Genomic DNA, 48,156 nt, shown 5'->3' on the forward strand with positions numbered 1-48,156 from the left:
GCGCCATTCGGGATGCACCTGCTTGAGTCGCCAGGCGATCAACCCGTTGGCGAGGCCGCCGCCCGCGAGGATCAGGTCATAGGTCATCATGCGCCTCCACGGCCACAGGCCGACCGGTGCGGACCACCTGTTCAACGATGTCCGCTGCGCGAAAGGTGCCCCCGGCCCGGTCCAGCTCGTTCGCCAACCGATGCAAAGGCTCCACAGGGGGCTGCTCGATCAGCCGCGCCAGCGCGTCGTGAATGGCGCTCGCCCGTGCCCGGCGGCTCAACGACACGCCCACGCCCGCGTGTGTGACCCGCGCCGCGACGCCCGGTTGATCGAAGCCAATGGGCATGACCAGCGACGGCGTGCGAGCCTTGATCGCGTCCATCACTGTATTGAGCCCACCGTGGGTGACCACGGCCTGCGCGTGGTCTAGCACCCATTGTTGCGGCGCGAAATCGGTCACCCATGTCGCTCCGCTGTTTCGCAGGCGCTCCTCCTGCGCAGGGCCGAGGCCGCCGCAATGCGCGATCAACAGCTGCGCATCAAGACGGGCACAGGCCTTGGCGATCTGGCGAAACATGCCCACACGCCCGCCCTGCAGCGTGCCCAGGCTGGCAAACACGAACGGCCGTTCAGCACTGATTGCCCACGGCCCTGTCGAGTCAACAAGCGGCGCGCGAAGAGGGCCCACCGCGTGGCACGACGCTGGCAGGTGTCGCCGAGGGAGGTCGAACCCGGCGATCGTCTGGCTGATTTGCGCATAGGGCGAGAGGCAGTGATGCAGGCCGTCGCGGGGAGCAATCCCGTACTGCTGGCTGGCGTCACGGATGACCGTGCGCAGTGGCCGCATCAGCCAGTCATACACGCGTTCACTGCCCTCGTACATGCGCCGACTGCGCTCATCTTCGCCATACGCGAAGGGCATGACGGCCAATGGAATCCCAGGCTCACGGTTGACCGGCAGGGCACACGCCACCGACACGAACGGCATCGCCAATGCCTCGGCCACCAGGCCCCCGGCAGCCTCCATTTGGTCGCACAGTAATGCATCGACCCCCGCCTGATTCAGCGCAGGCGGCAGTTCGTGGCAGAGCATGCGGGTGGTGGTGCACAAATCCCGGATGACGCTGCACAGCTTCAGTGGATTATTGGACGTCGCAGCACGACGCAACGCGCCGTCGAGGCTGCCCGGCGGGTGACTGAGTGCGCCCAGGGCGTGAAACCCCACGCGGGGGTCGGTGAGCCAGCGGCGCGCGTCGGCCTGTTGAAAGAACGTGACACGATGCCCTCGGTCGATGAGCGCCGACGACAGCGCTTGCAGCGCCTGGAAATGGCTATAGAACGCCGGGGCGACAACACCGAAGTGACTCATGGCAACAAAGACAGCGTCGGGTCCGCGGGTAGCAGGCGCGCGTGGCGTAATGCGGCCAGGTCTGCCGAGCCGGTGCAGAAGCAGGCAATGCGCAGCTGACGGATCACGACAGTGAAATGCTCGATGACGGCCTCTGTCGACAGCGTCGCCTGATGCAGAACCCCCGCCGCCTGGCCGATCACGTCGGCGCCCAGACACAAGGCTTTCGCCGCATCAACGCCGTTACGAATCCCTCCGGAGGCAATCAACGGCATGTCAGGCAAGGCGCGCCTGACACTTTGCAAGCTCACGGCCGTCGGAATGCCCCAACCACTGAAGGCCTCGGCCACTCGCCGATCCTCCGCCCGCTCGGCCCTGGCTGCTTCGACCGCTGCCCAGCTGGTGCCGCCCAAGCCGGCTACGTCAATGACGCCCACGCCAGCGTTAGCCAGCGCCACGGCGACCTGAGGCGAGATCCCGGCACCGACCTCCTTGACCACGACCGGCACGCCGACCGATTCGACGGTGCGCCAAATCGCCTCCAGCACGCCGAACCAATTCCGGTCGCCTTCCGCCTGAACCGCCTCCTGCAAGGGGTTCAGATGAATGATCAGGGCGTCGGCTTGCAAGGTCTCTACCGAGCGATGCGCCAAATCCAGGCCGTCGCGCTCCAGCAGTTGCGCGGCGCCGATGTTGCCGAGCAAGGGAATGTCCGGTGCGAGTCGACGCAGCTCGCGGGTCAGCCCTTGATCATTGCCGCTTCGAAGGCCGACCCGCTGCGAGCCGACCCCCATGGCGATGCCCAGCGTTTGCGCAGCCTCAGCCAAATGGCGGTTGATGGCGGCGGACCGGTCCGCCCCACCCGTCATGGAACTGATCAGCAGCGGCGCACGCAACGCTTTGCCGACCAGCGAAGCGCCCAGGTCAATCGTTTCAAGGTTCAGCTCAGGCAACGCACAGTGTTCAAATTGCAGGGCGTCAAGGCCCGTGCCCAGGCCCAGCGGGCCAGCACGCCGGTCAAGCACGATGTTCAGGTGATCGTCCTTGCGTCTGCTCAGATCGGTGTCGCTCATGAAAAGCTCCAGATGGCTTGAATCATTTGATACCCGGCGTGGTCATCTACGGATGAAAACTTGTACAAAGGGTGCGCTCTGCACATGTTTTGTACAAGATTGACTCACACTGAGGCACCTGCGTTGCACAGTTGTTCCCCGGACTTGCAGCGTGGCAGGTAAAAGCATCCGATCCAGACGCCCATTGGCGATAGCAGAGGTAAATACTCCGATGATCACGGACTCCGGCGCCATCCTCGACCTCGGCTTCGACGAGCGTCTTTCCCAGGTACGCGTGTCGATCGAGCAGCGCCTGAACGAACTGCTGCCCGAAACTGGCAACGAGCGTGATTTGGTCGCCCTGGCGATGCGCGAATCCACGCTAGCCCCCGGCAAACGCATGCGCCCTATCCTGCTGAAGCTGATTGCTGACGGGCTCGGCCATCAGGGCACGGCCGCGTTGGATCTGGGCTGCGCGGTCGAGCTGATCCACGCCGCCTCCCTGGTTCTGGATGACATGCCATGCATGGACAACGCGTCGCTCAGGCGCGGTCGGCCCACGGTGCACCTGAAGTTTGGCGAGGATGTGGCAATCCTGACAGCCGTTGCGCTGCTGAGCCGTGCGTTCGGCGTCATTGCGTCCATCAACGAGGTATCGCCCGCGATCAGAACCCAGCTCGTCGAACTGGCGGCCAATGCCGTGGGCATGCAGGGGTTGGTGCGCGGGCAATTTCAGGACCTGCGCGATGGCCAGCAAGCCCGCAGCGCGGAAGACATCGCCATGACCAACGACTTAAAGACCGGGGTGTTGTTTGGCGCCATCGTCGACATGGCCTGGTTGATCAGCGACAGCGATGAGGGCGTTCGGTCAACGCTGCAGAGTTTTGCCATGGAATTGGGGCAGGCGTTTCAGATGTACGACGATCTGTGCGACGCCTGCAGCGACACCGGCAAGGACGTGGGCAAAGATGCAGGTAAATCGACCTTTGTCTCGATTTACGGCGCGCAGAAGGTGAAAGCGCAACTGCACGTTCACTTGTCAAACGCCGAGTCGAATCTGCGCAGGGTGTTCGATGACGCCGATCTGATCGCAGGCTTTATGGCCCTAGTGTTCAAGAACGCCGCCATCGCGGCCTGATCAGGGCGTTGGCCGCTCGATGATCGCCTGCTTGAGCGCCGCGCCGTCGGTGAAGCGCTGCTCTTGCACCACCGCACCGCCCTTCAAAGCCAGCCACTGCACCGACTCCCGATCGCCGTTGTATGCGCTGGCGACGCGGCCGTCGCGATCCAGCAGGATCCGGTACTTGGCCGAACGCATTGCCGGCACGGCGACGAGCTTGATCACCGACGGCATCTTCTCGATGTCTGCAACGTAGATCATGTGACGTGCTTCGAGGTAGCCAGCAGGGGTATCTTCAATGGCGGCGTTGACCAATTTGGCTGCCGACATGCTTCTGGCAACCAGCAACACCTGTGCATCGTCATCGAGGGTGTAGGCTTTGTCGTTCTGATCCAGCAGTGTCCATTTCTTGACAGGCTGAACCGCATTGTCGGCCAAAGCACTGAAGCACAGGAGAGTCCCTGCCACGAAAACAAGACGACGCATCGTTAAGACTCTTGATAGCAAAATGGGCCCTTATCTTAAGTCAGCAAACGTCATTTCGCCTGGTCTTTCTATGAATCCGCGGTCCTGACCGGTGGTGGGTAGATGTTATTGCAAGGGGTGCACGGTGCCCCGTGGCTAACCGATCGAAAGCAACCGATGAATGAATACAGGCAACTGCCCCAGCTCTACCCTTCGCAGAGGAAACCGTGGAGATGGCGCCAGGAACGCTACCACCGACCGCATGCCTTCGAGCCTTCGAGGTTTCCACCCGCCACGCGGCATTCACCTCGGCAGCAGAGGAGCTGAGCGTCACCCAAAGCGCTGTCAGTCACCAGATCAGGTATCTTGAGAGTCTGTGGGGCATGACTGATCGAATCGTGATGCTTGTGTTGTTCGCCGCCCGCCTCCATGCCAGCCGGAATGCGCTGCTTCGAGGCGGTGAGATGTTCATGGTGGGTGAGCAGAGCCTGGCAAAAACAGCGTCACTCATCTAACCCATGCAGCAGCTCAAGGGTTCTGTCATCCGGTTTCCCACCATAGAACTGATCGAGCGCTCGCTGATACACGTCAACGTGCGGCTGGACATCATTGAACAACGTCAGGCATGAGCGCAGCTTCAGGTCATCAGGTGAGCCGAGAATGTGCAAAACGCTTGAATCGGAATGCTCGAGAAGAGTCTGGACGCACGCCACAAGTCGCGGTCCGAGCACGGGGTGCTCAGTGTAGGCGCGCGCTTCTGCACCGTGGGCGATGCCAAAGCGCGTCGCCATCTCGCTTCTGCCCAATCCCTTCAACTGCGGGAACACGAACCAGATCCAGTGGCTTGTCTTGCGGCCTGCGCGCAGTTCGTCCATGACCCGGTTGAAAACCGGGCGTTGCGCATCGACAAACCGAGCGAGATTGAATGGGTCATTCATGATGCGATTTCCTCATGGGCATGGCGGAAACGTCCAAGCGCTGCGACGCTTGCTGACCAGGGATAAGACGTTGGCCGAGGCCTACGGACGTGATGCGATTTCGTCCATATGATTGAGCAAATCCAGTGGATCTTCGTACACCCTCAAGGCCCCTGCCCGCTCCAGCTCACTGATATCGTAGCCTCCCGACAGCAGACCGATGCCAGTGGCCTTACAGCGCCGGGCCGCAAGCATGTCCCAAATGGCGTCGCCGATGACCAGGCACTCTTCGATGGGGACTTCCAGACGCTGAGCGGCAGCGATGAACAGGTCGGGGTCAGGCTTGCCGTATCTCACGTCATCGCGAGTGATGAGCGAAACATCGTCCAGCTTCAAACCCAGCGCCTTGAGGTTGATCGCCGCCGTCTCGCTCCCGCCACTGGTTGCGATGCACCACTTAGTCTTACTTCGGTTGAGGGTTTCGAGTAGCTCAATGGCGCCAGGCAGCGCCGTGATCTGACCCTGAAGCTCGCGATACGCCCTGGCGTGAAGATCGCTGAGTCGCTTGGCCTGCTCGGCGGGAATATCCAAGCCCGTTTCCCGCGCCAGCGACTTGAGCATCAGCCCACCGCTCATGCCAATTTTCCGGTGGATTCGCCACATGGCCAACGGAATGCGTTCGGCGTCCAGCGCCTGTTTCCAGGCCGCCACGTTTTGGTAAACGCTGTCGGTCAGCGTGCCATCCAGATCCAAAATGAAAGAGGTATTAGCGCTCATGGTCTTGCTCCGATACAGTGGCAGGGGTACGTATTCGAGGCCCCCCGCATCCCGCCGTTCCGCGTTTCTTTTGGAAACGGCAGCCGTGCAGCGCATGTGCCCCTATAGCTTCCCTGTGCCTGGGGCCGTATCGGCAGCGCTCACGAGATTGGTCTGAGGACGCTTCAGAGGCGAGTCCATCAAACGCCGGCTGCTCTTAATGGACCAGTAAGCCAATGCGGCGCATGCTCCCATGAAAAAAACGCGAACTCGTGTAGGCATTCCAGCCTCCAACGTTTAACTCACTGGAGGCTACCGATATGAAAGATGACTCTTCTAACCCTGCAGCACCGCTATCGTCCCACGCGCGCCCTGTGGACGCTTCCGGCAAACCGGTCGATGTAATCGAAAGGGATCTGCAGGACGGTGATGACAAGACCCGCGCTGTTGACGAAGTCATAACACCCACGTCTACCCGCGCCAAAGAGCAGGACGCAGAAACGCTGCAAAAAACCGTTGATGAGATCGAACGAAAAGTTGCAGACAGCAACTGAAGGTGATGGGCCATCGAGCGCCAGGTTGTCTTTGACGACGCTCGTATGGCCCACTCAGACTTAGGCGTATCGCAGAACAATAACGCGCTTAAAGATTCAGACTGGAGGGCTGCCCGCGTGCTTCTTATGCCCGCCAGGACTCTACTTCGGCACCACCGTACTCGCTCTTCCATTCTTTCAGCGTTTTATGGTTGCCCCCTTTTGTTTCCACAATCTCGCCGTTGTGAGGATTTTTGTAAGTCTTCACTGAACGCGGTTTGCGAGAGGATTTTTCAGGCGCGGCAACAGGAGCGTTCTTTTTACCGGAAGTTTGCGGTTCAAGGATCGTGACGATCTCACGCAGACTGTAGCCGTACTCCTCTAAAAGACCTTTGAGCTTGGTTTCGAACTCGATTTCCTGTTTCAGGCCTTTATCGTTTTTCATCGTCTCCAACTGGGCAAGTTGATTAGCCAGTTGCTGTTCAAGCCTTCGGAATTCGGCAAGTTGTGACATGGTGCTCTCCTGATGTCCTAATGGGCTATTCATGTAAGTTGAGTGCGTTACATGAAGATCGTTCCCGCCATCGCGCCATCCTGAAAGTCGACCTCACAGGTGCAGATGAATCGCAAGCAACGATCAGCGTAACAATGCGGCAACTAAAACTGCCTGACCCCGAGGGCGCAGGCCAGGCAGCGTGGATCAGCGTGCAACTTCGCTGGCAAGTCGCTTCAACAGCGCTTGCGCCGCCGCTTGTGAAGAAGCCGGGTTCTGCCCGGTGATCAGGTGGCCGTCTTCTACTACGTAACTGGCCCAGTCAGTCGCCTTGGAATAGAGGCCTGCGTTGGTCTTGAGCATGTCTTCAACGAGGAAGGGCACGATCTGCGTGAGCCCGACGGCCTCTTCTTCCGAATTCGTGAAGCCCGTGACCTTCTTGCCCTGCACCACAGGGTGGCCATCGGGGGCCTTGACGTTCTTCAATACCCCCGGCGCGTGGCACACCGCCGCGATCGGCTTGTTGGCCGCATAAAAGGTCTGGATCAGCGTGATGGAGTCAGTGTCCTCGGCCAGGTCCCATAGCGGACCATGGCCGCCAGGGTAAAACACCGCATCGAAATGATAGGGGTCCACCTCGCGCAATGGCACGGTCTGGGCTAACAACGCCTGGGCCTTGCTGTCGCCACGCAAACGCCGAGTGTGCTCGGTCTGGGCATCTGGCTCATCGCTTTTTGGGTCCAGCGGCGGCTGTCCGCCCTTGGGAGAAGCCAGGGTAATGTCGGCGTTGGCGTCCGCAAAGGTGTAGTACGGGGCGGCGAATTCTTCCAGCCAGAACCCCGTCTTCTTGCCGGTATCACCCAGCTGATCGTGAGAAGTAAGAACCATGAGAATCTTCATACGCGCCTGTCTCCTTGAAAATATGGGCAGCACAGAATCGCACAACGTAATGCTCAGAGACTTTCACCACTCAGATGTTCAAGCCGATTGATGAGGCGGCGTCCGGCGGGCAAGGCGGTGTGCCGGATGCCTGGGCTGCTGAGCGTTCTCATCGACTACAGACGAAACGATCTCAGCATCACGCCTGCCAACAACTCAATGGCCTCATTGTCGCGGCATGCCGGACTGCGAATGAAGACGATATCGTGATCAGGGATGACCGGCAGCCCTTCAAGAATCTGCATGCGCTCGGTGACTTTGGCCCGGTCGATAACGCTGATCGCCATGCCCGCTTCCACACACGCTTTGACGGCTTGATTGGAATGGCTTTCCAGCACGATGCTCGAACGCCGCCCGGACGTCCTGAGCGACTCGACCATGGCCTCACGGTAAGGGCATTGCATCGCGTGTACAGCTAACGGCAAGGGGTCGTGAAGGCTTAGCGCAGGGCTTGTCGGCCCCACCCAGACCGGCGAAGTGGACATCAACCGGTCCGTGTCGGGCCCGATACTGCGTTGCGTCTGAGCGATGACCGCCGTCTGGAGCTTGTCGCGCTGAATCAGTTCTCTCAAGGCATCGCTCGGGCCGGTTTGCAGCTCGAGCACCACATTCGGCCAGGCCGCTTTGAAGGTCGGCAAAATATCCCGGATCACATGGGCTGCGTATTCGTCAGGTATACCCAGCGTGATGCGACCTGCCAGCTCGGTGCCATGCAGGTCAGCCAGGGCCTGATCGTGAGTGCGCAATAACTCGGCGGTCGAGGCCAGCAGCCGCTTGCCCAAAACCGTGAGGGATATCGACTGGTTGTCACGATTGAGCAGTCTGCCGCCAGCCACCGCCTCCAGGCGCTGGATGTGAACGCTCACCGCCGCTGGGCTCTTGTGCAGCTGCTCGGCGGCGGCGCTGAACTTCCCGATACGCACGACCGCATGGAAAGTGCGCAGCAGATCGATGTCGAGGATGGGCGTCATTGTTCAATCCTTTTGAAGCACTACTGCATTAAATTTTGATTTATTAGATTACGCCGACTCCTTACTGTTTGGGAATGAACCAGCACATCGCCCCCCGACGCACCCATCCAACCGGCCGCCCCACACGCTGGGCATTACCGCTGCCCCTGCTTGAAGCCGGGCTGCTAGTGACCTGGAGTTCCGGATTCATCGGCGCACGGTTTTCCATCGACTACGCCCCTGCACTGCTCGTGGTGTTCTGGCGTTGCATTGTGGTGTGCCTGCTGCTGTTGCCGTTCGTGTTCCAGTCCCTTCGCAAAACGCCACTTGCCGTTTGGCTGACCCATGGCGGCATCGGGCTGTTGGCCATGGCAGGCTATCTGACTGGCGTTACCCAAGGCATTGCGCTGGGCGTCCCCGCGGGACTGGCTGCGTTATGCGCAGATTTGCTGCCCCTGGGCATGGCACTGCTGGCGGCACTGGCGCTGGGCGAGCGCTTGCCTTGTCAGGTCTGGGTGGGCCTGCTCGTCGGTCTGCTGGGGGTCTTATGGGTGACGCACAATGCCCTAGCGCTGGGCGATGCCCCCCTCTGGGCCTATGGCTTACCCCTGGCGGGAATGCTTTCGCTGGCGGTAGCCACCTTATGGCAAAAGCGCGCCCGCACGCAGCCGATGGAGCTTTTACCCAACCTATGGCTTCAGTGTTTCGTCTCCTGTTTCGCGTTCGCCGCCATTGAAGGCAGTCAAGGCAGCCTGGCGCCCATTGCCAGCGTGGGCTTCGCGCTGAGCGTGTTGTGGACCGTGGCCCTGTCCACCCTTGGCGGTTATGGGCTGTACTGGATATGCCTGCGCCGGTCCAGCGCAACCCGTGTCGCCAGCGTGCTTTACCTCAGCCCGCCGATCACTCTGGTATGGGCGTGGCTCATGTTCGACGAGCCGTTGTCGTGGCAGATGGCATCAGGCATGGCAATATCGGCGGCAGGGATCTGGCTCGTGGTACGCGCCGAATCCCGGCAAGATGCGACCAGATCCTGCGACTCGGTCGCGAAGGCAACGTGCAGTGTTCCAACGCATCACAGGGAGCACGATCTTCCACAAGAAAAGGGTTAAGGGTCACACTTTGCGCTCGGTCGAGATACCGTTGCCGCGAACGCCGGGAGGGCAATGACACCGGTTGGCGATTGCCGCGTTGCGATCAGGGGCCATGGCCGCTGACTCAGCCAGCTTGCAAGACATTGCCCAATGACGCATTTCGCAGCCATGGGGCCGGCCTTCACACTCCCATATCAAGTGCGCCAACCTTTCAAGTTCGATGTCGCCGCTCATCGCCTCAGCCCTCCTTGATAATCAGCTCAGGTCAATCAGCTTACGGCATGAATGGCGGGATGAGCTTTCTGAAACGCTACCTGCTCATCCAGCGCGGATTCGAGTGCGGCCAGGTGGGAGCGGTACCCACTGACGGCTTCTGTCCACCCCGTGCTGCCGATAAACCCCAACACAACGAGCTTCAGCAGTTCGATATTGCAAGCGTCTACAGCGATCAGCCGCTCATGTAGCGTGAAGCGAATGTCTTCAAACGAGCCCATGACCATCATCCTGTGCGAGTGCCGACGATCAATTGCAGTCCAACCGTCATGACCAGAGGGAAGCGAACCGGCCACACACTCTCGAGTGAGGCCGGATCTCAAGTTACAGAGCTGGATCGACTTCATTATCCGCGCCCTGCGCATAACCTGAACCCAGGTCAGCGCCGGTCACGGGGTCAGCAGACAGATCCGACTTCGTGCGTTCCTTCATCATGGTCAGGGTGACTGAATCATCCTCACTGAGCTCAACCGTCGCCGTGCCATCTCCGCCATCGACGGCTGGATGCGGGTTCTCGACGTATTCGAACTGGGCATCGTTGTTCCAGGGCCCGCGCACGTTCGGCTCGCCGTTGGACATGCTGAAATAGGTACGGCTGAACTCTGGCATGCCTGGCAACTTGCCTTGCGGAAAGTTCGGCTGAATCGAATGAAGGGCTTTTTCGAACGACAACTGGTGGGCGATTTCCCGCGTCATCAGGAAGCCCAAGGCTTCTTTGATGCCCGGATCGGTCGTGACGTTGATCAGTCGTTCGTAAACGATTTTGGCTCGGGCCTCCGCAGCAATGTTGGAGCGAAAGTCTGCGGTGGGTTCGCCGATGGTGTCGACGTAGGCCGCCGTCCATGGCACGCCCGCCGAATTGACCAATGGCGCCCCGCCGCCGTAGAGCAGGCTGGTGATGTGCGAGTCATTACCGGCGCCATTAATCTCGCGGTACAACTCACCCTCGGCCTGGATGCCCTCGGCCAGCTTGCCCTTGCCGCCCTTGTTCAGCATCACGATGATCGAACCGATGATTTCCAGGTGACTGAGCTCCTCGGTCGCGATGTCCAGCAGCAGATCCTTGCGACCTGGATCTTCTTCGGCCAGTGCCTGGGTGAAATAACGCGCCGCAGCGGCCAGTTCGCCCTGAGCGCCACCAAATTGCTCGAGCAGCAAATTAGCAAGACCGGGATTCGGCTCGGCCACGCGGACCGTGTATTGAAGACGTTTATTGTGCAGGAACATGGTGTTTCTCCCATCAAGATAACGGTATTCCGGCGATAACAGCGAATACAACCTATCGCAGAACTTATGGTTCACACGGTTTAAAATCTTTTATTTAACAGTGACAGAACTGTGATAGATCGCAGCCCCCTGTAATTCAGAAGAGTGTTATCAATTGCGACCAGCGGTCATGAGGTGCCCGATTTAGCGGGGCTGAAGCGCTCTAACAACGTGAGTGCGTGGCCAATCAAACAGAAAACACCCAACCGGATAGTCCGTCGCGACGACCCAACTTCCACAGGCCTTGTTCGAAATCCTGAGGGTTTATTCGATCAATGGTCGTCCATGGGCGTTAAATACTCCCGAGATCAAAGAAAATAGTTTTAACAGTCAACTTTTCGCAACTTTCACGTTCGGCAAACAATGCAACTACTTGATCGGACTAATGCAGCCCAAAGACCGGATCGCCTCATGCAGCGGGTGATGGGCGGCCCGACTGCCCTGCCCATCGGCGTAACCGAACACGCCCGCCGGGCAGTACCGCCCATCATCCCACCCCGGATAGTCCAGAAACGGGTACCAGCACAGGCCCTCGATAACGACCCCACGGGCGCACGCCAGGGTCAATTGCTCGGCGACGTACTTCAGCCACGGCACACGCTGGTCATCTTCGGCCCCCGTTTCGCTCAGCAGCATGGGCCGCAAATAACGCTGATGAACCTCTTTGAGCATCCCCGCCAGAGGACGATACTGCGGATCGCCCGGGAGTACGCGGCAGCCGTTCAGTTGCCACTGATTTTGCGGATAGAAATTCGCGCCAAGGATATCCAGGCAGTCCTCACGCCCACCCAGTCCCGGCCACTGCCTTCCTGCGAGGAGGTCCCACGCCTCGAATTGTCCCAGCCGTTGCGCTTCAGCCCGATCGACCTCAACGGCCCGACCTGATCCGGGCACTACGTGAATGATCGGTTCGCACTGGACGAAGCGCGCCTGCGGGGCGTGTTCCCGAATGGCCTGCATGGCGGCCAGGCTCGCCCTGACCAGCTGATGCTTGAGTTCCTGCCCCCGTCCCAGCGTGCCGGGGTTGAAATAGCCGACCTCGCCACCCGCCCAGCTCCAGAATGAAATTTCATTAATGGGGCAATAGAAAGGCTCGCTGATGCCCTCCTCCTTCATCAGCCTGGCCACCGCCCCGGCAAAGCGCGCGAAGCGCTCGACGAACACCGGTCGCCAGATATCCAGGTCATCGGGATAACCGTAGTGAGACAGGTCCCAGATCACTTGAATGCCGTGATCCCGCGCGGCGTGCAGCAGCGGCAGAAAACTACTCCAGTCGTAATGTCCCGGTCGCGATTCGATCACATGCCAGCGCAGCCCGTCTCGTGCGCAGGCAATGCCCAGGCGGGCGAGCTGCTGGTAGTCGTTGGCAGCCCAGCGGGCGTGCCCGGTCGACGCCTGCAGGTCCAGGCGCTCACCATTGCCGCGACGCTGGCTGGCGCATTCGTAGCCGGCCATGACAAAGGATTTGAACAGCCGTGCGTTCGTCACCTGCAGGTCCGACACGATGCGCCACTCAAGAGCATCACCGCGCCTCCACCTCTTGAGGCGGTTGAGGTTGCGCCACCCCCTGCATCTGCCGCTCGATCCTTTGGTAAAGCGCCAAGGCCTGGCCGACGACCTGATCCATGTTGTAGTACTTGTAGGTCCCCAACCGCCCAAGAAACGTCACGCCCGGGGTATTGTCGGCCAGCGCGGTGTAGCGCTTGTAGAGCTCGGCGTTTTCCGGGCGAGGAATCGGGTAGAACGGCTCACCCTCGGCGCAGGGAAACTCGTAGCTGATGCTGGTCTGGGCGTGGTCCTGACCGGTGAGGTGCTTGTATTCGGTAATGCGTGTGTACGGCACCGCAGGGTCGGGGAAGTTGACCACGGCAACGGCTTGCAACTGCGCCTGGGGCAGCGTTTCGTGCTGAAAACGCAGCGAGCGGTACGGCAGCTTGCCGAAGCAGAAATCGAAAAACTCGTCGATGGGGCCGCAGTAAATCAGCTCTTTGTACTGAACGCGATCGCGAACCGAGGTGAAATCGGTGCCGAGCAGCACGTCGATGCGCGGATGATCGAGCATGCGTTCGAACAGGTGGGTGTAACCGAGCAAGGGCATCATCTGGAACGTGTCAGTGAAATAACGATCGTCTTGCGTGGTGCGGGTCGGCACCCGAGAGGTCACTGACTTGTCGAGTTCGCTGGGGTCCAGTCCCCACTGTTTGCGCGTATAGCCGCGAAAGAACTTCTCGTACAGCTCGCGACCGATCTGATTGATCACAACGTCTTCGGAGGTGCGAATATCCGCCACCGGTTCGGCCCGTGCCGCGAGAAACGCCTGGGCCTGAGCTTCGTCCATCGACAACCCGAACAGTTGGTTGAGCGTGGTCAGGTTGATCGGGATCGGCACCAGATGCTCGTCGACCCGAGCCAGAACGCGGTGCTCGTAAGGGCGCCATTCGGTGAAGCGCGACAGGTATTCGACAATGCGCTCGGCATTGGTGTGGAAGATGTGCGGGCCGTAGCGATGGATCATCACCCCAGCCGCGTCTTCGCAATCGTAGGCGTTGCCGGCGATGTGCTCGCGTCGGTCGACGATCAGCACGTTCTGACCCAGCCCTTGGGCCAGGCGCTCGGCAATGACACTGCCGGCAAACCCTGCGCCGACAATCAGGTAGTCATAAGGCTGGCCGCTGTTGGAATGGGAAGGCCCGTGGATGGCTTGATCAAGGCTTATCGTAGGCATTCGATATGCCCCTTCATCGCAGCGCAAGTGGCGTCCCAGGACATGCCGTCAAGCACCCGGTCGATGCGCTGCAGAAAATCCTCGTCCGTTCGCGCGATCAGCGCCGCTTCAACCGCAGCGATGAAGCCTGCCGCAGAATCCGCGACGCTGACCACCCCGCTGTTGCCATAGCCACGCACCACATCGCGGACCGGCGTGGAGACCACCGGGCAGCCGCCTGCAAGGTATTCGGGGGTTTTGGTCGGGCTGATGTAACGCGTGGATTCATTGATGGCGAACGGCATCAGCGCCACGTCCCAGCCCGAGAGATAGGCCGGCAGTTGCGGATAAGCCTTCGCCCCCAGGTAATGAATGTTCGGCCGTTGGGGCAACAAGGCAGGATCGATCTTGACCACCGGACCTATGATGATCAGTTGCCAGTCAGGACGAGAGGCTGCGAGCTCGTCCACCAGTGCGATATCGAAACGCTCGTCGATCACACCAAAAAAACCCAGGCGCGGATGAGGGATGTCAGCCTGATCGGCGGGTTCGTCCAATGGCTTGCGGGCAGCGCCGAAGTGGGCGATGTCGACACTGCTGGGCAGCGGATGGGCATTGTCGTGGTGTTTGCGCTTGGCCTCCCACAGGCTGTAGCCGCCGGTGAACACCACGTCCGCCCGAGCCAGGAGCTGGCGTTCTTTATCCAGCAGGTCCGGCGGCGCGCCCTTGAAGGCAGAGAGCTCGTCCATGCAGTCGAAGATCGTGACGTTGGCCTGAAGGTGATCGGTGAACGCCAGGCTCATCGGTGTCAGGTACCAGAGCAACAACTCTTCGGCTGCGTGCTCGGACAGGTAGCCGTCGAGCAACTGACGCTGCGCTGCAGCGATAGCCTCATGACTCAAGCCCCACGGTAAGTGCGGCACGAGCAATGTGATGCCCACACAGGGGTGCGAGACGTGGAGATGACGATCCAGCCCCTCGCCGAACACAGGCTCTTCGAAGAACAATACGTCGTACCCTTTGGCCAGGTGCGACATCACGTGCTGGGGGCGCTGGTAAACGAACCCCCATCGCAAATGGGACAGGCACAGCAGCGTGGGCCTGGCCTGAGCAACGGCTGGGGAGTCGGCATCGACGACGGTGGGAAGAAGCTGGGACGGTCGGGTTGCAAGATTCATATCGATTTCCTTCTGAAGAACGGAATCGAGTCTGACGCCCACACATCCCGGGCTTCGACAGCACTCGTTTTCTGACAGTGCCGTCGCGTGATCATGCATCACAGGGTGCCACTTCACAGCGTTGGAGGCGCGGCTGTCCCACGTCGTTCAACAGATCACCCGCAAAAACCGATGAAGTGTCTACCGATGAGCATTTGCCTTGAACTCCCGAGGCAGGCGAGCTCCCTAACTCATATGCGTCAATTTCGCCGTACGGGGTGTGAGGCGAACAAAGCATGTCCGGCAGCCTGCAGTCGCCGAACCCACAGGCACGAAGGGAGACGCAAAATGATCCTGATAACCGGCGGCATGGGCTACATCGGCGCCCATCTGGTGCTCGAGCTGATGAATGACGGCGAAGATGTGGTCATTCTCGATAACCTCTGCAACAGCTCGCGCGTCACGCTCGAACGCATCGAACGGGTGACCGGCAGGCAACCGGCATTCGTCGAGGGGGACGTCCGGGATCGCGAAACCCTCGATGCACTCTTCGCCCTTTACCCGATTGATGCGGTGATCCATTGCGCGGGCCTGAAGGCGGTCGCGGAAAGCGTGCGCGAGCCGCTGCGTTATTACGACACCAATGTCAGCGGCACCGTGACGCTCTGCCAAGCCATGGCCGACGCCTTGGTGTTTACCTTGGTGTTCAGCTCGTCGGCCACGGTCTATGACGATTGCGCGGTGATGCCGATCAACGAGCAATGCGAAACCGGCCACCCTTCCAACCCCTATGGGCAGTCCAAGCTCATGGCAGAAAACGTCATGCGAAGCATGGTGAACGCCGATGCTCGCTGGTCAGTGGGCTTGCTGCGCTATTTCAATCCCATTGGCGCCCACGAGTCGGGGGCGCTGGGGGAACCCCCGACGCTGACACCCAACAACCTGCTGCCTTATTTGCTTCAGGTTGCAGGGGGGCAACGTCCCGCGCTGTCGGTGTTCGGCAGCGACTACCTGACGCCCGACGGAACGGGCATCCGCGATTACGTCCATGTCATGGACCTGGCTGAAGGGCATCTCAAGGCGCTGCACGCCCTGCGCCTGACTCATGGCATCCATGTCTGGAACCTGGGCACTGGCTGCGGGCATTCGGTGCTGGAAGTGGTCAGCGCGTTCGAACGTGTCAGCGGGATAATCGTGCAATTGAAATATGAGCCACGCCGTGCTGGCGACATCGCACGATGCTGGGCCGACCCTGCCAAGGCCACGATCGAACTGGGCTGGTCGGCCCATCGCTCGCTGGACTGCATGCTCATCGATGCCTGGCGGTGGCAGCTCAGTCTTCAACTTGACCATGACGTGCTCGACCACGAACCCCTACCGCTTGCGGCGCTTGCCACAGGTGTCATACCGCAGGCGCGTGTCTCGGCAGGTGTTACGGCTGCCGGTCAGACGCCCTGAAGGTGAACCGCTGCTGACTCCGCCGGGTATGAGGGATTGCCCCAGCAAGCTTGTGCGAGCGGCAGCGAGTCGTGTTGATTTGATGATCAGTGAGCGGGGCATCCAGCCACTCCCCCCCTCACAATCCAGGTTGGCATTGTGCAGCGTCCGGACGCAAAAACGCCCAGCACCGGGCTGGGCGTTTGAACGGTTGGGATAACGCTTTGGGTTATGCAGCCATTCCCGACAACGATGTTTTCCTGTAATCGGCTTTCATGGCTTCCATCTGCGCACCCAGCTCGTCGAGCTTGGCCTTGCCAAGGAGTTTCTTGGCCTGAGGAAACATCTCCGATTCCTCTTCTTCGATGTGGTGTTCCAGCAGCTCTTTGACGACCTTCACACGACCCGAAAATTCGGGGGTGGCGGGGTCAGTGTTCTTGAGATCTGGCAGGACCAGCGCGTCAACCGTGCGATGCTCCTCTTTGGCCTCGTAGTACATGATGTCCTGCTCTTTGTCGCCCGCTTCTTTGAAGGCCGGGTAAAGAATATCTTCTTCCAGCTTGGTGTGGATGGTGATCTCCATCTCCAGCTTGGCGAGCAAGTCGGTGCGTTTTTTCACGCCCCGCTCCGTGGATTCACTCAACTGGGTCAGGATAGCCTTGACGCGTTCATGGTCGGCTTTGAGAAGGTCGATGGCGTTCATGGTATTTCCTCCGGTATCACGGTGAGCGAACGGGTCTGGATGCCTGTCCTGCTACTAACCTCCAGTACCGTTGCAGCCGCCGTGCCACCGACCAGACATAAATTTTTGCTTGTTTTTCATGTAGTTAAAAACTGGCCGCGCCAGTGGCATCGGGCGTCCTGCACGAATCTACGCAAATGAATAGTGCAATTTGGAGACACGTCTGTTGCTGGAACCTGCTCCACTGCACAGCCCTCACCGCCCATTGGCTGTGACCAGGCCGCCAGGATGAGGTCACTTGCCACCTCACCGGACGTATACACAGGGTCATGGATGACCGCGCCGGTGTTGCTCGATCTGCCTGGCGATCTTATCGATGGGCTGTCACTGCGTTGAACTAACGCTCGGCGTTCATGATCCCTTTTTTAGCGCGCTGTTCAGCGTGTGATGCGCCGGTTTCTCACGGGCGACATCAGACTGGGTCGATGAACGACAAGGAGCCAACGTGACCGATACCACCTACCCCACTTACCGCAGTCTTCCCGGGCCGCTACACGCCATCCTGCTGGGGGGCACCTTTGCCCTGTTTCTCGGCGGGTTGCTCAGCGACATCGCCTACTACACCACGTACCTGATTCAATGGAGCAACTTCGCCTCTTGGCTGATCGCAGGCGGCATGCTGTTCTGTGGCTTGGCGTTGGTGTTTGCGCTGGTCAACCTGCTACGTGCACACCCTAAGTCGGGCCGCCCCACGGTGTATTTCCTGTTGCTGCTGATCACCTGGGCGGTGGGCTGGATCAACTCGTTCCAGCACGCCAAGGATGCCTGGGCCGTCATGCCCTCGGGCCTGACACTCTCCGTCATTCTGACCCTGCTGAGCCTGGCTTCAGCCTGGACAGGCCTGACCCACGCTCGCACAGGAGGCGCACGATGAAAAATTGCTACGCACTGACCGCATTGAGCATGGCGCTGCTGCTCAGCGCCTGCGGCGGCGAGAAAAACAGCGCTCAAAGCCATGGCCCGGACCCCAAGATGCCTCAGGCCGAACGCGGGCTGTTGCCGAGCATGAAGATCGCCGAGCCGACGGCGTGGGGGGAGCAGAAACCCAAGGTTCCGGAAGGCTACAGCATCAGCGCCATCGCGACTGAACTGCTGGTCCCGCGCCAGACACTGGTCCTGCCCAACGGCGACATCCTGGTGGCTGAAGGCAAAGGCGGCACCGAGGCGCCCAAGCTCAAACCCAAAGACGTGATCGCCAGCTATATCAAGGCCCAGGGCAATACCAAGGTCAAAGGCGGCAATCGCCTGACCTTGTTGCGTGACGCCGATGGCGATGGCAAGTACGAGTTGAAAACCGTATTCGCCGAAAACCTCAACGCGCCCTACGGCCTGGCGTACGCCAATGGCAAGCTGTACGTGGCCAACCAGGATGCGCTGGTGCGATTCGACTACACCGATGGCCAGACCAAGGCCAGTGGCGAGCCAGTCACCCTCACCGAGCTGCCGTCGAAGATCAATCACCACTGGACCAAATCACTGGCCGTCAGCCCGGATGGCACGACCTTGTACGTGGGGATCGGCTCCAACAGCAATGTCACCGAGCGCGGCATGGAGGTCGAACTCGATCGTGCGCAAATCTGGCAGATCGATGCCCGGACCGGCGCCCACAAGCCTTACGCGACCGGGGTGCGCAATCCGACGTCGCTGAAGATTCAACCCGGCACGGGGCAGTTATGGGCTGTGGCCAACGAGCGCGATGAGTTGGGCGAGGACCTCGTGCCGGACTACCTGACCTCCATCCGCGAAAGGGCGTTCTACGGCTGGCCCTACAGTTACTGGGGGCAGAACGTCGATACCCGCGCCCAACCCCAGGATCCGCAGAAGGTCGCGCTGGCGGTCAAACCCGATTACAGCCTGGGCTCCCACGTCGCGGCGCTGGGCCTGGATTTTTCGATCCCGGCCATCGGCGACAAGTTTGCCGAAGGCGTGTTCGTCGGCGAGCACGGCAGCTGGAACCGAGAGAATCCGGTGGGCTACAAGGTGGTGTTCGTGCCGTTCAGCAACGGCCGCCCAACCGGCGAACCGGTCGATTTTGCCACCGGTTTTCGCGGCGACGACGGCAAGACTCGCGGTCGACCGGTGGGTGTCACGGTCGACCCTCGGGGCGCGCTGATTATCGCGGACGACCTGTCCAACACGGTCTGGCGAGTATCGCGTAATCGGTGACCATTCCAAACCCCGAGGCCGCAGGCTTCGGGGTTTGCCCAGCCACCTTGGCAGTCAGTACACCCATTTCATTTTTGAAGGAAACCTGGCCACAAACACGGTCCCGGATTCGAGTGTGGAGGTGACGGTGAGCGTCCCACCGTGGGCCTCTGCAATCTGCGAGGCGATATACAACCCGAGCCCCAACCCCTCTCCTCGCTGTGCAGCCTGCGAACGCGTGAACGGCTCGAACAGCAGCGGGATCAAGTGCCCGGCAATCGGCGTCCCCTGATTGACCACCGAAATCAGAACATCCGCCCCTTCCGTCCAGGCCCTGACAATGATCGGATCGGCGGTCGAGCCATGGATCACGGCATTGCCGACGAGATTGGACAGCAGCTGAGTAATGCGCAGCGAATCGCAGTGGATGCCGCTGGGCAGATCGAGAAAGCGATGTATCTGGGCCACCGGGCTGGCAGCTTGTACTTCCTGCAACGCCTGTTCAAGGATCGGCGCCAGGTCGTCAACCAGCTGGCGTTTGACTGGAATGCCGCCGCCCAAGCGGCCTCGGGCAAAATCCAGGACGTTTTCGATCAACATGCCCATGCGCACCGAACTGTTACGAATGGCTGCAATAAGGCCCAACGAACGCTTCTCCGTGGTCCGGCTTTCCAGTAGCTCGGCGCTCATTCGAATGGCGCTCAGCGGCGTGCGCAGATCGTGCCCCAGCACGGCGACGAACTGGTCACGCAGGCGCCCGTGTTCATTCGCGGCCACCAACGCCGATTGCGTGGCTTCCAGGTTCTTCTGTGCGTCCAGGCTCATGGCAATCAGCTGCGCGAACAGGGTCAGCGTCTTGAGAATGGCAGGCTCTTCGAGATTGGCGGGTATCGAATCGATGGCACACAGCGTGCCAAAAAAAGCGCCGTCGCCGGTAATGATAGGGATCGAGATATAGCTTTCCAGACCGTAGGTTCTGGGGGTGTGGTGTACGCAGAAATGCGGATGATGGCTGGCATGGCCAAAAATCACCGGTTTCCTGTGCTGGCGGATTTCGTGGCAGATGGTGGATTCAAGCACCAATTCCCCACCTGGCTTTAGGCCGAAATCGATAGAGTCATCCACGGCGCAGGCCACCCAGTTTTTGTCCGTTACACGCGCAACCGCGGCAAAGCGCATTCCGGTCAGGTGTTTGACCATGCTCAAGATGACAGGCACCGCCCCAATAGCATGGATAGCTTCGATATCAGCAGAGAAATCAGAACGGATCATGGGTTCCGGGCGCCTGAACGGTAGGTTCTGGCAAGACTACAACGAATGAGCCAATCGCGGGGGCTGCGCGACATCAAAAATACACCGATTCCTGCTTTGCACGTGCTGCGCACAGGCATCGGTGTACGCGATGCGCTAAGGGTATTGACCCGTTTCCCTCTCCTGGGAGGCCTCGCGTCTCCCACGGCACCACAGATCCGTTTACGCCTTGTGCCACTCCACATTGGTGATGCCATGCTTTTCCGCCTGAGGCTTGCTCAATTTGGCGACCGGGTCTGTTCTGTATTTGGGAAGTTGCCCGACTCCAGCGTCGACCGTCGCCCAGTGCCAAGCTTCGGCATTGTCCATTTTCGCGGCGCGAATATAGAAGGTCTTGTAGGCGCCCTGCAGCAGATAGTCGATCCGGTAGTGTTGGTCCTGCGCCATGCTTTCTCTCCTTGGCATTGACATTCACCCATTCACAGATCGTCCTACAATAAAAAAATTCCCTATTTAAAACAGATCATTAGACAATCCATTCATGTGAGTGGGGTCTGCGCGACAGGATATTGCAAATGACAGCGTGGACCGCTCCCGCCTTGGATGACGGCGAGGCGCTTCAGGAAAAATCCTTGTCCTGATCATCCGCCGAACACGTCCAGCAAGAACAAGAAGTAGAACAACAACGCCCAGCCGACGGCGATACCCACGTAACACGACAGGATCGTTCGATCACTCATAAGCCAGCACTCAGGAGATATCAGGATGATTCCTTCTGATAGCAATCGGCCGCAGCAGTTCCAGTCTCTTTTGCGAGCCTGGTTTGAGTGAAGGACCCGCCTTGCTCCTCGTCCGTCACCGCAGCCCCCAATAGCCGGTAATACTGCATGTGGAATTGGTATTCCTCGCCACGTCCCTCAATCTGGGCGCGCCATGCGCTTTCCAGGTGCCATTCACGGATGCGACGCAAGCTCTCGAGTTGACGCTTCGATCGGGTATTGTTGGTCATTAGGCTCTCCTTGCCAGTCACCATTGAGACTTGAAAGTAAGGCAGGGCCAGGCGGCAAAGGTTCGGTGAATTTGCAGGCCCTGCGTTTCACTCTCTGATTTGGTCGCGATCGGGAATCTCGTGCGCGTGATCCTGCTGTTTCGGCAACGCCGCATGCAGCGTCACCGGTACCGATTTGGCCGCTGGCACCTTGCTGCGTTCAGCGTGGTGCCACAGGGGTACCAATGGATTGGATTCGGGGTAGTAGGACGCCGCGCACCCTTCAGGGATGTCGTAGGCGATAATCTGAAAGGGCCCGACCTCACGGCGAACTTCAGGCTCGATGGCGGTGCGCAGCGTCACCCATTGGCCAGGCGCAAAACCCAGGCGAACGATGTCATTGCGATTGAGAAAAACCACGCTGCGCGTGCCGTGTACGCCCCGGAAGCGGTCGTTATAGCCATAGACCGTGGTGTTGAACTGGTCATTGCTGCGCAGCGTCATCAGCTGCACCACGTCGCGCCGGTCAGCGCGCACCGCGACGTCATCGTCCTCATCCAGCGTGGCTGGCGCCAGAAACTGCGCCTTCCCGGATTCGGTCGCCCACTTGCGCTGCGCCGCGGGTAGCGGGCGATGGAAGCCACCCTCCTCCCACATCCGGGATTCCATGTCGTGGAAAATCTCGGGGTAGATCTCGGCGATGGCCTGCCGCACTTGGGCGTAGTCGCAGCGCCAGGCCTCCCAGGGAATATTTATGTCAGCCTCCAGGGTTGCCTGTGCCAGCCCGGCAATGATCGCGACTTCAGAGCGCAAGTGTTCGCCTGCCGGCTCGGCGTGTCCCTGCCAGGCGCGAATGCAGCCGGTGCTGTCTTCAGTGGTGTAGACCTGCGGCATGCCGTCCTGACGGTCGGTTTCGATCCGGCCCAGGCACGGCAACAACCAGGTGTGTTGTCCCGGGAGCAGGTGGGTGCGGTTGAGTTTGGTCGCGACCTGGACATTCAGCGTCAGCCCTTGCCAGGCGGGTTCCATACGGTCGGTGTCGGGGACCGCGCGCAGGAAGTTCCCACCCAGGCCAATAAAGCCTTTGACGCTGCCATCCAGAATCCCTTTGCAGGTGTCCACCGTGGCCAGGCCTTTCTGGCTCGGCACCTTGAAGCCGAACCGCGCTTCGATCTTGTCCCTGGGCACCTTGGCTGGGTCTTCAGTGATTCCGACCGTGCGCTGCCCCTGAACGTTGGAATGCCCTCGAACCGGGCAGATCCCCGCGCCCGGCTTGCCGATGTTGCCACGCAGCAGCAACAGGTTGACCAGCATTTGCACATTGCCCACGCCGTGGCGGTGCTGAGTCATGCCCATCCCGTAGATGATCATGACCTTCTGGCTGCGGGCGTACACCGTGGCAGCCGCCTCCATTGACGAGCGACTCAACCCCGCACGCTGCTCAAGCTCGGCCCAGGAGTAACCCTTGACCTGCGCCACAAAGGCTTGGAAACCCTGGGTGTGCTCGGCGATGAAGACGTGATCCAGCACAGGCGCGGCCCCCGTCCGACTCGCCTCCTCGTCCATAGACAACAACGCCTTGGCGATGCCCATGACCGCCGCCGTATCGCCGCCAATCGCGACCTGATGATATTGAGTACTGATCACCGTCGACGACGGCCCGATCATCTCGCTCACCGACTGCGGGTTGACGAACCGTTCCAGGCCCCGCTCGCGTAGCGGGTTGAAGGTGATGATGGGCACGTGACGCTTGCGAGCCTCCTGCAACGGATGCAGCATGCGCGGGCTGTTGCTGCCGACATTCTGGCCAAAGAAAAAAATGCAATCGGTGTGTTCGAAGTCGGCCAGGGTCACCGTTCCCACGGGCACGCCGATGCTTTCCTGCAAGCCCACAGACGTGCTTTCGTGGCACATGTTCGAGCTGTCCGGCAGGTTGTTGGTGCCATAGGCGCGGGCGAACAACTGGTACATGAATGAGGCTTCAAGGGATGCGCGCCCCGAGGCATAAAACGCCACTTCATCGGGTGCCAGCTGTTTGAGCTGAGCGCCGATGGCGGCGTAGGCCTCGTCCCAAGTAGTCTGCACATACTGATCGATCTGCGCGTCATAGCGCAGCGGGTGAGTCAACCGGCCGTGTTGCTCAAGATCGTAATCGCGCCAGCCACGCAGCTCGCTCAAGGTGTGACGAGTGAAAAACTCCGCGTCCGTGCGCAGTGCCGTCAATTCCCACGCCGTGGCTTTGGCGCCGTTTTCGCAAAACTCAAGGGCGTGGGGATTGCCCGGCTTGGCCCAGGCACAGCTGACACAGGCGAACCCCTTGGGCTTGTTCTGCATCATCAGCGCCGCAGGCGCCTTGCGCAGCGCTTGTTCGCGCCAAAGGATGGTCATGACAGAGTGCGCCGAGCCCCAGCCTCCAGAGGCATGGGTGTAGGGATGGTAGTGCGCGGTCGGGTGGATAAGCTGCATGCAAAAACCTCAATCTGAGAAGAACCGGGCGAGCCTGTGCCGCATTCAGCGCGGCTCGTGAATCGGACAGCCGTTATGACGGGCCCGAAACGCCGAGGACATCTCATACGAAGGCTTGCGCACCCGCATCACGCCGCCCAACGGTCTGTGAGCCGCCAGGCCATGCCAGGGGCTGAACGCCATGCCGTCGTCGATTTCCCGGACCTTCGCCTCGTCCCACGCTGCCTGCGGCTGGACCTTGACCTGCGCCACGGTCACGTAGGGGCTAAGCTCTTCTGGCCATTGCAGGGAAGCGTCTTCGATGGGCATCTTCTCGATGTCGGTCGCAAGTTGAACGCGCAATTCCCACACGCCACCCTGCTGGCTGAAATACTCGCTCACCGCCGCCCGAAGGCCGTCCGGGTTGTCGCCGAAATCCACGTGTTGATCGGTCAGGGCGGTCAGCGACGGCGACACCGGCACCATGGCCAGCTTGGCGTAATACGGCCCGTAGAGAAACGGCACCACGGTGGAAAAACTCTCGCCCAGAATGTGGGTTTGCGGGTGGCCGCCGAGGCTCCTCAACGTACCGCTTTCCCCGCCCATGGACTCAATGGTGGACTCCACGCCCCGCAACACCGCAGACAACGCTTTTTTCGTGCCCGGCGCCTTGTCGGTGGTTTTGGCCAGCAGCTTCAAGGTCTTCAAAAACGCCTTGGGCGTGGCTGCGGTAAACGCCTTGGCGTTCTGCATCACGAAGTCCTGAGTGACCTCCCCGTCACTGCCGGGCAGACGCGAGCCTTCGACCCCGACCAGTTTGATCGCCAGGCCACGGGGCGTGGACACCTTGTCATCGAGAATGTCACCCGGGTTGGTCGAGAACCGCAGAAATGCGGTCAATGTACCGGGGCGGGCGAATGCGCCCTGGGCCAGCTCGGGCGGCAGATTGTCGAGCACCGTGACCTGCCCGCGGAGCAAGCCGTGGCCCTTGGCGTGAACGCTGCGGTTGGCATGGCCGTTGTCTTTGAAAGTGGTTTCCATGATCGAATGAAGGGTCTCGACCAGCTCTTTGCTGGTCTGAGCTTCATCGTCCGGTATCTGTTCGAAGGATGCGTCGAATGGCAACGGCGCGGCTGCAAGGCGTGTAACGGGAAGGTCGTTCATTGAAGACATCTCCACCAGGTCAGTGAGCATCACGGGACAGGCAAACCTCACACGCCGGCGCTTGGCGCTCTGATCCTGTGCGGGTTCAAAAGAGTGACTGCCGGCCGGTCGGGCTCGTTCAAGCGTGATGCTTGCGCGGACGACAGGTGGTAGGAAAACGACGTCCAAAGAGTGCGAGATCGCGCCTCTTTCATGAAGCTTGATCAGCCATGAAACTTGGTTAGCGGCCCACTCGTCGCCACCCGAGCACTTTTGCTGCGCGCTCGTGCTCTGAACTTCAGACGCGGATGAACTGCGTTGAGAACGGAGAATTGCCATGTCAGTTGATAACAACGGGCCAGAGGCTGCGTATCCCGGCCCAGAAGAGAAAGCGCCTGATACCGGAGAAGGCCACGACTCAGGCCTGGAAAAAACCTCTTCAGAGCCCAAGCAAGGTTCCCAAGAGCGTCCCGTGGACTGGAATCCCCCACCGGGAAACCCTGGCTCGGATCAGGACGCGCAAACAAACCGTGAGAACGGCGGCGCGGGTGACGCGCAGAAGCCAGGCTTCGACTCTGACTCGCCGGGCACGTCCAATCCTTGAATCGCTGCACCCCATCTGGCGCCCACGGCAACATCCAGTGCCGTAACTAAGTGGGCGGCCCGATGGCTGATGGCCAACGCGCAGTTGACCATCAAGGCCGACACAGGCTGCTTCCCTACCCGCCCCGCACCGACAGACACCGGGTCAATGCCGCTGGCAATGACCCGGTCCGGCCAATGTTTACAACACCTTATCGAGGGTGATGGGGAAATCGCGCACGCGTTTGCCAGTGGCATGGAACACGGCGTTCGACACTGCAGCGGCCACCCCGACGATGCCGATCTCGCCCACTCCTTTTGAGCCTAGGTCATTAACGATATCGTCCTCTTCCTCCACGAAGAATGCGTCGATCTCGCCAATGTCGGCATGAACCGGGATGTGGTACTCGGCCAGACTGTGGTTCATGAACCGCCCAAGGGTGTGATCGGTGAGCGTGTCTTCCTGCAGCGCCATACCCAGGCCCCAGACCACGCCGCCAAGCAACTGGCTTTGCGCTGTCTTCGGATTGATGACGCGCCCCGCCGCGACGGCACTCACGACCCGACTGACCCTGATCGTGCCCAGGTCTTCATCCACGCGCACTTCAACGAACACTGCCGAGTGGGTCGCCGTGGCGAATCCGCTGCGTTTGCTGCTGGGCTCAGCATCGATTTGCACCTCCAGCGCGCCGTCTTCGCATTGAGCGACAACCTCGGCAATGGAGAAGCGCTGATCGCCGGCATGCACGAATCCGTCACCGAAACCGATCTGTTCCACCGGTACGCCAGCGACGTCGGGATGCAGCCGACGCACCGCTTCCAGGATCTGGGTGCGCAAGATCAGGCACGCCTGCCTGACGGCAGAACCCACCGAGGAAACGGTAAAGGAGCCACCCTGCAAAGGCGCTGTCGGCAGCGATGAGTCGCCCAATACGAACGTCACATCCTGAGGCATTACCCCGGCCGCATCGGCGGCGATCTGGGTCATGACGGTGTATGTGCCGGTGCCGATATCGGTGGTCGCACTGCTTACGGTCAGTTTGCCGTGGGCATCGATTCGCGCCTTGGCACTGGCTTTCATCTGCATGGCTTCCCACACCCCGCCTGCAACGCCCCAACCAATCAGTTCCCGACCTTCACGCCTGCTGCGAGGCACCGGGTTACGTTTGCTCCAGCCAAACCGCTCGGCTCCCTGGTCGTAGCAATCGAGCAGCGCCTTGCTCGAATACGGCTTGCCTTCGTTGCCGTTGCTGTCGGCGAAATTGACGCGGCGCAGTTCCAACGGATCGATGCCTGCCGCGCAGGCAAGTTCGTCCATTGCGCCCTCCAGCGCGATCACACCGGACGCGGCACCGGGTGCGCGCATGTCCAGCGGGGTGTAGACGTCCAGCGGCGCCAGGCGGTAACTCAACGCCACGTTGTCGCAGCGATAAAGCATGCCGCTCCATTCCACCAGGTGTTCGGTGAAGTCTTCGAATCGTGACGTTTGCCCGATAGCGTCATGCCCGACGGCGAGCAACCTGCCCTCAGCGTCGGCTCCCAAGCGCAGGCGCTGGGACGTGCGCGGCCGATAACCGAAGGTGAACATTTGCTGGCGGGTCAACGTCACGCGTACGGAACGCTTGAGCATCAGAGCGGCCATGACCGCGAGTGGCAACTGGTATTGAGGGCGCAGCCCCGAGCCGAACGCGCCACCCACGAATGCGGCGAGGATGCGAATCTTGTGCTTGGGCAAATCAAAGATCTTGTGCAGGTAATCCTGGCAGTTCTGGGTGCCCTGGGTTTTGTCGTGAATTTCAACGCTGCCGTCCGGCCGGTAGAACACGGTTGAAGCGTGGGGCTCCATGGGGTTGTGGTGCTCCACCGGCGTGGTATAGGTCACGTCCACCTGCGTGGCTGAAGCAGCGTAGTGACGAGCAAAGTCCCCTCTGGGTTTCGGCGTCTCGGCCGGTGCCTCGTGTGCCTGATCGAGTGCGGTATTCAGGTCGGTCTGGTGGCTTTGCTCTTCATAGGTGATGCGCAGCAGGGAGCCCGCGTAGCGGGCGAGTTCCAGGCTCTGCGCCACGACCAGCGCCAGGGGTTGACCGCTATAGAGCACACGCTCGTTGTACAGGGGGCGGAATGGGGAGCCTTCCGCGGAATCGGCGTCGCTGTAGTCATCGTCGTAACTGGACAGATGCGGGCGGTTGCGGTGATCAAGGATCAGCACTACACCGGGCACGTTGAGGGCATCACGGGTATCGATGTCGAGCACGCGGCCTTTGGCGATGGTGCTGGACACCACGCTGCCGAACAGCAACCCCTGTTCAGGGTATTCACCTGCATAACGCGCCTTGCCGGTGACCTTGGCCACGCCGTCGACGCGATCCAGAGGCTGGCCCACCGAAGCTTTAAATGTGTTCATCAGGCATTCCCTCCCGTGGCTGCATCACTTAAGGCACGCACGATTGCACGCTGGGCGAGCCGGGTTTTGAACGCGTTATGGGTCAATGGCTGAGCGTCGCGCAGCAGCAGGTCGGCTGCGGCGGTGAAGGTTTCATGGGACACCGGTTTGCCGGCCAGGGAGGCCTCAACCGCCTTGTCGCGCCAGGGCTTGTGGGCCACGCCTCCCAGCGCCAGCCTTGCTTCACGAATGGTATCGCCGTCCAGTTCCAGCGCCGCTGCCACCGACACCAACGCAAAGGCGTAGGACGCCCTGTCACGAATTTTCAGGTAGCGATGGTGGGTGATGAAACGGGGGGCTGGCAGCTCGATGGACGTTATCAGCTCATCGTCAGCCAATTGATTGTCGCGCTGCGGTGTGTCGGCAGGTAAACGATGAAAATCAGCGAACTCAATGCGCCGCTCTCCGGCCTTGCCTTGCACATTGACCACGGCTTCAAGCGCCGCAAGGGCCACGCACATGTCCGAGGGATGGGTGGCGGCACACGCCTCGCTGGCGCCAAGAATCGCATGGATACGGTTCAGGCCCGAACGCGCAGGGCAGCCGCTGCCGGGCTCGCGCTTATTGCAAGGTGAACCGGTGTCGTAAAAATAGTAGCAACGCGTGCGCTGGAGCAGATTGCCGCCAGTGCTGGCCATGTTGCGCAGCTGCGGGGACGCACCCGCCAGGATAGCCTGCGACAACAGCGGGTACTGCTGCTCGATCAGCGGATGCCAGGCCAGGTCGGCATTGCTGACCAGTGCCCCGATACGTACCCCGCCGTCAGGCAATGCTTCGACCGTATCCAGGCCCAAGCCGGTGATGTCGATGAGTCGCGATGGGCGCACCACATTTTCCTTCATGAGGTCGACCAGATTGGTGCCACCGGCGATAAACCGAGTGGTCGCGTCAGCCAGGTTGATGGCTTCGCTGACGTCCCGAGGCCGGGAATAATTGAAGGGCATCATGATTGCGTCCCTCCCTGCCCCAGATTGTCACCGCTAGCAGGCAGCGCCTCCTCAACGGCGGCAATGATGTTGGTATAGGCGCCGCAGCGACAGAGATTGCCGCTCATCAGCTCTTTGATGTCGTCCCGGTTGTGGGCGCGCCCCTCGCGCGCCAAGCCTACGGCAGAGCAGATTTGCCCTGGCGTGCAATAGCCGCACTGGAAGGCGTCATGTTTGATGAAGGCGCGCTGCATAGGGTGCAGGTCATCCCCTGTGGCGAGCCCTTCTACCGTGGTCAGATTCGCATCGTTGCACATCACTGCCAGGGTCAGACAGGCATTGATGCGCTTGCCGTCGCGCAGCACGGTGCACGCTCCGCATTGGCCATGATCGCAGCCCTTTTTGCTGCCGGTCAGGTCGAGTTCGTCTCGCAGCAGATCGAGCAAGGTTAGCCAGGGGGAAACGTCCAGCGTTGTGGGCGTACCGTTCAGGGTGAAAGTAATGCGATGCAGCTCGACGCCGCTCGAAGGAATTGGGCTCATGGTGACCTCACGGTAGATATGCAATGCGCGCAGTGTGCTGCGTCTTGGAGGTACGACTGAGGCGTTGGCTGAAACGTTCAGCCTTATTGGACGGGCGACATCCCGCAAGCAAAGGGCGTGGTGGCTGAAGCGAAGTGCTTGTGACAACGGGCATACCCATGAACGGCAAAGTCCACCATGGATGTGCGGCGCATGCGCGACATAACGGACTTTTAGGTCGCAAAAGTATCCAACGTCCAGTGGGCCCGTTGGCCCCTCATCCAGACCACTCCGGCTAAGGACTGCTAATGACGTTCTATATCTTCCTCATCGCGTGCTGCGCTGCCGCGAGCACCGGCATCATTTTCAAGCCAGGCAGCTGGTACGAATCTCTTCAAAAACCCGGCTTCACGCCGCCCAACTGGGCATTCCCGCTTGCCTGGACGGTGATTTATCTGCTCATCGCCTGGGCGGGGTATCGCCTGACGCTGCTGCCCGCAAGCGAGACCGTCCTGGCGTTATGGGCCGCGCAGATCGCATTGAACACCCTCTGGACACCGGTATTTTTCGGCGCTCAGCGTATGGTCGCAGGCATGGTCATTCTCTCGGCCCTGTGGTTGGTGGTGGCGGCGATGATCGTGCTTGCGATGCAACTGGATGTGATCACGGGCTTGATCCTGTTCCCGTATTTGATCTGGCTCACCGTTGCAGCAGCACTCAACTTCTCGATCATGCGGCTCAACAAATGAACGCGAAGGGACCCAGGTGATTTCGGCGTGATGGGTCAGAACGCTGCGCTTCCATGTGCACGCCACACCTGTCTGTCTGGGACCGGCGCGGTTGGACAGGCTTCACGCGAGAACATCACATCGCTCGTTGGCATGACACACATCATCTGAATCGATTCCTCATCGGCGCAGAAAGGGACGATGATTCGATCAAGCAGCGGGCAGACGCTCTCGACAGCAGTGCCGAGAGCGCCGTCCAGTTGTCGTCGCCACCTGAGAAACGGAGAACATCATGAAAACCAATACCCATCCGAATTATCGTGAAGTGCTGTTCCACGACACCGCCGCTGACGCCTTCTTCCTGATTGGCTCGACCGCCCACGCCAACAGCGTGCACAAGCACAGCGATGGCAAGAGCTACCCGTACATCGTGTTGGATGTGTCGAGTGCGTCGCACCCCATCTACACGGGCCAGCAGCGTAAATCTGCCAACGAAGGCCGCATTGCCGGGTTCAACAAACGTTTTGCGGCGTTCAGCTCGAACGAAAAACGCTAGTCGCTGGTCGACGGCCCTCTGACCATTCAAGCCAAGCCAATGAAGCAGCCCCTTTTCAGGGGCTGCTTTGTGTTGGGCGAGTGTCTGTAGCTTGAGTCAGTTGCGTGTCGTCGGCAGCCCCTCGGGCGCGAAGCCGCTAGCACACCGCTCACCCTCCCCGGCAAGCAGTACGCACTCTGGCCTCTGATTGTACGCCCGCCCGCATGCGTCAGCCTGCGGCAACGACGGTAATCTCCACCAGCAGGTCCGGCGCGGCCAGGCGTGCTTCCACCGTGGCCCGTGCAGGCGCGTGGCCCTCTGGCGCCCAGGCATCCCAAACTTCATTCATGCCTGCGAAGTTGGCCTGAATGTCAGACAGCCAGACCTGCGCGCTGAGGATGCGGGTTTTATCCAGCCCGGCCTTGGCCAGAAAGCCGTCGATCTTCTCAAGCACCTGAGCGGTCTGCCCTTTGATGTCCTGAGTGCGATCGGCTGCGGTCTGGCCACCGACAAAGGTGAAGCCGTTGCACTGAACAACGCGGCTCATGCGTTGGTTGGTCTCGATACGAGTGATTTCCAGCATGTGAACTCCTTAAGGGTGTAGAACGATGGATGTAACGGGTTGATCGGGATGCGCCGCCGGGGCGCTCGGGGGTGTCTGGAACCGGTCGACGGCGAAGGCATCAAGGGCAATGTCCGAATGCTCGCCCAGAATCTGCTGAGCCAGGCGTTTGCCCACGCCGGGGCCCATCTGGAATCCGCTGCCGCAAAAGCCGAAGGAGTAGCTCAGGTTGCTGGCCTTTCGGCTGAGACCAATGACCGGCAAATCGTCTTCGGTGAAGGCCTCGACCCCGGCCCAGACGCGATTGACGCCCAGATGCCGCAAGTGCGGAAACAGGTCGGTGACTGTGCGGGCGCTGGTGCCCAGACGCGTCATGTCGACCTCGCCATGACGCGCGGGAAAGTCCAGGCTGCCGATCAGTTTTCCGCCAATCACCACCGTGCCATTGGCAAACTGCTTGAACGACAGCGAGCGCCCGGTGGCGCCGAGCACAGGCGCACAGAACGGCGCGACGCGATGGGTGACCATCAGCATCAAGCCTTCGGGCCGCCCCGGCACCGCTTCACCCACCTGCGCCGCCAGCTCTCGGGCCCAGGCGCCCGCCGTGATCACCAGGTGTTCGACGGTAAACACACCGTTGCGCGTGGTGACCGCCCAGCGCCCGGCCTTGTGTTCGATGCGCTTGGCTGACGTGGCTTCATGCACCTGCACACCGAGCTTCTGCGCCGCCAGACGAAACGCGGTCACCGTCCTGAATGGCGTTGCATAGCCGTCGTCCTTGACCCACACGCCGCCGACCACGTGGCGTGCGACGGTCGGGATGATGTCAAATACCTCGTCCCGACCTACCAGCACCTCATGATCGAAGCCCAGGCGCTGAAGGTGGCGAACACGCTCACGGCACGCCTGGAGCTCATCCTGATTTTCCGCCAGCTTCAGCTGACCACTCGCAACGAAGCCGCCGTCATCGCCCAGCACGTCGCGCAGTTCATGCCACAACGCTCGCGACGACAGCGCCAGCGGGATTTCAGCCACATGCCGCCCCAGTGTGCGCACGCCCCCGGCATTGACCCCTGAGGCGTGCCGGGCGCAATAGTCGGCTTCCAGCACTGTGACCCTCACGCCCCGTTGAGCCAGATGAAAAGCAGTGCTCAGCCCGTGGATTCCGCCGCCGATGATCAGCACATCGCATTCACGTCCGATGGCCTCACTCACCGGCCAGCTCCCCCAGGGTGATCGGCTTGATCGGTGGACGAATCCGGTAATACCCGACTTCTGCCGGCGTCACGCCGCGGGCAGCGGCGATCACTTCGGTGACCGTCAGGCCACACATGCGGCCCTGACACGGCCCCATGCCACACCGACCGAAAGACTTCGCCTGATTGGGCCCGGTGCAGCCCAGTTTGACGAAGCCCCTCACCTCGCCCGCCGTGAGTTCTTCGCAGCGGCACACGGTGACCCCGTCGGCCGGAATGCGGTTCTCGTCCTTGGGGCGGTACAGCGAATCGAGAAAGGGGCGGATTCTGACGTGGGCGTCCAGGCCCGGAAGCAACAAAGCCGCCAGCTCATCGCGACGCTGACGGGTAATGCCGTTGAGCCGACAGGCGATGCCCAAGGCCGCCAACTCACCCTGCACGGCCGCCGCCTGAGCACCGCCGATGCCCGCGCCGTCGCCAGCGACGTAGACTCCGGCAACGTCCAGTTCGCCCCAGGCATCCGCCACGGGGGTGAAACACAGCTGCGCGGCGTCCCAGTCATGGCGCGCCCGCAGCGATTGACTGAACTGGATATTCGGCACCACGCCCTGATGCAGCAGGACGCAGCGTGTCGCCACGCGCACGGGCTTGCCGGCAGCCTGGAAGGTCAGCGCGTTGGCAGCTTCCTCACCCTCGATCGCCAGTTGCTCGGCGCCGGTGTAGTGAGCGATGCCCGCCTGACGCAAACTGCGCATCAATTCCAGGCCTTTGCGCAGATATGGCCAGGCGCGCAGTGCCGCAAACAGGTGCCGACGCGCCCGCCAGTAATCTTCAGGCCGCGTGGTGTCGACCAACGCCTTGATCGCCACACCCGCGCGCAGGTATTGCCAACCCAGCAGATAAAGCAGAGGACCACAGCCAGCCAATACCACAGGCTCACGGGGCGCCAGGCCTGCGCTTTTCAATAGAATCTGCGCCGCGCCGGCGCTCATGACCCCCGGCAGCGTCCAACCCGGAATCGGGAACGGCCGCTCCATGGCGCCGGTCGCCAGTAACACGGCCCTGGCCTGCAAGGTCCGCAAGCGCCCATCGCGCAGGTAACTGACCTGATGATCCCGCGTCACCTGCCACACCGAGGCGCCGGTTTCGTACCGCACGGTCGAGGTGGACAACGCTTGGGCCAGCACGTTACCCCATGCATAGTCAGGGCCGAGCATGTCCCGGCGAGCCAGCGGTGCGAGGGTAATCCCGCGGTAGATCTGTCCTCCCGGACTGCCCTGCTCATCGAGCAACACCACCTGCAAGCCCAGGCCTGCCAGGGCCACCGCTCCGGACATGCCGGCAGCCCCGGCCCCTACGACCACCACATCCACGCTTTCATGACTCATGACTGCACCTCCTCGACGAACGGCGTGCTCACAGGCTGGAAGATCAAATCGCGCGCGCCTTCCTGAGCGTGGATGCGCATGCCTTCGGCGACTTCGATCAGGCAGCTCTGGCGATTGGGCACACCGTCGATTTCAACCAGGCATTCAAAGCAGACGCCCATCATGCAATAGGGGGCGCGTGGTGATTCGCTCACCGGTGTGGCCCTGAAGCGATTGACCCCGGACATCAGCAATGCGGCGGCGACACTCATGCCCGCTGGCACCTCCAACGGCTGGTCGTTGAAGGTCAGACGCACCGTCCGGGTCGAGCTGACCTCGCTCATGATGGGTTGGAACAGGGGTTCAGCGCGCATGGGAAAACACCTTGTCAGTCAAGAAACGCTCGCCGGCAAACACACCCAGTTCATCGGGCATGTCGCCGCCCAGAATCCAAGGGGCGATACGCAAGGCATGGGCCGCAGCCAGGGTCACGCCGCTGTGGCAGGTCACCACGAAGGCGCCCGGATGCGCGGCCGATTGCTGGTAGATCGGGAAGCCATCCGGGCTCATTACCCGCAACGCCCCCCAGGCCCTGATCAGTCGTACGTCACGCAACAGTGGAAACGTCGCAATGCCACGTCGGGCAATGGCCGCCATGACCTCGGTCGAGGTTCTGTCGTCGAAACCGGCTTCTTCCATGGAGTCGCCCAGTTGCACCGTGCCTTCGTCGGTCTGGCGCACATTGATGGTCGGGAAATCGAGAAACGGTCTGACGCGCTCGCTGATCAGCACCTGCCCGCGGTTGGGCGCCACCGGAGCGTGCAAACCCACCTGGCGCGCCAGTTGCGGATTGCCCAGCCCTGCGGCGAGGACCACCCGTGGCGCCACGAACCGGCGTGAGCCTGCGCTCACCCGAAACTCACCCGGCGCACACTCGATGGTGTCCACTTCCATACCGCTGGCGTAGCGCACCCCCTTGGCCTGCCCCGACACATGCAGCGCCCGCAACAGCTTCAGCGGATTGACGTGGCCATCCTGGGGCGTGTAGCTGGCGCCCACCACGGCGGGGCCGATCAAGGGCAAACGGGCCTTCACGTCAGCGGCATCGAGCATCTGGAACGGGTAGTCGCCCAGCGCATCCTGCAGGCTGTGCAGGCGCGACTGGCGTTCGATCAGCTCCTCATCGCTGAAGCACATGTGAAAACCGCCGGGCTGCTTGAGCTGCACATCCACGGCGCTGTCAGCCATCAACGCCTCGGCAAAACCGGGCCACCGGCTGGCGGATGAACGTGTCCAGCGCGCGTACTCCGGCAGGTCGTGCCCCTTGCCCTGAACCCACACCAGACCGAAATTGCCCCGCGACGCCCTGAAGGCGATATCCCCCTGATCCAGCAAGACGGTGTCGGCGCCGTTGCGGGCCAGGCCATAGGCAACGGCGCTGCCGACCAGCCCCCCGCCGATGACAATGACGTCCGACTGCATGACGCTTTGTGCGCTCTGGCTCATTTGCCTTCTCCGATCAGCACCCGATCCAGCCCGACCAAACGGTCGAGGACCCACATCAACAGCAGGGTGCCGAGAATCAGCATCGTGGACACCGCTGTGATCAGTGGATCGATGGTCTGGGAAATCTGGTTGTACATGGCCACCGGCAACGTCGTGGTGCCCGGGGTCGCGACGAAGACGGTCATGGTCAGTTCGTCAAAACTCTGGATGAACGCCAGCATCCAACCGCCCACCACGCCGGTGCGGATGCGCGGCAGGATCACCCGATAGAACGCCGTCCAGCGACTGGCACCCAGCGACAGCGCCGCCTGCTCGATGTCGCGTTCCAGGCCGATGGTCGATGCCAGCGTCAGCCGCAACGCATAGGGCAGCACCACCACGACGTGGGTGAAGGTCAGCGCCCAGAACGAGCCACCAATGTGTGCCAGGGAAAAGAACCGCAGGAACGCGATACCCAGCACCACCGAGGGAATCATCAGCGGCGACAGCAGAAAGCCGGTCACGGCGCCCCGCCCGGGAAAGTCGTAACGGCTGATCGCCAACGCCGCCGGAATCGCCAGCAGGGCCGCAATCGTGGCCGACGCCAGGCCCAGCCGGAGCGACAGCCAGAACGCATCGAGCATTTCCTGGTTGTCCAGCAGCGCCCTGAACCAGCGAAGCGATAGCCCCTGCGTGGGCAGCGAGAGATAGCCCTTGCTGGTAAACGCCATGGCCATGACCACGACAAGCGGGGCGACGATGAACACAACGAAACAGACATGAAACAACAGCGAGAAAAACCCGTTCTTGTGCATGGTCGTCTACTCGAAGACTTGCTTGAAGCGGCGCTCGGCCAGCTTGCTGCAACCCAGGATGATCACCAGGTTCGCCACCAGCAGAAGCATCGCGATGGCGGCGCCCAGCGGCCAGTTGAGCGTGCCGAGAAATTCGTCATAGGCCGCGGTTGCGACCACTTTCAGACGTCGGCCGCCGATGATTGCGGGCGTGGCGAAGGCCGATGCCGCGAGGGCGAAAACGATAATCGCGCCCGACAACACCCCCGGCATGATCTGCGGCAGGATGATCCGGCGAAACACCGTCAGACGCGAAGCACCGAGCGACAGCCCCGCCCATTCGACCTGCAGGTCCAGGCGCTGCAACGTGGCCCACACCGCGATGACCATGAACGGCACCAGAACGTGGGTCAGCGCAATGACCACGCCCACCTGGGTGAAGAGCATCTTGATAGGTTGGTCGGTGATGCCCAGCGCCTGCAGGGCATCGTTGATCAGGCCGTTGTTGCCCAGCAGAATCGCCCAGCCCAACGTGCGCACGACCACCGAGATCAGCAGGGGCCCCAGCACCACCAGCAAGAACAGCGACCGCCAGCGGGGCGCCATGCGCGCAAGGATGATGGTCTCCGGGATGCCCAGCAGCACGCACAAGACCGTCACCGCCAGCGCCATCGCTCCGGTGCGCAGGAAAATATCGTGGAAGTAACCGTCGCCGAACACTTCCAGATAGTTGCCCAGGCTGTAGCCGGGCATCACGCCGCCGGCATCACTGAACAAGTTGAGCGACAGGACTGCCGTCAGCAGCAACGGCGCCAGCAGCAGCACGATGAACACCAGCAGCGCCGGGCCACTGAGCATCCAGGGCGCTGCGCCGACATGTTCGGCGTCATACCTGGCCATGGGCAACCTCCCGGTCAAGCAGGCGCAAATCGTCGTCCGACCAGTCCAGGCACACCTCGCTGCCCTCCTCCGGCGGCGGCATCCCCAGGTTTGGCTGGGTCATGTGCACCAGGCCAAGGCGGCTTTCCACGGCGATCAACCAGAGGTTGCCCAGGAACACCCGCAGCCGGATTCGCCCACTGATCCGCCCGCTGCCGGTGGGGACCAGGCGGATTTTTTCCGGGCGGATGTACACGTTGACGTCGTTGCCCAACGAGCGGTCTTCATGGGGCACATGCAACAGCGTGTCGTGGACCTGCACATGACAGCAGCGTGCATTGCGCAACTGCACCGCTCCGGCAAACGCGTTGGTTTTGCCCAGAAACGCTGATGCGAAGGGCGAATGAGGCCGCTCGTAGGCCTCGAACGGCGTGTCGATCTGCACGATCTGTCCCTTCTGCATGACCGCAATCCGATCACTCATGGTCATGGCTTCGACCTGATCGTGGGTCACCAGAATCGTGGTGATGCCCAGATCACGCTGAATCGCCCGCAATTCGATGTGCATTTCCTCGCGCAGCTTGGCGTCGAGGTTGGACATGGGTTCATCGAGCAACAGCAGATTGGGGCGTATCGCCAGCGCCCTGGCAATGGCGACACGCTGACGCTGCCCGCCGGACAACGCCTTGGGGTAGCGTTCGCCAAGCCCGCCCAGGCGCACGAGGTCCAGCGCATCGATGATCCGCTGGCTGCGTTCGGCCTTTGCCACGCCGCGCATTTCCAGGCCGAAGCTGATGTTCTGGGCCACGGTCATGTGCGGGAACAGCGCATAGCTCTGAAAGACGATGCCCAGCCCGCGCTGTTCAGGCCGTACGTGGGTGATGTCGCGGCCGTCGAGGACGATGCGCCCCTCGGTCGGCTGAACGAACCCGGCAATCGATTGCAGGGTCGTGGTCTTGCCGCAGCCAGAGGGGCCCAGCAGTGAGATGAATTCGCCGTGCCGGACTTCAAGATTCAACCCATCGATGGCCTTGAAGCTGCCATAGGTTTTGACGATCCCTTCGAGTGTCAGAAATGCCATCGGCTTTTCGCGCAGGCGGACCTGCGCCTCCAGAGAGGTAGTAGAGAGGATTCCGGGCGTCGCGCAGCGAGCGGTCAGCGCTCGACGGTGCGATTCCAGCGAGTCGTCCACTCGCCGCGCTGCTGATTGATGGTGTCCCAGTCGACCTTGATCAGTGCGTTGACCTTGTCGGGCCCATACGGCATGCGGGACGCAACGTCCGGTGGCAGTTGTACGGTCTGGTTGACCGGCGCGAAGCCGTTGGCGCGGGCCTGGATGGCTTGGACTTCCGGGGATAACACGTACTGAATGAACGCCTGTGACAGCTCGGACTGAGCGTTGGGCGTGATGCTGCAAGCAGCGATCTGCAAGGCGATGCCACCCTCTTTCGGGTAGATGAATTTCAGCGGAAACCCTGTGCTTTGCAACGCCACCGCCCGGCCGCTGCCATAAACGGCCATTACCACATCGCCGTTCTGCATCATGCCGTCCATTTCGCCCGGGGCTGATACCCACGCCAACACGTTGGGGCCGATTTCATCCTTCAGCGCCTTGAAGCCGGGATCGATGTTCTTCTCGCCGCCGCCGCGCAGCCGCGCCATTTCCACCAGCGTGTGCAGCCCATAGGTGTTGGTCACAGGCGGCATGCCCAACAGCTGCTTGTAACGTGGATCGGTGAGGCTTTCCCAGGAGTCGGGCGCCGGCCAGCCGCGCTTCTTGAAGGCGTCCTCGTTGTAGCCGATGCCGGTCGCCACCACGCCGATACCCGTCGCCTCGGGGCTCAGTCGGGCCAACGGGTAAAGGTCCTGGTACACAGGCGCCGTGCTCAGCTTTTCGCACAGGCCCAGCTGCAGCGCCTGATACATCGGGCCGTCGTCCATCATCGCCACGTTGATCTGCTGGCGTCCCTTTTGCGCCTGCAGCTTGGCCAGGGTTTCGGTGGAGTTACCGGATACGTAAACCACCTTCACGCCGTGCTGTTTTTCGAACGCCGGGATCACCTGGGTCTTGTACATCTGCTCGGTGGAGCCGCCTACACCGGCCACATACAGCGTGGACTCGGCGAACGCAGACGCGCAGCCCAAGGCACAAACGGCCAGGGTCACGGCGAGGCTGAGGGGTTTGAATGCTTGAAACGGCTGTGCCGCTGAGGACGAATTGAGGCTATTCACAGACTATCTCCGAAGTGCATGGGGCAGATCGAACAATGCGTCAGTTGCTTCAGGTACTACCGAAGCCTTGCATGCACGGCGCATGCTCCCGGCGAATCCATCGCGGGGTGGCGCATCTTCATGTGCGCTATGGGTTGCGGGTTTGAGTATTGCGACAGCCGTTCCATGTGGTCAAATACGGATATACGGGCTAGCTATTCAAATTTGATATGGAGAGGTTGATGAATCTTCGACAGATCGAAGCGTTTCGCAGCGTCATGCGTCTGGGTTCCATGACCGCCGCCGCGGAGGTCCTGTTCACCTCCCAACCCAACGTCAGCCGGCTCATTTCCCAGCTTGAAGAGAGCATCGGCCTGACCCTGTTCAAGCGCGCCGGCGTGCGCCTTATCCCGACCCAGGAGGTCAGGCGTTCTTTCATGAAGTGGAGCGGGCTTATGTGGGGCTGGATTCGCTCAAGCTCTCGGCCAAGAACATTCGCAACCTGGGAACGGGCCGACTGCGTGTGGCCGCCGTGCCGTCGATGGGCCTGAGCGTCATCCCCAAGGCGCTCAAGACCTTCACCGATTCGCGCCCCGAACTCACCGTGTCGCTGCACGTGAACTCTTCACCCACCGTTGAGCAGTGGGTCAAATCGCAGTTCTGTGACATCGGCATCGTGGTGCATCCCGGAGATGTCAGCAGCCAGCAGATTGAGCTGCTGGCGATGATTCCGGCAGTGTGCGTGCTGCCGAACGCGCACCCTCTGGCCGCCAAGGCGCACATCACCTTCGCGGATCTGGAAGGCGAGACGTTTATCTCGCTGTGTCATGGCGACGGCACACGATCACTGGTGGACGGTCTGTTCGAGAAGGCCGGTGTCGAACGGGTCATGGCCGTCGAAGCGCAGTACAGCGCGATCAACTGCGAGATGGTGGCGCTGGGCATGGGGGTCACCCTCGCCCATCCACTAGTGGCCGCGGATTATCAACATCGCGAGATTGTCATCCGGCCGTTCAAGCCCGATATTCTGTTCCCCACCTACGTCATCTGGCCGCCCGCGCACGCGCGCACCAAACTGGCCGAAGAGTTCATCGCAACCCTTAAAACGCTCTATGAAACGACGTTCAAGGCGTTGCTCTGAGTCGAACAAGAAACGGGCGCGTATCAAGTGATCTTGCTGCGACCGGGCTCAAGGCTGGTAGTCATCGAGGGATGACGATGTAGTCGTTGCCTTGCGTCAGGCCCGCGTGCTCAGCTTCTACCAAGTGAATGTAACGACCGGCCACCTCATCAATGGGCAGGCAGTCATCCACATCGATCACCCCATCGGTATGGGGCTGGGTCCAGTGTTTGAGCATCCGTCGTTTGCCCTTGGCCATCGCCTCTTTTCGGGTTTCAGCCACCACCAGCAGGTAGTGATGAGCCTCTCCAAACGAGTCGGCTTCATACCCACCCAAGTTGATGAAGAACAACCGCTGCGAACCCGGCGACGGGGCAAGCGGGCTCAACTCGACCTTCCATTTGTCTACGCCATCGACCCTCATCCAGCTATCGACATGCAAGCCCTCCGGGCTGCCGAACCAGGCTTGGCGCAGCTGCGGATATGCGGCTTGCAACGTGTCGGCGACCACGAAGGCTACGTCATGCACCTCAATCTTCGCTCTCGGGTGCTTGCCACCCAGCATCACAACAAACAGCATTTTTTGATCTCGATGGAGCGTGTTTTTCTGAGAAGACATCGGTGCGATCCTCTCCTGACCCGCCAGGATACCGCGCCTGCCCCTAGGGACTTCTTCAGCGAGAGGGCCGCAGAGGCCAGCTCATCACGCTTTTTCGCGTCGCCGTTCCCAGAACGGGTTGCTCATTTTTCAAGTCCTTGAACAATCATATCCAGTGCCTCCCAGGGACTTTCGATCTCATTGACGTAGACACAACTTGCGAGGTGATGGAAAGGCGTATGCCTGTCCACTTCCAGTTGGTACGACTGGCACGTCTTGCACGCAACAATGCCGGATGAGAGCCGCCAGCGGGCGTTCCAGGCGATCAGATCGTCGTTAAGCGTCACCTGCAATCTCCCTTTTGATATGCGACATGAAAGATTGATGACGCCGCGCAAAGGAGGTTCAGGGAAATTCCAGAATCTTGGCTGGCCGCAACTTGAGCGGGTCACGGGCTATACCAGCGGGGTGCCGTTCGCCAACACGTCCAGCAGGCAACGACGGAAGTCCTGCGCAACCGATTGCGCCGCCGACGACACGCGCAGACACACCGCAAACTCAGGCAGTTCCGGCAGGCCGGCGTGTGGCGGGAGTTCAATCAGATCCGTGGGCACCGTGGAGGCCAACCAGGCGGTGATCGCCAAGCCCACTCGAACGGTGGACGCGGTCGCTTCGAAGCTGCCGTTTTCAAAGAGGGTGCGCCAGGGGATGCCCTCTTTGGCCAGGGCGCCCAGCACCAGCGGGCGAAACACGCAGCGTTCGTCGACCAGCGACAACGGCAGCGGTCGGGTTTTCCAGATGTCGCTGTTGTGACTGCCCACCCACACCAGTGGCTCGGTGCGTATGACCTCACCCTGAGGATTGCTCGCCAAATACTCGATGAGCGCGATATCCAGGTGCCCTTCCCTGATGTCCTCATGCAGCTCGGGTGAAGGCGCGCACTTCATCGACAGTTCGATGAGGGGGTGCGATTGGGTGAAGGCCTTGAGCGCTGGCGCCAGCGATGTGATGAGGTCAGGTGGCGCGCCGATGCGCAGATGGCCACGCGCAGGGGTGTTCACCGTGTCGGCCCAGATCTCGTCGTTCAGCTGTAACAATCGACGGGCCTTGGCCAGGAACAGTTCACCTTGCTGGGTCAGTTCCAGTTGTCGGGGTTTGCGGGTCAACAACTGACAGCCCAGGTTTTCCTCAAGGCGCTTGACCTGCTGGCTCACGGCGCCTTGGGTCATGAACAACAGATTCGCGGCAGTGGTCATGCTTCGGTGGTCGGCGACAGCCACGAAGGTGCGAATCAAGGCGAGATCAAGGTTGGGGGTCATGGTCGTGATTACGAAGTGTAATGTCGGGCATTAAGGATATTCGATTTTCTAATCGCAGACGAACCGGTAGCGTGGCCCGCATTCAACTTCTGGATCTAGAACATGCCCCCTCTTCCGTTTGCAGAATCGTTCGACCTGGATACCTGTTTCAGCACCGTCAGCGAACACTGGTCACCTAGGGTCGTCGCGCAAGTGAACAATCAATATGTGAAAGTCGCCAAAGTCCACGGCCAGCTGGTCTGGCACCACCACGAAACCCAGGACGAGCTGTTTTACGTCGTCAAAGGGCATCTCAAAATCGAGTACGAAGGGGGCCGAAGCGTCGACCTGCCGGCTGGATCAATGCACGTGGTGCCCAGAGGCGTCATGCATAACCCGGTCGCCGAGCAGGAATGCTGGATTGTGCTGATCGAGCCGGTGGACACCCTGCACACCGGGGATGCGTATTCGCCGCTGACCAAAAGTGTGGAACAGCAGATGGCCTGACGGTTTTCGCTGCCAGTTCTCCTGTGCCTGTATTACCCTTCATGCTTTGCGGTCCGGGTCGTCACGGTCAAACCTGACACGATGATGGCGTCCTCACCACGGTATCGTTCAAGCATGAAGCCCGACCTTGAAAACAAAACTCCCCCCAGACTCGCCAAGCGCCGGGCCATACACCCGGTCAAAGGCGAGGATGGGCTGATTCGTCCGCCATGGGCTGCAACCGAGGGCCTGCTGCAGCACTACTACGACACCGAATGGGGCATGCCCATCCATGATGAGCGCGGCCTGTTCGAGCGTTTGAGCCTGGAGGCGTTTCAGTCCGGACTTTCCTGGGTGACCATTCTGCGCAAGCGCGAAGCGTTCCGGCGCGCCTTCAAACACTTCGACCCGGACACCGTGGCGGCCTTCACCGAGGCCGACATCGAACGCCTGATGGCCGATGCCGACATCATTCGCAACCGCGCAAAAATCCTCGCCACGGTCCACAACGCCCGCGCCACGGTCAAGCTGCGCGAGGAAGGCGGGCTTGCCGCGCTCATCTGGTCGTTCAAGCCCCAGACGACCCCGATGCCGAACACCATGGACGAGGTGCCGACAGTTTCGGAGCAATCCCTGGCTCTGAGCAAGGCCCTGAAAAAACGCGGTTTCAGCTTCGTCGGGCCGACGACGATGTATGCGCTGATGGAAGCGGTCGGCATCGTCGACACCCACCTGCTGGACAGCCATCGACGTGGCAGTTCGGGGATCTGGACATGAAGATCGTCACAGGCCAACCCGTTGATGAGCTTGAGCTCGAATTCATTCCGCCCTTCGACTGGCAGCGGATGCTGCGTTTCTTCAGTACGTGGCCATGCGTGCGTGGCGCGATGCGGACGCCTGGCCCGGCCCCGATCTGGTGCTGATGCAAGCCATCACCCGGCGCCTGCCGGAGCTGGCGCGCAAGGCCGATCAGACCAGACACGCGCAAGGCTGGCGCCCCTGGCGTGCCTACATGGCCATGCACCTGTGGAATGAAATCGCCGATCAGGCCGGCGTGGCCCGAGGAGGCTAGCCGCCCGGTTTGTCCGCCAGGTCCTTCAAGGGCTAGACTGGCGCCGCTCATTCGCCAGGCCCACTGCGTCCATGCTTATCGTCCCGCCCGATACCGCCGAACAGACCCCGCTCACCCTCGAAGTGGTGCTGCGCTATCACATGGCGTGGAAGCATCGCGATCTTGAGGCGATCCTGGCGATCTATCACCCGCAGGTGCAGTACAACGACTTTTTCCAAAACCGCAGCATGGGCCTCACTGAGCTGCGCGCCTACGTCAGCGGCACCCTGCCGCGCCACCCCGATGAATACCTGGAGCACAACGACCGCATTCGCGTGGACGGTTGTACAGCGTTCATTCAGTACCAGACTGCCCTCAAAGGCAGTGGCGAACGCGTGGTGTTTCGCAGCAGCGAGGCGATCACCGTGTGTGACGGCCTGATCCTGCGCATCAACGAATACGCTTCACTGGTGCGCGAGGGCGAACCGCAGACCGGGCGTCAGGCGCCCGCCATCAGCAAGCTGGGGCTGTCGGCGCGGCAGTTGAGTTTCATGGCGCGGGACCTGGCCGACTACTTCACGCGCCAGCAGCCGTTCCTCGACCCCGACCTGGACCTGGCGCGCATCGCCGGCGCCACCGGCTACAGCCGCAATCAGCTCTCCTACCTGCTCAATCAAGTGCTGGGGCAAAGCTTTTATCGCTACGTGACCCAGGCGCGCCTGAACTACCTTCTCGAACGCCTCACCGCTCAGGGCGAAAACGCGCCCATCGACGCCCTTGCCGCCAGCGCCGGATTCAATTCCACCTCAGCGTTTTACAAGGCCTTTCGCAGCCACACCGGTTGCACACCCAAGGCCTGGTTAAAGGCCAATTGCGCGCGTGCCCGCAGATAACACAGCCCCCATCGGCCCACATTAATCTCTGTCGGCAATCAACCGATGGAGTAAACGATGGCAGGTTTTGCGGGTGTGAGTTTGTGGATGGAGCAACTGGACGAGGCGCTGGCGCCGCGCCCGGCGTTGCATCAGGATCTGCAAGCGGATGTGGCAATCATCGGCGCCGGCTACAGCGGTTTGTGGGCCGCCTATTACCTCAAGCAGCAAGCGCCGCACCTGAACATCGTCATCGTCGAAGCACAGACTGCAGGCTTCGGCGCCTCGGGTCGCAACGGCGGCTGGCTGATGGGCAACCTGCTCGGGGAAGACCGGCTGCTCGGCCCATTGCCTGCCGAGCAACGCCATGCCGGCTACCAATTGCTGCACGGCATCCCCGACGAAGTGGCGCGGGTGTGTCAGCTCGAGGGCATCGATTGCGAGCTGCGCAAAGGCGGCGTGCTGTACTGTGCGGCGCGCTACCCCGAGCAGGAACGGCGCCTGCGTGAACAACTCCAGGCCGCTCGCGCTCAGGGGCTGGGCGAAGACGACTACCGCTGGCTGAGCCCCCAGGCCCTTCGCGAACAGCTGAATGTGGCCCAGGCTTACGGCGGCCTCTATTCCCCGCACTGCGCGACCATTCAGCCCGCCCGACTAGTGCGCGGGCTGGCTGAAGTGGTCGAGCGCATGGGCGTACGCATCTTCGAGCAAAGCACCGTCATTGACTGGAAACCCGGTGAAGTGCGCACCGCTCACGGGCAAGTCACTGCCGACTGGGTGGTGCCTGCCGTCGAAGGCTATGCCAGCGCCCTGCCCCCACTGAACAAACATCAGCTGGCGGCCCAGAGCCTGATCGTCGCCACCGAGCCGTTGCCCGCTGACGTGTGGGCCGAGATTGGCCTGGCCCAAGGTCAGGCGTTCAGCGAAAACAGCCGGCAGGTCACTTATGGCCAGCGCAGCCGCGACGACCGATTGGTGTTCGGCGCGCGCGGCGGCTATCGCTTCGGCGGTCGGTTGCGCAGCGATTTCAACCTGACCCAGGCCGAACGGGAATTGCGCCGATACCTGTTCAGCGAGCTGTTTCCGATGCTGCGCAACGTGCGCCTGACCCACGCCTGGGGCGGCAACCTGGGAGTCGCACGACGCTTCCATCCGCACATGCTCGCTGACCGTCATCAGCGGATCGCCCTGGCCGGGGGCTACGGCGGCGAAGGAGTCGGCGCCAGCAACCTAGGGGGCCGCACCGTCGCTGCGCTGATCCTCGGTCAGGACAACGAACTGACTCGCCAACCCTGGGTGCTGGGCGACCGACCGTTGGCCTCGCTGCCGCGCTGGGAGCCCGAGCCTCTGCGCTGGCTGGGATACAACGCCATCATCCAGAGCTTCGTTCACGAAGATCAGGTGCTGGCCAACCTCCATGCGCCGCGCTGGCGTCGGCAGATGGCCGAAGGCCTGGCTGGGTGCATGGAACGTCTGATGAAGTCCAAGGAGCCGTTTGCATGAAAATCGATCATTTCCGTGACACCGCCCGATTGCCCCTGGGCGAACCGGGGGCTGTCGGTGTGCCGCTGGGCGAGCCGCTGTCACACGTGGCCACCGCCAGCGTCGAGCGCGAAGACGGCGTCGAAGCCGGGGTGTGGGAATGCACCCCGGGTCGCTGGCGCCGGCAGATCGTGCAACAGGAGTTCTGCCATTTCATCCAGGGCCGCTGCACCTTCACTCCGGACGGCGGCGAAACCCTCCATATCCAGGCCGGCGACGCGTTGATGTTCCCTGCGAACACCACGGGCATCTGGGATGTACAAGAAACCGTTCGCAAGAGTTACGTACTGATTTTCTGAGCTGGCATTTTCCAGGCTGCCTTCATCCATAACGCCTAAAACAAAGGTTGAGGTCTCGCATGTTGAAGTCGATCGTCCCGTTACTGTTGATCGCGTCCACCGCTCACGCCGCGGACACCGTCAGGATCTACAACTGGAGCAGCTACATCGCCCCGGACACCCTGCAAAACTTTACTACCCAGACCGGGCACCCTACCCAGTACGACCTGTACGACAGCAACGAGGTGCTCGACGCCAAGCTCATGGCCGGCCATTCCGGTTACGACGTGGTGTTCCCGTCCAACCACTTCATGGCCCGGCAGATCACCGCCGGCGCGCTCAAGCCGCTGGACCGCAGCGAGCTCCCCAACTGGAAAAACCTCAATCCGACACTGATGAAGGCCCTTGAGGCGAACGACCCTGGCAACCGCTACGGGTTTCCATATCTGTGGGGCAGCACCGGCATCGGCTACAACGTGGCAAAAGTGAAGGCCGTGCTGGGCGACGTACCGATCGACTCGTGGGACATCGTGTTCAAACCCGAAAACATGAAGAAACTCGCGCAATGCGGTGTGGCCATGCTCGACAACGGCCCGGAAATCCTGCCCATCGCCCTGAACTACCTGGGGCTGCCACACCACAGCAAGGACAAGGCCGACTACGACAAAGCCCAGGATCTGCTCCTCAAAGTGCGTCCCTATGTGAGCTATTTCCACAACTCAAAATACACCAGCGACCTGGCCAATGGGGATGTGTGCCTGGTGGTGGGGTTCTCCGGCGACGTGATGCAGGCCGCTTCCCGCGCCAGCGAAGCCGGCAACGGCCAGCAGATCGCTTACGTCATTCCCAAGGAAGGGTCGCCGATGTGGTTCGACATGGTCGCCATGCCCGCCGATGCGCCGAACGAGGCCGCAGGGTATGAGTTCCTCAACTACCTGCTCGAACCTAAAGTGATGGCCGGCATCAGCAACCACGTGCACTACGCCAACGGCAACGCGGCGGCCGAAAGCCTGGTGGACAAGGCGATTCTGGACGACCCGATGGTCTACCCGCCGGAAAGCGTGATGAAGAAGCTCTTCGTGCTGCAAGCCATGCCGCTGGAGAACGACCGCCTGCGCACGCGGATCTGGAGCCGGATCAAGAACGGCCAGTGACACGAATCACCGATGAACACCACGTGTTCATCGGTGCGTTTGTTGGAGGTGGTGCGCAGACTCAGCTCACCTGTGGCAGCGAAATCATTCGCGAGACTTCAGTTCCGACTGATTAAGGTGGGTCGCATGCAGCTCCCCATCGCGAATGAATTCCCTCCCACAGATCGGGGGCAGGACAAAGGCCGGAGCTGATAATTTTCCACGCGCAAAAACAAAACCCCATCTGCGTGAGCAGATGGGGTTTCGGAATTTAATCTTGACGATGACCTACTCTCACATGGGGAAACCCCACACTACCATCGGCGATGTATCGTTTCACTTC

The 48,156-nt window shown here is 61.1% G+C and carries 53 protein-coding genes and 2 pseudogenes (1 of these 55 running past the window's edge); 19 read left to right on the forward strand and 36 right to left on the reverse strand.

Going from position 1 to position 48,156, the window contains the following annotated elements; translation table 11 throughout:
* The 3 genes in view from crtY to fni are tightly spaced (each overlapping or abutting the next) and all read right to left on the reverse strand, a layout consistent with a single transcriptional unit that may run on beyond the window.
* Positions 1-87, reverse strand: the beginning of a protein-coding gene (crtY, locus tag AC07V9_RS04615) for a lycopene beta-cyclase CrtY (protein WP_495014579.1). Its footprint begins 1,080 nt before the window's first position; only the first 87 of its 1,167 coding nucleotides appear in the window; the start codon lies at positions 85-87; its stop codon lies beyond the left edge, outside the window.
* On the reverse strand, positions 77-1,360 hold the full coding sequence (locus AC07V9_RS04620) for a glycosyltransferase (protein WP_495014514.1): 1,284 nt from the start codon (positions 1,358-1,360) through the stop codon (positions 77-79). The genes crtY and AC07V9_RS04620 overlap by 11 nt, the downstream gene beginning before the upstream one ends.
* A complete protein-coding gene (fni, locus tag AC07V9_RS04625) occupies positions 1,357-2,412 on the reverse strand; it encodes a type 2 isopentenyl-diphosphate Delta-isomerase (protein WP_495014515.1) in 1,056 nt (351 codons plus the stop codon). Before fni ends, AC07V9_RS04620 begins: the two co-directional genes overlap by 4 nt.
* Before the next feature lie 211 nt (positions 2,413-2,623).
* Between fni and AC07V9_RS04630 the strand changes: the two genes are divergently transcribed.
* Positions 2,624-3,529 (forward strand): polyprenyl synthetase family protein, encoded by a 906-nt coding sequence (locus tag AC07V9_RS04630; RefSeq protein WP_495014516.1) that lies wholly within the window; start codon positions 2,624-2,626, stop codon positions 3,527-3,529.
* Here the strand turns inward: AC07V9_RS04630 and AC07V9_RS04635 are convergent, their stop codons facing one another.
* Positions 3,530-3,997, reverse strand: a complete 468-nt coding sequence (locus tag AC07V9_RS04635; protein ID WP_495014517.1) for a hypothetical protein — start codon at positions 3,995-3,997, stop codon at positions 3,530-3,532. It lies immediately after the preceding gene.
* A 212-nt stretch (positions 3,998-4,209) separates the two neighbouring features.
* On the opposite strand from AC07V9_RS04635, the pseudogene AC07V9_RS04640 reads away from it, so the two are divergent.
* A pseudogene (locus tag AC07V9_RS04640) lies at positions 4,210-4,362 on the forward strand (LysR family transcriptional regulator); the annotation flags it as partial.
* Between the two features lie 117 nt (positions 4,363-4,479).
* On the opposite strand, the gene AC07V9_RS04645 reads toward AC07V9_RS04640, so the two are convergent.
* Complete coding sequence (locus AC07V9_RS04645; protein WP_495014518.1) at positions 4,480-4,914, reverse strand: DUF1810 domain-containing protein; 435 nt, start codon at positions 4,912-4,914, stop codon at positions 4,480-4,482.
* Between the two features lie 81 nt (positions 4,915-4,995).
* Positions 4,996-5,670 carry an HAD family hydrolase gene (locus tag AC07V9_RS04650; protein ID WP_495014519.1) on the reverse strand — a complete coding sequence of 225 codons (675 nt, stop codon included), beginning with the start codon at positions 5,668-5,670 and terminating at the stop codon, positions 4,996-4,998.
* A gap of 299 nt (positions 5,671-5,969) precedes the next feature.
* Here AC07V9_RS04650 and AC07V9_RS04655 point away from each other — a divergent pair, with 299 nt between their 5' ends.
* Entirely contained in the window at positions 5,970-6,203 is a 234-nt protein-coding gene (locus tag AC07V9_RS04655) for a hypothetical protein (RefSeq protein ID WP_495014520.1), read from the forward strand.
* Positions 6,204-6,327: 124 nt separating this feature from the next.
* On the opposite strand, the gene AC07V9_RS04660 is transcribed toward AC07V9_RS04655, so the two are convergent.
* The 3 genes from AC07V9_RS04660 to AC07V9_RS04670 all read right to left on the reverse strand — a co-directional run bounded on the left by AC07V9_RS04660 (position 6,328) and on the right by AC07V9_RS04670 (position 8,585).
* Positions 6,328-6,696 carry a histone-like nucleoid-structuring protein, MvaT/MvaU family gene (locus AC07V9_RS04660; protein ID WP_495014521.1) on the reverse strand — a complete coding sequence of 123 codons (369 nt, stop codon included), beginning with the start codon at positions 6,694-6,696 and terminating at the stop codon, positions 6,328-6,330.
* Positions 6,697-6,882: 186 nt separating this feature from the next.
* On the reverse strand, positions 6,883-7,575 hold the full coding sequence (locus AC07V9_RS04665) for a type 1 glutamine amidotransferase domain-containing protein (protein WP_495014522.1): 693 nt from the start codon (positions 7,573-7,575) through the stop codon (positions 6,883-6,885).
* A gap of 155 nt (positions 7,576-7,730) precedes the next feature.
* A complete protein-coding gene (locus AC07V9_RS04670; RefSeq protein WP_495014523.1) occupies positions 7,731-8,585 on the reverse strand; it encodes a LysR family transcriptional regulator in 855 nt (284 codons plus the stop codon).
* A gap of 74 nt (positions 8,586-8,659) precedes the next feature.
* Here AC07V9_RS04670 and AC07V9_RS04675 point away from each other — a divergent pair.
* A pseudogene (locus tag AC07V9_RS04675) lies at positions 8,660-9,589 on the forward strand (DMT family transporter); the annotation flags it as partial.
* 87 nt (positions 9,590-9,676) lie between these two features.
* On the opposite strand, the gene AC07V9_RS04680 reads toward AC07V9_RS04675, so the two are convergent.
* From AC07V9_RS04680 to AC07V9_RS04705, 6 genes are all read right to left on the reverse strand, one after another.
* A complete protein-coding gene (locus tag AC07V9_RS04680; RefSeq protein ID WP_495014524.1) occupies positions 9,677-9,889 on the reverse strand; it encodes a DUF2934 domain-containing protein in 213 nt (70 codons plus the stop codon).
* Between the two features lie 35 nt (positions 9,890-9,924).
* A complete protein-coding gene (locus AC07V9_RS04685) occupies positions 9,925-10,149 on the reverse strand; it encodes a hypothetical protein (protein ID WP_495014525.1) in 225 nt (74 codons plus the stop codon).
* 103 nt (positions 10,150-10,252) lie between these two features.
* Entirely contained in the window at positions 10,253-11,155 is a 903-nt protein-coding gene (locus AC07V9_RS04690; protein WP_495014526.1) for a manganese catalase family protein, read from the reverse strand.
* 408 nt (positions 11,156-11,563) lie between these two features.
* Entirely contained in the window at positions 11,564-12,649 is a 1,086-nt protein-coding gene (locus tag AC07V9_RS04695) for a glycoside hydrolase family 1 protein (RefSeq protein ID WP_495014580.1), read from the reverse strand.
* 67 nt (positions 12,650-12,716) lie between these two features.
* Entirely contained in the window at positions 12,717-13,919 is a 1,203-nt protein-coding gene (gene glf / locus AC07V9_RS04700; protein WP_495014527.1) for a UDP-galactopyranose mutase, read from the reverse strand.
* The gene (locus AC07V9_RS04705) at positions 13,907-15,076 is read right to left on the reverse strand and encodes a glycosyltransferase family 1 protein (RefSeq protein WP_495014528.1); all 1,170 of its coding nucleotides are present in this window, start codon (positions 15,074-15,076) and stop codon (positions 13,907-13,909) included. Before AC07V9_RS04705 ends, glf begins: the two co-directional genes overlap by 13 nt.
* Positions 15,077-15,403: 327 nt before the next feature.
* Between AC07V9_RS04705 and galE the strand changes: the two genes are divergently transcribed.
* Entirely contained in the window at positions 15,404-16,513 is a 1,110-nt protein-coding gene (gene galE, locus AC07V9_RS04710; protein WP_495014529.1) for a UDP-glucose 4-epimerase GalE, read from the forward strand.
* Between the two features lie 208 nt (positions 16,514-16,721).
* Here the strand turns inward: galE and AC07V9_RS04715 are convergent, their stop codons facing one another.
* The gene (locus AC07V9_RS04715) at positions 16,722-17,195 is read right to left on the reverse strand and encodes a PA2171 family ribosome-binding persister protein (RefSeq protein WP_495014530.1); all 474 of its coding nucleotides are present in this window, start codon (positions 17,193-17,195) and stop codon (positions 16,722-16,724) included.
* Positions 17,196-17,679: 484 nt separating this feature from the next.
* On the opposite strand from AC07V9_RS04715, the gene AC07V9_RS04720 reads away from it, so the two are divergent.
* Both AC07V9_RS04720 and AC07V9_RS04725 read left to right on the forward strand, forming a co-directional pair.
* The gene (locus AC07V9_RS04720) at positions 17,680-18,108 is read left to right on the forward strand and encodes a DUF2231 domain-containing protein (protein ID WP_495014531.1); all 429 of its coding nucleotides are present in this window, start codon (positions 17,680-17,682) and stop codon (positions 18,106-18,108) included.
* Positions 18,105-19,400 (forward strand): PQQ-dependent sugar dehydrogenase, encoded by a 1,296-nt coding sequence (locus AC07V9_RS04725; protein WP_495014532.1) that lies wholly within the window; start codon positions 18,105-18,107, stop codon positions 19,398-19,400. Before AC07V9_RS04720 ends, AC07V9_RS04725 begins: the two co-directional genes overlap by 4 nt.
* A gap of 54 nt (positions 19,401-19,454) precedes the next feature.
* Here the strand turns inward: AC07V9_RS04725 and AC07V9_RS04730 are convergent, their stop codons facing one another.
* The 5 genes from AC07V9_RS04730 to AC07V9_RS04750 form a co-directional block, all read right to left on the reverse strand.
* Positions 19,455-20,651 (reverse strand): GAF domain-containing sensor histidine kinase, encoded by a 1,197-nt coding sequence (locus tag AC07V9_RS04730; protein ID WP_495014533.1) that lies wholly within the window; start codon positions 20,649-20,651, stop codon positions 19,455-19,457.
* A gap of 201 nt (positions 20,652-20,852) precedes the next feature.
* Positions 20,853-21,077: a DUF6555 family protein gene (locus tag AC07V9_RS04735; protein ID WP_495014534.1), complete on the reverse strand. Its 225-nt coding sequence runs from the start codon at positions 21,075-21,077 to the stop codon at positions 20,853-20,855.
* 313 nt (positions 21,078-21,390) lie between these two features.
* Positions 21,391-21,639, reverse strand: a complete 249-nt coding sequence (locus AC07V9_RS04740) for a hypothetical protein (RefSeq protein WP_495014535.1) — start codon at positions 21,637-21,639, stop codon at positions 21,391-21,393.
* Between the two features lie 87 nt (positions 21,640-21,726).
* Positions 21,727-24,084, reverse strand: a complete 2,358-nt coding sequence (locus tag AC07V9_RS04745) for an FdhF/YdeP family oxidoreductase (RefSeq protein ID WP_495014536.1) — start codon at positions 24,082-24,084, stop codon at positions 21,727-21,729.
* A gap of 45 nt (positions 24,085-24,129) precedes the next feature.
* Positions 24,130-25,227 carry a catalase family protein gene (locus tag AC07V9_RS04750; RefSeq protein ID WP_495014537.1) on the reverse strand — a complete coding sequence of 366 codons (1,098 nt, stop codon included), beginning with the start codon at positions 25,225-25,227 and terminating at the stop codon, positions 24,130-24,132.
* Positions 25,228-25,543: 316 nt separating this feature from the next.
* Between AC07V9_RS04750 and AC07V9_RS04755 the strand changes: the two genes are divergently transcribed.
* Positions 25,544-25,810, forward strand: a complete 267-nt coding sequence (locus AC07V9_RS04755; protein ID WP_495014538.1) for a hypothetical protein — start codon at positions 25,544-25,546, stop codon at positions 25,808-25,810.
* 180 nt (positions 25,811-25,990) lie between these two features.
* Here AC07V9_RS04755 and AC07V9_RS04760 read toward each other — a convergent pair whose 3' ends face one another.
* Genes AC07V9_RS04760 through AC07V9_RS04770 form a run of 3 tightly spaced genes read right to left on the reverse strand, consistent with a single transcriptional unit; the run spans position 25,991 to position 29,699 of the window.
* Entirely contained in the window at positions 25,991-28,192 is a 2,202-nt protein-coding gene (locus tag AC07V9_RS04760; protein WP_495014539.1) for a xanthine dehydrogenase family protein molybdopterin-binding subunit, read from the reverse strand.
* Positions 28,192-29,178: an FAD binding domain-containing protein gene (locus tag AC07V9_RS04765; RefSeq protein WP_495014540.1), complete on the reverse strand. Its 987-nt coding sequence runs from the start codon at positions 29,176-29,178 to the stop codon at positions 28,192-28,194. Before AC07V9_RS04765 ends, AC07V9_RS04760 begins: the two co-directional genes overlap by 1 nt.
* Entirely contained in the window at positions 29,175-29,699 is a 525-nt protein-coding gene (locus AC07V9_RS04770) for a (2Fe-2S)-binding protein (RefSeq protein ID WP_495014541.1), read from the reverse strand. The genes AC07V9_RS04765 and AC07V9_RS04770 overlap by 4 nt, the downstream gene beginning before the upstream one ends.
* A gap of 287 nt (positions 29,700-29,986) precedes the next feature.
* On the opposite strand from AC07V9_RS04770, the gene tspO reads away from it, so the two are divergent.
* Positions 29,987-30,427, forward strand: a complete 441-nt coding sequence (gene tspO, locus AC07V9_RS04775; RefSeq protein WP_495014542.1) for a tryptophan-rich sensory protein TspO — start codon at positions 29,987-29,989, stop codon at positions 30,425-30,427.
* 271 nt (positions 30,428-30,698) lie between these two features.
* On the forward strand, positions 30,699-30,962 hold the full coding sequence (locus AC07V9_RS04780; protein ID WP_495014543.1) for a type B 50S ribosomal protein L31: 264 nt from the start codon (positions 30,699-30,701) through the stop codon (positions 30,960-30,962).
* 208 nt (positions 30,963-31,170) lie between these two features.
* Here AC07V9_RS04780 and AC07V9_RS04785 read toward each other — a convergent pair whose 3' ends face one another.
* From AC07V9_RS04785 to AC07V9_RS04825, 9 genes are all read right to left on the reverse strand, one after another.
* The gene (locus AC07V9_RS04785; protein WP_495014581.1) at positions 31,171-31,521 is read right to left on the reverse strand and encodes a RidA family protein; all 351 of its coding nucleotides are present in this window, start codon (positions 31,519-31,521) and stop codon (positions 31,171-31,173) included.
* A 12-nt stretch (positions 31,522-31,533) separates the two neighbouring features.
* The gene (locus tag AC07V9_RS04790; RefSeq protein WP_495014544.1) at positions 31,534-32,718 is read right to left on the reverse strand and encodes an NAD(P)/FAD-dependent oxidoreductase; all 1,185 of its coding nucleotides are present in this window, start codon (positions 32,716-32,718) and stop codon (positions 31,534-31,536) included.
* Positions 32,711-34,087 (reverse strand): FAD-dependent oxidoreductase, encoded by a 1,377-nt coding sequence (locus tag AC07V9_RS04795; RefSeq protein ID WP_495014545.1) that lies wholly within the window; start codon positions 34,085-34,087, stop codon positions 32,711-32,713. Before AC07V9_RS04795 ends, AC07V9_RS04790 begins: the two co-directional genes overlap by 8 nt.
* Positions 34,084-34,440 carry a (2Fe-2S)-binding protein gene (locus tag AC07V9_RS04800; protein ID WP_495014546.1) on the reverse strand — a complete coding sequence of 119 codons (357 nt, stop codon included), beginning with the start codon at positions 34,438-34,440 and terminating at the stop codon, positions 34,084-34,086. Before AC07V9_RS04800 ends, AC07V9_RS04795 begins: the two co-directional genes overlap by 4 nt.
* The gene (locus AC07V9_RS04805; protein ID WP_495014547.1) at positions 34,430-35,572 is read right to left on the reverse strand and encodes an NAD(P)/FAD-dependent oxidoreductase; all 1,143 of its coding nucleotides are present in this window, start codon (positions 35,570-35,572) and stop codon (positions 34,430-34,432) included. Before AC07V9_RS04805 ends, AC07V9_RS04800 begins: the two co-directional genes overlap by 11 nt.
* On the reverse strand, positions 35,569-36,366 hold the full coding sequence (locus AC07V9_RS04810) for an ABC transporter permease (RefSeq protein ID WP_495014548.1): 798 nt from the start codon (positions 36,364-36,366) through the stop codon (positions 35,569-35,571). The genes AC07V9_RS04805 and AC07V9_RS04810 overlap by 4 nt, the downstream gene beginning before the upstream one ends.
* Before the next feature lie 6 nt (positions 36,367-36,372).
* Positions 36,373-37,245, reverse strand: coding sequence for an ABC transporter permease (locus AC07V9_RS04815; protein ID WP_495014549.1), 873 nt, complete (start codon positions 37,243-37,245; stop codon positions 36,373-36,375).
* The gene (locus AC07V9_RS04820) at positions 37,232-38,305 is read right to left on the reverse strand and encodes an ABC transporter ATP-binding protein (RefSeq protein ID WP_495014550.1); all 1,074 of its coding nucleotides are present in this window, start codon (positions 38,303-38,305) and stop codon (positions 37,232-37,234) included. Before AC07V9_RS04820 ends, AC07V9_RS04815 begins: the two co-directional genes overlap by 14 nt.
* Positions 38,306-38,379: 74 nt before the next feature.
* Positions 38,380-39,456 (reverse strand): ABC transporter substrate-binding protein, encoded by a 1,077-nt coding sequence (locus AC07V9_RS04825; protein ID WP_495014551.1) that lies wholly within the window; start codon positions 39,454-39,456, stop codon positions 38,380-38,382.
* Positions 39,457-39,728: 272 nt separating this feature from the next.
* Between AC07V9_RS04825 and AC07V9_RS04830 the strand changes: the two genes are divergently transcribed.
* Together AC07V9_RS04830 and AC07V9_RS04835 are read left to right on the forward strand one after the other, a co-directional pair.
* Positions 39,729-39,986, forward strand: coding sequence for a LysR family transcriptional regulator (locus AC07V9_RS04830; protein WP_495014582.1), 258 nt, complete (start codon positions 39,729-39,731; stop codon positions 39,984-39,986).
* Positions 39,878-40,576, forward strand: a complete 699-nt coding sequence (locus AC07V9_RS04835; RefSeq protein ID WP_495014552.1) for a LysR substrate-binding domain-containing protein — start codon at positions 39,878-39,880, stop codon at positions 40,574-40,576. The genes AC07V9_RS04830 and AC07V9_RS04835 overlap by 109 nt, the downstream gene beginning before the upstream one ends.
* A gap of 61 nt (positions 40,577-40,637) precedes the next feature.
* On the opposite strand, the gene AC07V9_RS04840 is transcribed toward AC07V9_RS04835, so the two are convergent.
* The 3 genes from AC07V9_RS04840 to AC07V9_RS04850 form a co-directional block, all read right to left on the reverse strand.
* Positions 40,638-41,135, reverse strand: coding sequence for a DUF1543 domain-containing protein (locus tag AC07V9_RS04840; protein WP_495014553.1), 498 nt, complete (start codon positions 41,133-41,135; stop codon positions 40,638-40,640).
* Positions 41,136-41,296: 161 nt separating this feature from the next.
* A complete protein-coding gene (locus AC07V9_RS04845) occupies positions 41,297-41,605 on the reverse strand; it encodes a hypothetical protein (RefSeq protein ID WP_495014554.1) in 309 nt (102 codons plus the stop codon).
* 3 nt (positions 41,606-41,608) lie between these two features.
* Positions 41,609-42,472 carry a LysR substrate-binding domain-containing protein gene (locus AC07V9_RS04850; protein WP_495014555.1) on the reverse strand — a complete coding sequence of 288 codons (864 nt, stop codon included), beginning with the start codon at positions 42,470-42,472 and terminating at the stop codon, positions 41,609-41,611.
* Between the two features lie 102 nt (positions 42,473-42,574).
* Here AC07V9_RS04850 and AC07V9_RS04855 point away from each other — a divergent pair, with 102 nt between their 5' ends.
* The 7 genes from AC07V9_RS04855 (at position 42,575) to AC07V9_RS04885 (ending at position 47,834) form a co-directional block, all read left to right on the forward strand.
* The gene (locus AC07V9_RS04855) at positions 42,575-42,958 is read left to right on the forward strand and encodes a cupin domain-containing protein (RefSeq protein WP_495014556.1); all 384 of its coding nucleotides are present in this window, start codon (positions 42,575-42,577) and stop codon (positions 42,956-42,958) included.
* A 114-nt stretch (positions 42,959-43,072) separates the two neighbouring features.
* Entirely contained in the window at positions 43,073-43,714 is a 642-nt protein-coding gene (locus tag AC07V9_RS04860; protein WP_495014557.1) for a DNA-3-methyladenine glycosylase I, read from the forward strand.
* Between the two features lie 94 nt (positions 43,715-43,808).
* A complete protein-coding gene (locus AC07V9_RS04865; RefSeq protein WP_495014558.1) occupies positions 43,809-44,009 on the forward strand; it encodes a hypothetical protein in 201 nt (66 codons plus the stop codon).
* A gap of 71 nt (positions 44,010-44,080) precedes the next feature.
* Complete coding sequence (locus AC07V9_RS04870; protein WP_495014559.1) at positions 44,081-44,881, forward strand: helix-turn-helix domain-containing protein; 801 nt, start codon at positions 44,081-44,083, stop codon at positions 44,879-44,881.
* 57 nt (positions 44,882-44,938) lie between these two features.
* A complete protein-coding gene (locus tag AC07V9_RS04875) occupies positions 44,939-46,363 on the forward strand; it encodes an NAD(P)/FAD-dependent oxidoreductase (protein ID WP_495014560.1) in 1,425 nt (474 codons plus the stop codon).
* Positions 46,360-46,701, forward strand: a complete 342-nt coding sequence (locus tag AC07V9_RS04880) for a cupin domain-containing protein (protein WP_495014561.1) — start codon at positions 46,360-46,362, stop codon at positions 46,699-46,701. Before AC07V9_RS04875 ends, AC07V9_RS04880 begins: the two co-directional genes overlap by 4 nt.
* A gap of 59 nt (positions 46,702-46,760) precedes the next feature.
* Positions 46,761-47,834 carry a polyamine ABC transporter substrate-binding protein gene (locus AC07V9_RS04885; RefSeq protein WP_495014562.1) on the forward strand — a complete coding sequence of 358 codons (1,074 nt, stop codon included), beginning with the start codon at positions 46,761-46,763 and terminating at the stop codon, positions 47,832-47,834.
* Positions 47,835-48,156: the final 322 nt, after the last annotated feature.

It is taken from the genome of Pseudomonas sp. GW821-FHT02A11 (assembly GCF_059421985.1).

What these genes read in the sequence shown, in the direction of transcription:
- AC07V9_RS04850 (WP_495014555.1), bottom strand. Translation starts at nt 42,472, where the DNA reads ATGACCCCCAACCTTGATCTCGCCTTGATTCGCACCTTCGTGGCTGTC.
- AC07V9_RS04725 (WP_495014532.1), top strand. Translation starts at nt 18,105, where the DNA reads ATGAAAAATTGCTACGCACTGACCGCATTGAGCATGGCGCTGCTGCTC.
- AC07V9_RS04660 (WP_495014521.1), bottom strand. Translation starts at nt 6,696, where the DNA reads ATGTCACAACTTGCCGAATTCCGAAGGCTTGAACAGCAACTGGCTAAT.
- AC07V9_RS04745 (WP_495014536.1), bottom strand. Translation starts at nt 24,084, where the DNA reads ATGCAGCTTATCCACCCGACCGCGCACTACCATCCCTACACCCATGCC.
- AC07V9_RS04665 (WP_495014522.1), bottom strand. Translation starts at nt 7,575, where the DNA reads ATGAAGATTCTCATGGTTCTTACTTCTCACGATCAGCTGGGTGATACC.
- AC07V9_RS04620 (WP_495014514.1), bottom strand. Translation starts at nt 1,360, where the DNA reads ATGAGTCACTTCGGTGTTGTCGCCCCGGCGTTCTATAGCCATTTCCAG.
- AC07V9_RS04840 (WP_495014553.1), bottom strand. Translation starts at nt 41,135, where the DNA reads ATGCTGTTTGTTGTGATGCTGGGTGGCAAGCACCCGAGAGCGAAGATT.
- AC07V9_RS04875 (WP_495014560.1), top strand. Translation starts at nt 44,939, where the DNA reads ATGGCAGGTTTTGCGGGTGTGAGTTTGTGGATGGAGCAACTGGACGAG.
- AC07V9_RS04855 (WP_495014556.1), top strand. Translation starts at nt 42,575, where the DNA reads ATGCCCCCTCTTCCGTTTGCAGAATCGTTCGACCTGGATACCTGTTTC.
- AC07V9_RS04630 (WP_495014516.1), top strand. Translation starts at nt 2,624, where the DNA reads ATGATCACGGACTCCGGCGCCATCCTCGACCTCGGCTTCGACGAGCGT.
- tspO (WP_495014542.1), top strand. Translation starts at nt 29,987, where the DNA reads ATGACGTTCTATATCTTCCTCATCGCGTGCTGCGCTGCCGCGAGCACC.
- AC07V9_RS04645 (WP_495014518.1), bottom strand. Translation starts at nt 4,914, where the DNA reads ATGAATGACCCATTCAATCTCGCTCGGTTTGTCGATGCGCAACGCCCG.
- AC07V9_RS04695 (WP_495014580.1), bottom strand. Translation starts at nt 12,649, where the DNA reads ATGGCCGGCTACGAATGCGCCAGCCAGCGTCGCGGCAATGGTGAGCGC.
- AC07V9_RS04735 (WP_495014534.1), bottom strand. Translation starts at nt 21,077, where the DNA reads ATGGCGCAGGACCAACACTACCGGATCGACTATCTGCTGCAGGGCGCC.
- AC07V9_RS04805 (WP_495014547.1), bottom strand. Translation starts at nt 35,572, where the DNA reads ATGAGCCAGAGCGCACAAAGCGTCATGCAGTCGGACGTCATTGTCATC.
- AC07V9_RS04755 (WP_495014538.1), top strand. Translation starts at nt 25,544, where the DNA reads ATGTCAGTTGATAACAACGGGCCAGAGGCTGCGTATCCCGGCCCAGAA.
- AC07V9_RS04690 (WP_495014526.1), bottom strand. Translation starts at nt 11,155, where the DNA reads ATGTTCCTGCACAATAAACGTCTTCAATACACGGTCCGCGTGGCCGAG.
- AC07V9_RS04810 (WP_495014548.1), bottom strand. Translation starts at nt 36,366, where the DNA reads ATGCACAAGAACGGGTTTTTCTCGCTGTTGTTTCATGTCTGTTTCGTT.
- AC07V9_RS04870 (WP_495014559.1), top strand. Translation starts at nt 44,081, where the DNA reads ATGCTTATCGTCCCGCCCGATACCGCCGAACAGACCCCGCTCACCCTC.
- galE (WP_495014529.1), top strand. Translation starts at nt 15,404, where the DNA reads ATGATCCTGATAACCGGCGGCATGGGCTACATCGGCGCCCATCTGGTG.
- AC07V9_RS04705 (WP_495014528.1), bottom strand. Translation starts at nt 15,076, where the DNA reads ATGAATCTTGCAACCCGACCGTCCCAGCTTCTTCCCACCGTCGTCGAT.
- AC07V9_RS04865 (WP_495014558.1), top strand. Translation starts at nt 43,809, where the DNA reads ATGCGTGCGTGGCGCGATGCGGACGCCTGGCCCGGCCCCGATCTGGTG.
- AC07V9_RS04830 (WP_495014582.1), top strand. Translation starts at nt 39,729, where the DNA reads ATGACCGCCGCCGCGGAGGTCCTGTTCACCTCCCAACCCAACGTCAGC.
- AC07V9_RS04650 (WP_495014519.1), bottom strand. Translation starts at nt 5,670, where the DNA reads ATGAGCGCTAATACCTCTTTCATTTTGGATCTGGATGGCACGCTGACC.
- AC07V9_RS04655 (WP_495014520.1), top strand. Translation starts at nt 5,970, where the DNA reads ATGAAAGATGACTCTTCTAACCCTGCAGCACCGCTATCGTCCCACGCG.
- AC07V9_RS04815 (WP_495014549.1), bottom strand. Translation starts at nt 37,245, where the DNA reads ATGGCCAGGTATGACGCCGAACATGTCGGCGCAGCGCCCTGGATGCTC.
- AC07V9_RS04635 (WP_495014517.1), bottom strand. Translation starts at nt 3,997, where the DNA reads ATGCGTCGTCTTGTTTTCGTGGCAGGGACTCTCCTGTGCTTCAGTGCT.
- AC07V9_RS04670 (WP_495014523.1), bottom strand. Translation starts at nt 8,585, where the DNA reads ATGACGCCCATCCTCGACATCGATCTGCTGCGCACTTTCCATGCGGTC.
- AC07V9_RS04680 (WP_495014524.1), bottom strand. Translation starts at nt 9,889, where the DNA reads ATGAGCGGCGACATCGAACTTGAAAGGTTGGCGCACTTGATATGGGAG.
- AC07V9_RS04750 (WP_495014537.1), bottom strand. Translation starts at nt 25,227, where the DNA reads ATGAACGACCTTCCCGTTACACGCCTTGCAGCCGCGCCGTTGCCATTC.
- glf (WP_495014527.1), bottom strand. Translation starts at nt 13,919, where the DNA reads ATGCCTACGATAAGCCTTGATCAAGCCATCCACGGGCCTTCCCATTCC.
- AC07V9_RS04685 (WP_495014525.1), bottom strand. Translation starts at nt 10,149, where the DNA reads ATGGGCTCGTTTGAAGACATTCGCTTCACGCTACATGAGCGGCTGATC.
- fni (WP_495014515.1), bottom strand. Translation starts at nt 2,412, where the DNA reads ATGAGCGACACCGATCTGAGCAGACGCAAGGACGATCACCTGAACATC.
- AC07V9_RS04885 (WP_495014562.1), top strand. Translation starts at nt 46,761, where the DNA reads ATGTTGAAGTCGATCGTCCCGTTACTGTTGATCGCGTCCACCGCTCAC.
- AC07V9_RS04880 (WP_495014561.1), top strand. Translation starts at nt 46,360, where the DNA reads ATGAAAATCGATCATTTCCGTGACACCGCCCGATTGCCCCTGGGCGAA.
- AC07V9_RS04760 (WP_495014539.1), bottom strand. Translation starts at nt 28,192, where the DNA reads ATGAACACATTTAAAGCTTCGGTGGGCCAGCCTCTGGATCGCGTCGAC.
- AC07V9_RS04795 (WP_495014545.1), bottom strand. Translation starts at nt 34,087, where the DNA reads ATGAGTCATGAAAGCGTGGATGTGGTGGTCGTAGGGGCCGGGGCTGCC.
- AC07V9_RS04770 (WP_495014541.1), bottom strand. Translation starts at nt 29,699, where the DNA reads ATGAGCCCAATTCCTTCGAGCGGCGTCGAGCTGCATCGCATTACTTTC.
- AC07V9_RS04730 (WP_495014533.1), bottom strand. Translation starts at nt 20,651, where the DNA reads ATGATCCGTTCTGATTTCTCTGCTGATATCGAAGCTATCCATGCTATT.
- AC07V9_RS04715 (WP_495014530.1), bottom strand. Translation starts at nt 17,195, where the DNA reads ATGAACGCCATCGACCTTCTCAAAGCCGACCATGAACGCGTCAAGGCT.
- AC07V9_RS04820 (WP_495014550.1), bottom strand. Translation starts at nt 38,305, where the DNA reads ATGGCATTTCTGACACTCGAAGGGATCGTCAAAACCTATGGCAGCTTC.
- AC07V9_RS04765 (WP_495014540.1), bottom strand. Translation starts at nt 29,178, where the DNA reads ATGATGCCCTTCAATTATTCCCGGCCTCGGGACGTCAGCGAAGCCATC.
- AC07V9_RS04780 (WP_495014543.1), top strand. Translation starts at nt 30,699, where the DNA reads ATGAAAACCAATACCCATCCGAATTATCGTGAAGTGCTGTTCCACGAC.
- AC07V9_RS04740 (WP_495014535.1), bottom strand. Translation starts at nt 21,639, where the DNA reads ATGACCAACAATACCCGATCGAAGCGTCAACTCGAGAGCTTGCGTCGC.
- AC07V9_RS04800 (WP_495014546.1), bottom strand. Translation starts at nt 34,440, where the DNA reads ATGCGCGCTGAACCCCTGTTCCAACCCATCATGAGCGAGGTCAGCTCG.
- AC07V9_RS04860 (WP_495014557.1), top strand. Translation starts at nt 43,073, where the DNA reads ATGAAGCCCGACCTTGAAAACAAAACTCCCCCCAGACTCGCCAAGCGC.